Raw genomic sequence first — 53638 nt, forward strand, 5'->3', positions numbered from 1 at the left:
CATGCACGTGCTGGGCGAGGCCCTCAAACGTGATGGCAAGATCGAGATGCAGCACATCGGTTTCCGGGGCGCCGCGCCGCTGAAGCAGGAACTGCTGGCCGGCCGCATCCAGTTCGGAGGCGACCAGCTGTCCTCCTCGCTGGCGGAGATCCGTGCCGGCACAGTGCGCGCACTGGCCACCACGGCCACCAAGCGCATCGACGGCCTACCCGAGGTGCCCACGGTGCGCGAATCCGGCTTCCCCTCGCTCGAACTGGAAGGCTGGAACGGCCTGTTCGCGCCAGCCAAGACGCCGAAGGAGATCATCGAGCGCCTGCAACGGGAAGTGGCCGCCGCGGTGCGCCACCCGGAGGTCGCCAAGCGACTGGCCGATCTCGGGGCGGAACCGGTGGGCTCGTCCCCGGCCGAGCAGGACGCCATGCTGCGGCGCCAGATGGACCAGTTCAGGCCGGTGATCCGCGACATGAAGATCGATTGATCCTGAGCCGCCAGCAAAAAGGGCCTCCCGATGGAGGCCCTTTTTTTATGTTGCCTGGTCAGGCCGCAGCCGTGGCCTTTTCCTTGAAGCCCAGCTTGTCCAGCGCGCCCGCCAGTTGCGCCACGCTGCGGTCCGGGTTGTGCAGCTTGTCCAGGCCGAACAGGCCGACACGGAAGGTGCTGAAGTCGGCCGGTTCGTCGCACTGCAGCGGCACGCCACCGGCCGTCTGCAAGCCCAGGGCCAGGAATTTCTTGCCGTTCTGGATCTCGGGGTCGGTGGTGTAGCTCACCACGACGCCCGGGGCCTTGAAGCCATCGGCGGCCACGCTGACGAAGCCGCGGGCCTCCAGCAGGTCGCGCACCTTGGCACCCAGGGTGATCTGCTCCTGCTTGACCTTGTCGAAGCCGTAGGCCTTGGTCTCGCGCATCACCTCGTCCAGGCGCGTGAGGGCGTCGGTGGGCATGGTGGTGTGGTACATGTGGCCGCCGTTTTCGTAGGCCTCCATGATCTGCAGCCATTTCTTGAGGTCGGCCGCGAAGCTGGTGCTGGTGGTGCCGTCGATGGCGGCACGGGCGCGCTCGCTGAGCATGACCATGGCGCAGGCGGGCGAACCGCTCCAGCCCTTTTGCGGGGCGCTGACCAGGATGTCCACGCCGGTGGCCTGCATGTCGACCCACATGCAGCCGGAGGCGATGCAGTCCAGCACGAAGAGGCCGCCCACTTCATGCACGGCGTCGGTGACCTTGCGCAGGTAGTCGTCGGGCAGCATCATGCCGGCGGCGGTTTCCACGTGCGGGGCAAACACCACGTCGGGCTTCTGGGCCTTGATGGTGGCGACCACTTCCTCGACCGGGCAGGGGATCCAGGCGGCCTGGGAGCCGGTGCCCACGCGACGGGCCTTGAGCACCGTGGACGAGGCCGGGATGCCACCCATGTCGAAGATCTGGGTCCAGCGGTAGCTGAACCAGCCATTGCGGATGACCAGGGTCTTCTTGCCGGTGGCGAACTGACGCGCCACGGCTTCCATGCCGAAGGTGCCGCTGCCGGGCACCAGCACCGAGGATTTGGCTTTGTAGACTTCCTTGAGGATGCCGGAGATGTCCTTCATCACGCCCTGGAAGCGCTTGGACATGTGGTTGAGGGCGCGGTCGGTGTAGACCACCGAGAACTCGAGCAGTCCATCGGGATCCACGTTGGGCAGAAGACCTGGCATATATAACTCCGTTGTTTCAGGACACTGAATTGGCCATTTTCTCACCAAGCCGGATCGGGCGGGCGGGCGCCCAGTCCGGGTTGAATTGCGTAGGGCCTTGGGGCCAGAGCATCACCACGGTAGACCCGAGGAGAAAACGGCCCATTTCCGCACCTTGTTTCAGCTCAATACCCTGACCCTCATAGTGCCATCCGGTCACGGTGGGCCGGCGCGGCGGGTTGACCAGGCCATGCCAGACCGTGGCCATGCTGCCCACGATGGTGGCGCCCACCAGCACCAGGGCCAGCGGGCCGTGGGCCGTGTCGAAAATGCAGACCACCCGCTCGTTGCGGGCAAACAGGCCGGGCACACCACGCGCCGTGGTCGGGTTGACCGAGAACAGCTCGCCCGGCACGTAGATCATGCGCGTGAGCGTCCCGTCACAGGGCATGTGGATGCGGTGGTAGTCGCGCGGGCTCAGGTACAGGGTGGCGAAGTGGCCATTCTCGAACTTCGCCGCCAGCGCGGCGTCGCCGCCCACCAGGGCCTGCGTGCTGTAGCGGTGGCCCTTGGCCTGGAAGATCTGGTCGCGTTCGATGGGGCCGAACTGGCTGATGGCGCCGTCCACCGGGCAGACCCAGTGGGCGTCAGTCAGCGGGCGGGCGCCGTCTTTGAGGGCGCGCGTGAAAAATTCGTTGAACGTGGGGTAGCTGGCCGGATCGGGATTGGCGGCCTCGGCCATGTTCACGTCGTAGCGGCGGATGAAACGACGGATGATGGCCGTGGTCACGCCCCCCATGGCGGAACCAGCGACCAGGCCGGCAAAGGAAGTGATGGCCTTTTTAGGCAGCAGGTACTGGGGCAGCACCGCAAGACGGTCGGACATGGGCAGCTGCCACAGGAGCAGGAGTGGGGAAGAGGCGAATTATAGGGAAGCGGGTCTGCCCGCGGGCACGGGCTGGGCCTAGAATCGTCCTCATGAACGCCCCAGCCTCCACCCCGCAGATCGACGCCCTGCAGCGCGCCCAGCGCCAGTCGCAGGTCGTGCAGGCCCTGGCTTCCGTGCTGCCGGCCCACGCCCTGCTCTGGCAGGCCGAGGACACCACCCCCTACGAATGCGACGGCCTGACCGCCTACCGCCAGCGCCCCCTGGTGGTCGCCCTGCCCGAGACCGAGGCGCAGGTGCAGGGCGTGCTCAAGGCCTGCCACGCCCTGGGCGTGCCGGTGGTGGCGCGCGGCGCCGGCACCGGCCTGTCGGGCGGCGCCATGCCCAACGCCATGGGCGTGACCCTGAGCCTGGCCAAGTTCAACCAGATCCTGAAGATCGACCCCGTCAGCCGCACGGCCGTGGTCCAGGCCGGCGTGCGCAACCTGGCCATCAGCGAGGCCGCCGCGCCCTACAAGCTCTATTACGCGCCCGATCCGTCCAGCCAGATCGCCTGCACCATCGGCGGCAACGTGGCCGAGAACTCGGGCGGCGTGCACTGCCTCAAGTACGGCCTGACCGTGCACAACGTGCTGAAAGTCCGTGGTTACACGGTGGCAGGCGAGCCCATCGAGTTCGGCTCGGAAGCGCTGGACGTGCCGGGTTATGACCTGCTGTCCGTCTTCATCGGCAGTGAGGGCATGCTGGCGGTGACGGTAGAGGTCACCGTGCGCCTGGTGCCCAAGCCGCAGCTGGCGCGCTGCATCATGGCCAGCTTCGACGACGTGCGCAAGGCTGGCGACGCGGTGGCCGCGGTGATTGCCGCCGGCATCATCCCGGCCGGGCTGGAGATGATGGACCAGCCCATGACGGCCGCGGTGGAAGATTTCGTGCACGCAGGTTATGACCTGAACGCCGCCGCCATCCTGCTGTGCGAGAGCGACGGCACGCCCGAGGAGGTGGAAGAGGAAATCGGCCGCATGAGCGAGGTGCTGCGCAAAGCCGGTGCCACCGCCATTGCCGTCAGCCGCGACGAGGCCGAGCGTCTGAAGTACTGGAGCGGGCGCAAGAATGCCTTCCCGGCCAGCGGCCGCCTGGCGCCGGACTACATGTGCATGGACTCGACCATCCCGCGCAAGCGCCTGGCCGACATCCTGCTGGCGATCCAGGAGATGGAGCAGAAATACGCGCTGCGCTGCCTCAACGTCTTCCACGCGGGCGACGGCAACCTGCACCCGCTGATCCTTTTCGATGCGAATGACGCGGACCAGCTGCACCGCTGCGAACTCTTCGGCGCCGACATCCTGGAGACCAGCGTGGCCATGGGCGGCACGGTGACGGGCGAGCACGGCGTGGGCGTGGAAAAGCTCAACTCCATGTGCGTGCAGTTCAGCACCGAGGAAAACGCGCAGATGCTGGCCCTCAAGCGCGCCTTCGATCCGCAGGGCACGCTCAACCCCGGCAAGGTCATCCCCACGCACAACCGCTGCGCCGAGTACGGCAAGATGCTGGTGCGCGGCGGCAAGATCAGCCACCCGGACCTGCCTCGCTTCTAGGATGTGGCCCCCTAGCTCCCTGCGGTCGCGTCCCCCCGAGGGGGAACAGCCCTCCTTGGGAACGGCCCGGCGGAGGTCTGATCGTCGATGAACGCCCTGCGCGGATTCGCCTGGCTGCTGGTCCTGCAATCCGCCGGGGAGCTGCTCGCACACGCGCTGCGCCTGCCCTTTCCCGGCCCGGTCGTGGGCCTGGTACTGCTGCTCGCCGCCCTGTACTTCGAAGCCGTGCGCACACCGGTGGCGGCCTGTGCCGATTTCCTGCTGGCCCATCTCTCGCTGCTCTTCGTGCCGGTGGGCGTGGGCGTGATGACCCACCTGGGCCTGATCGGCGAATACGGCGGGCGCATGCTCGCCGTCATCGTGCTGTCCACCTGGATCGGCCTGGCCGTCACGGCGCTGGTGCTGCGCGCGCTGATGAAGCAACAAGCTCAGCAGAAGTAATCTCATGCAGAACTTCGTCCAGCTCTGGGTCTACCTCTCCAGCACGCCGCTGTTCGGCCTGACGGCCACCATCGCGGTCTACGTGCTGGCGCATGCCTTCTACACGGCACGCCAGCAGGCGCCCTGGGCCAACCCGGTGCTGTGGACGGTGCTGGTGATCGCCGGTGTCCTGCTGCTCACCGGCATCCCCTACCCCACCTACTTCTCGGGGGCACAGTTCATCCACTTCCTGCTCGGGCCTGCCGTGGTGGCGCTGGCCTGGCCGCTGTGGCAGCGCCGCGTGGAGTTGCGCGCACGCTGGGCCCCGCTGCTGCTGGCGGCCCTCATCGGTGGTGCGGCGGCGGCCGGCTCGGCCTGGGTGCTGGGCCTGGCCTTCGGCCTGCCCACCGACGTGGTGCTGTCCATGACGACCAAATCGGTCACGGCGCCGGTGGCCATGGGCGTGGCCGAGAAGATCGGTGGCATCCCCGCGCTGGCCGCGGTGTTTGCCGTGCTCACCGGCATCATCGGCGCCCTGAGCGGCAAATACCTGTTCGACTTGCTGCGCATCTCCACCACCCAGCCCGGCTGGATGGCGCGCGGCTTCGCGCTGGGCACCACCTCGCACGGCCTGGGTGCGGCGCGCGCGCTGCAGGTCAACGCCGATGCCGGTGCCTACGCCGGGCTGGCCATGGGCCTGCAGGTGGTGCTGGCCTCGCTGCTGATCCCGCTGGTGTTCCGCCTGCTGTAAGAGCCTGCTTGCGATCTGGAAGGGGCCGCGCAGATGTCTTTTCGGGATGGGATGCAAGGCGCGGTGTGCAGCCCATAGTTCACTATGGGCAAGCATTGCAACGCCGCAGACCGCCCGAAAAGACAACTGCCCTGCGGGTTGGGACGAAATCGGGCGATTTGCCCACCCATCCCCTTGCATGGGCGGCCAGCCCATGCGGCGGGACTGGGCGAGCAACTCATCCCGATTGCGTCCCAACGCGACCCCTTCCAGATCGCAAACAGGCTCTTAGCCAGGCCGGGGGCGAGCTGGTGCAGAATTTGCCCCATTCTTTTTCAACACTGGAGTGACACCATGTTCCTGAATCTCAAGCGCCGCACCCTGGGCCTGACCGCAGCGGCCCTGCTTTTCGCCGGCCAGGCCCTGGCCGAACCCGCCACCATCAAGATCATGGTGGGCTTCCCGCCCGGCGGCGGCACCGACGCCATCGCCCGCGTGCTGGCCGAGAAGCTCAAGGACCAGCTGGGCGCCAACGTCATCGTCGAGAACAAGGCCGGTGCCGGCGGCCAGCTGGCCGCCCAGGCGCTCAAGGCCGCGCCGGCCGACGGCACGGTGCTCTTCCTCTCGCACGACCACACCATCACCGTGATCCCGCTCACGATGAAGAACCCGGGTTTCGACCCGGCGCAGGACTTCGTGCCGGTGGCCGGTTTCGCCACCTTCGTCAACGGCCTGGCCCTGTCGGGCGGCACGCCGGCGAAAAGCTACAAGGAGTACCTGGCCTGGGTGCGCGAGAGCGGCAAGGGCAAGGGCACGGTGGGCGTGCCGGCCCCGGCCTCGGTGCCCGAATTCCTGGTCAAGGTGATGGGCCAGAAGAACGGCCTGGACCTGCAGGCCGCACCCTACCGCGGCAGCGCCCCCATGATGGGCGACATGCTGGGCAACCAGATCGCTGCCGGCGTGGGCTCGGTGCCGGACTTCATCGAGAACCACAAGGCCGGCAAGATCCGCATGGTGGCCGTGATCGGCACCAAACGCCAGGCCATCCTGCCCGAGGTGCCGACCTTTGCCGAACTGGGGCTGAGCGGCTTCGAGGACCTGCCCTACTACGGCATCTTCGCGCCCAAGGGCACGCCCAAGGCCACCCTGGAGCGCTACTCGGCCGCGCTGGCCAAGGTCATCGCCCTGCCCGAGGTGCATGAGCGCCTGACCGCCATGGGCCTGAGCGTGGGCCACATGACGTCCGAGCAATTGGGCCAGCGCGAGCGCGCCTACAGCGAGAGCTGGGCGCGCATCATCAAGGCCAGCGGCTTCCAGGCGCAGTGACGTGACGCCGGCCCCCGCGGGCCGGCCCGCAAGCTGTACTCAGGCGTTCAGCCTGAAGACGGCCACGGTCTGCACCAGGTCCTGCGCCTGGGCGCGCAGGCTGCCAGCCGCAGCGGCCATCTCTTCCACCAGCGCGGCGTTCTGCTGTGTGGCCTGGTCCATGTTCGTCACCGCCTCGCCGACCTGGGCCACGCCCTGGCTCTGCTCGCTGCTGGCCGCACTGATCTCGGCCATGATGTCGGTCACGCGCCGGATGGCGGCCACCACCTCGTTCATGGTGGCACCGGCCTGATCGACCTGGGCGCTGCCCTGCTCGACGCGCTGCACGCTGTCGGTGATCAGGTTCTTGATCTCCTTGGCGGCTTCGGCACTGCGCCCGGCCAGCGAGCGCACCTCAGAAGCCACCACGGCAAATCCGCGGCCCTGCTCGCCGGCCCGCGCGGCCTCTACCGCGGCATTGAGCGCCAGGATGTTGGTCTGGAAGGCGATGCCGTCGATCACGCTGATGATGTCGTGGATCTTGCGCGCGCTGTCGTTGATGCCCTTCATGGTGCCGACCACCTCGGCCACGACTTCGCCGCCCTGGACCGCCACGGTGCTGGCGCTTTGTGCCAGCTGGTTGGCCTGCCTGGCGTTATCGGCGTTCTGGCGTACCGTGGAGCCGAGCTGCTCCATGGACGCTGCCGTCTCCTCCAGCGAACTGGCCTGGCTTTCGGTACGCGCCGACAGGTCCTGGTTGCCCTGGGCAATCTCGGCGCTGGCGGTGGAGACCGATTCGCTGCCCTGGCGCACGCGTGAAACCACCTTGGCCAGCCCGGTGCCGATCAGGTTCATCTCCTCCATGAGACGGCCCACCTCATCACGCCGGACCACCTGCATCTGCACCGTCAGGTCGCCCTCGGCGAGGGCATGCGCGGCCTGCCCCACCTGCGCAAGCGGGGTGATCACCATGCGTCGAATCAAGACATACACGATGCCGGCGATCAGCAGCACCAGCACCGCACCCGCCAGTCCGAACAGGTTGCGCAGGCGGCGCACGTCGCCCGTGAATTCGTCGGCATAGGTGCCGCCCACGACGACCCACTGCCAGCCGGGAAAGTGAGAGAAGGCCGCCACCTTTTCACGCGCACGGGTCTCCCCGCGCTCCTTGTTGATCCAGGGGTAGTGGATCACGCCGTTCTTGCGCTCCAGGATTTCCTTGAGGAACTCGCGGCCATCCGAGTCTTTCGCGTCCAGCAGGTTCTTGCCCTCGGCCACCGGGTGCACCAGCAGGTTTCCGTAACTCGCTCCCGGGCGCGCATCCATGACATAAAAGTAGCCGGACTCGCCGATCTTCATGCCGCGAATGGTGTTCTTGAGCTGGGTCAGGTAGTCGCTGTAGTCGAGCCCGATGAAGGACAGGCCGATGACCTTGCCCTGCGCGTCCACGATCGGGTCGTACTGGGTGATGTAGGGCTTGCCGAACAGCACGGCGGGGCCGTTGTAGGTCTTGCCTTCCAGCGTGGCCTTGTAGCCGGGGTGGGCGCGGTCCAGCAGGGTGCCGATGGCTCGTGCGCCCTTGTCGGTCTTGAGCGAGGTCGTGACACGGATGAAGTCGTCGCCGGTCTTGGCGAACACGGTGGCCACCGCGCCGGTGGCCTGGGTGAACTGGTCGGCCACGCTGAAGTCCATGTTCAGCACCTTGCCATCGAGCTTGAGCGTCGGCGCCGGCTTGCCGTTGACCTCGGTGATTGCCGGATCGAGTTCGAAGCGCCCGGCCAGCCGCACCTGCAGGGCCTTGGCCAGCGCCGCCGCGCGCAGGCGCAGGTCCTTGTCGGAAGCGTCGATCAGGTCGACGATGAGCCGGGTCTTCACCGCCACGTCTTCGCTGGCGCGCTGCTCGACCGAGTTCATCAGGGCATAACCGATGCCCAGGACAAAAGCCAGAAAGACCACGCCCACCACCGCAAAGAGGCTGAGGGGAAGTTTGGCGGCCAGGCTCAGATCGCGCCAACCTGTCAATTTCGAAGTGCTCATGCGGTTCACCAGTTTCCGGGCAACGAAGCCCCGAGGAACATTCTGCATAAGGAAACCTGCATCGCATAGTGGAAAAGGGCCGTATTTGCGGCAAGTTGCACCACGGGGGGACAGCCCTGCCCTGCCACGGTTGACGCAGCCCCCGCCGCGCAGTAACGTTCTTCGGCAGTGCCGGAACCGTCGTTTGGGTCTCCGGCGCACCCCGCTCATGGATCGGAGCATCGATATGCAGGAGTTGCTGCGCATTCCGGCCGACGATGTGCACATCGAAGGCCTGCTCGAATTGCCCACCGGTGCGCATGGCCTGGTGCTGTTCGCGCACGGCAGCGGCAGCAGCCGTCACAGCCCGCGCAACACCCATGTGGCGCGTGTGCTGCATGCACAAGGCAGCGGCACGCTGCTGCTGGATCTGCTGACCCTGAGCGAGGACCTGGACTACCACACGCGTTTCGACATTTCACTGCTGACCCACCGCCTGCTGCTTGCCACCGGCTGGGTACGGCTGCATACACCGGCCAGCCGGCACCTGCCGCTGGGCTACTTCGGCGCCAGCACGGGTGCCGCCGCAGCTCTGCAGGCGGCAGCCGCCCTGGGTGAGGACATCCAGGCCGTGGTCTCGCGCGGCGGCCGCGCCGACCTGGCCGGCGCACACGAGCTGGCCAAGGTGCGTGCCCCCACGCTGCTGCTGGTGGGCGGCGCCGACAGCGAGGTGCTGCAGCTCAACCGCGTGGCCTACGGGAAGCTGCAGTGCGAGAAGGAGCTGTCGGTGATCCCGGACGCCACCCATCTCTTCGAGGAGCCGGGCGCGCTGGACGAGGTGGCGCGCCAGGCCGCCGACTGGTTCGGTCGGCACTGGAAATAACCCTTTAATCCTTCAACAGCGCGATCACTTCCTCGTCTTCCACCTGCTGGAAGTTCTGGTAGAACTGGCCCACGGCCTGGAACCACTCGGGCGTCTCCAGGCACACCACCTCGTCGGCCAGCGTCCGCACTTTCTCCAGCGTATCGGGCGGCGCCACTGGCACGGCGCACACCAGTTTGGCCGGCTTCTGCTGGCGCAACCCGTGCAGGGCAGCGATCATGGTGGCGCCGGTGGCCAGGCCGTCGTCGACCACGATCACGGTGCGGCCGGCCGGATTGATGTGCGCGCGCAAGGGGGTGTACTGGACGCGGCGCTGGCGTATGGTCTCCAGCTGCTGGCGCTTTTCCGCTTCGATGTACTGCGCGTCGGCCCCTGTGCTGGCAGCAAAGGGGGCCATATAGGTCCAACCGCTTTCGTCGACCGAGCCGATCGCCAGTTCGGGCTGGCCGGGTGCGCGCAGCTTGCGCACCAGCACCACGTCGAAATCGCCCTTCAGGCGCTCGGCAATGACCTTGGCCATGGGCACGGCGCCGCGCGGGATGGCCAGCACCAGCGGCCGCTGGCCCCGGTAGGCAGCGAGTTGTTCGGCCAGCCGCTCGGCGGCTTGAATTCGATCACGGAACATGCTTGTCTCCCGCAAAATGGCCACATGCCAACTGCATTGAAGCACGAGATCGAACTCATCGGAGCGCCGGCCGATGCCGGGGCCGGAGTGCCGGGTGCCCGTCTGGGGCCTGGCGCCCTGCGTGGGGCCGGGCTAGCAGCGGCCTTGCGTGCGCTGGGCTGGTCCATGCACGATGCTGGCAACCTGGACGGCCCCACACCCTCGGTACAGACGGTGGCAGACGGCTACCGCAACCTGGCGCAGGTCACGGCCTGGAACCGGACCGTGCACGATGCCGTGACCCGGGCGCTGGACCGGGGACGCCTGCCCCTGCTGCTGGGCGGCGACCACAGCCTGGCCATCGGCTCCATCAGCGCCGTGGCACGCCACTGCCGCGCCAGCGGCCAGCCTCTGCGCGTACTCTGGTTCGACGCCCATGCCGATTGCAACAGCCGCCGCACCAGCCCCAGCGCCAATCTGCACGGCATGCCGGTAGCTTGCCTGTGCGGGGTGGGCCCCATGGAGCTGTGCGGGCTGGGCGGCCGCGTCCCGGCGCTCGTGTCGTCCGAGCTGCGCCTGATCGGCGTGCGCAGCGTGGACCCGGGCGAGGCACAGCTGGTGCAGCGCCTGGGGCTGCAGGTGAGCGGCATGGACACCTTGCGCACAGAGGGCGCGGACGCCGTGATGGCGCACGCACTGAAGGATCTGCCTGCCAACGCGCATCTGCATGTCAGCCTGGACCTGGACTTCCTGGACCCCGAGGTCGCGCCCGGCACGGGGACGACGGTGGCCGGTGGCGCCAGCCTGGAGCAGGCCCGCCAGTGCCTGCAGCTGATCGCGCGGTGCGGCCGGCTGGGCTCGCTGGACGTGATGGAACTCAACCCGGCGCTGGATCGGGACCAGCGGACGACCCGCCATGCGCTCGACCTGATCGCCGCGCTGCTGGGTGCGGGCCCGGCCCGCCGCGCCTCAGGCGATCTCGGCCGGACGTGAAGGGGTCATCAGTGCTTCGAGTTCGGCGGCCGTGATCGGCAGGCTGTAGTGGTTGCCCTGGGCCTGCTCGCACTGCCAGATGCGCAGCAACTCGGCCTGCTCTTCGCTCTCCACGCCTTCGGCCACGACCGTCTTGCCCAGGGCATGCGCCAGCGCGATGATGGAGTGCACGATGCTGCCGGCGCCGTCGCTGCGACCCAGCTCCCGGATGAAAGAGCGGTCGATCTTCAGGATATCGATCGGCAGCCGCTGCAGATAGCTCAGCGAAGAGTAGCCGGTGCCGAAATCATCCAGCGCGATGCCGACGCCGGTCTGCTTGATCTGGCCGAGCTGCTCACCCACCTCCTCGATGTTGTCGATCAGCGTGCCTTCCGTGACCTCGAGCTCCAGTGCGGCCGGCACCACGCCACTCTCGTTCAGCGACTGCTGCACCTGCTGGCCCAGACGTCCCGACTTGAGCTGGCGACCCGAGACGTTGACGGAGAGGGTGATGCGGTAGCCCGCCGTCTGCCAATGTCCCAGCTGTTCGCAGACATGGCGCAGCACCCAGCCCCCGATCTCGTCGATCAGCCCGACTTCCTCGGCCAACGGGATGAACTTCTCGGGACTGACCCAGCCCAGCTCCGGATGCAACCAGCGCAGCAGCGCCTCGGCGCCCGAGAGCTTGCCATCACTCAGCCGTATGCGCGGCTGGTAACGCAGCGAGAGCTGCCCACGCGTTATGGCCTGGCGCAGCTCGCGCTCCAGCACGGATTGCTCCTGCTGGACGATGTTCATGCTCTCCTCGAAGAAGATGATGCGCCCGCGCCCCGTGGCCTTGGCCCGGTACATGGCCATGTCGGCCTTCTTGAGCAGTTCCGGCGCAATGCTGCCGTCGTCCGGGAAGATGGCCACGCCGATGCTCGCACCCACGTAGTTGCTGCTGCCCTCGATGATGAAGGGCTCGGCCAGCAAGCCCAGCATCTCGCTGGCCAGGCGCGCTGCCAGCTGCGCGTTGCCCAGGTCGGGCAAGAGCACGACGAATTCGTCGCCACCCATGCGGGCCACGGTGTCGCCCTCGCGCGTGCATGAGGTCAGGCGCTCGGCCACCTGGCACAGCAGGCGGTCGCCCCCTTCATGCCCGAGGCTGTCGTTGATCTTCTTGAAGCGGTCGAGGTCGATGAACAGCACGGCCAGCTGTTTGCCATTGCGACGCGTGTGGGCCATCTCCTGGTTCAGGCGCTCAACCAGCAGCGGCCGGTTGGGCAGGCCGGTCAGGGCGTCGTGGTAGGCGCGGAACTTGAGCTGCTCGTCGCGCGCATGGGCTGCCAGGGCCACGCCGATGCGGTTGACCAGGTCGCGCGCCTGCTGCACCAGCTCGTTGCTGAACTCGCGCGGCTCCAGCAGGCCGATGGCCAGCAGGCCACTGACTTTTTCGTTCCAGAAAATGGGCAGCACCAGGATGCGCCGCGCGCCGGCGTCGGCCACCATGGACAGGAAATCAGGCAGTTCCCCGCCACCGACGTCGAACCACATGCCGTCGTAGTCGCGCGCCAGTTGCTCCAGCAGCCAGGGCTCCAGCCGGCTGGGCATCTTGGACGTGACGTCATTCACGCCAGAGTAGAGATGCACGATGCCAAAGTCGGCAGCCTGCTGGTCGAACACCACCATGCTGGTCACGGCCTTCGGCCAGAGTTCGTGCAGGCGCTCCTGGACGCGGGAGATGATCTGCTCCATGTCCACACGCGACAGGATCTCGTGGTCGATCTCCGCCAGGGCGCGCAGCGTGCCCATCTGCCGGCCCAGGCGGGCCGCCATCTTGTTGAGGGCCTGCGCCAGTTGGCCGAACTCGTCGTCCCGCCGCACCATGACCGGCTGTGCGAATTCCTCACGCGCGATGCGCCGCGTGCCATCGATCAGCCGCTCCAGCGGCACCAGGATGCGCCGCAGCTGCACCCCGCTGAGCAGGGCCACCAGCAGCAGGGTCAGCAGGATGATGCCGAGAAAGTAATAGGCCAGCCGGCCCCAGCCGGCATCACTCGCTCCCTGCGGGCGCAGCGTGATGACGGTCCAGTCGTCGACCGCGAAGCGGGCACGCAGGAACAGGCGGCGGGTGTTGAACTGCCAGACGCCGCTGGTCCCCGTGGTCTGGTCCAGGCCCTGCGCAGCGATGTCGGCAGCGACGGCCATGAGTTGCATGTCGGAGCAGTACAGCACCTGAGCGGCGGCATCCAGCACGCAGGCCTGGGTCTGGTGCGCCAGATCATCGGCATCGCCCCAGACATGCTCCGGCTCCAGTTCGGCCAGCAGCACACCACGGGCGGCTTGCGCGGGATCGATGGCCGTCGCCAGCTCGATGCGGGCCCCCGCAGCATCGGGCAGTGTCAGCAACACGCTGTCACTGCGCGCCAGATGGGCGAGTGCCTGCGGCTGCTGCAGGCGCTCGCCCAGGGCCGCGTCCTGCGGGCTGTCTGACAGCGCCTTTTCATGCACGTTGATGCGCTTGAACACACGATGGGCCCGGTCCGGACTGGTGTCGGCCACCGTCAGCCCCTGGCGCAATCCGGCGGCCTGCACGCTGAGCATGAAATGGGCGCCCAGCAGCCGCTCGTACAAGCCGCTGGTGTAGTTGCCCGCTTCGAGGGCCAGCTGGCGGTTCACGTGCTGCTCGTCCATGGTGCGCATGTGCCAATAGGCCAGCACCGCCAGCAGCAGGGCAGGGATCAGGGCCGACAACAGGAACAGCAGGAACACGCGCCGTGCCACCTGGCTGCGCAGGAAGAGCCCTTGGATGGGGAGCTTGAGCAGCGGGAACATGGCGGTCGCGGTACCGGACTCAGCGGGTGTAGTCGGCAGCAAGGCCGACAAACGCACCGTCATTGGCCCGCACGACGTCGTCCAGACTGACCTTGTTCGTCAGCTGCGTCTTCGAGTCGCCATCCTTGCCCCGGCTATAGAGGTCGAAATCGGAGTTCAGCGGATTGAGCTTGCGGTCCTTGCGCGCCAGGCCCTTGCCATGCACGCTCATCAGTTCCTGGTAGGCATAGGGCTGGCCCCAGGGGTCGAGCAGGCCGCTGTTGCCGATCTCGGCCAGCGAGGCGGGATAGCTGCCGTTGTTGAGCTGGTAGTCCCGGATCAGGGCTTGCAGAACCGTGATGTCCTGGATGGCGTGGGTCTGCCTGATCCGCTCCTGGTAGCTCTGGTACTTGGGCAGGGCCAGTGCCGCCAGCACGCCGATCATGGCCACCACGAGCAGGAGCTCGATGACGGTCAGTCCGGTGGATCGGCGGGGCGCCGTGGTGGCAAACGTGGGGTACATGGTCAGACCTAGATTGTAATTTTATGTAACGGGCGCGCTTGCGCCAGCGGGTAAGCCCATCCCGTAACCCCAGGGGGTAGTCAATCCGTGACTTATTCCACGCTTTGCGGCCCCGTTTACCGGGTCACCGAGGCATTGTCCGCCTGCGGTGCCACCAGCCCCGGCAGCACCTCCCGCGCACCCGCCATGAAGTGGCGGATGGTAAGCCGGATCAGCGCGTCCAGGTCGGCCTCCAGCGGCACATCGAAAATCCAGCGCCGTTGCCCGAAATAGAAGATGCGCGCGTTGATGCCCCAGACCAGTTCGATCTCCAGTTCGCCCAGCGGCACGTCCTGTGGCCCCGGCAGGCCCAGCTCGGCACGCAGTTCGATGGCCACCGGTTCGAGCACGCGGCTGCGCAGGAAGTGCAGGTAGCGCTGGTTGATGGCTTCGCCCTTGAGTCCGGAAAACATGAACAGGCGCACCCAGTCCCGGGTCAGGGCGGTCTTCGCGTAGTCGCTGTACAGGCGCGTCAGCCGCTCCTCCAGCGGCACGCGCCGGTCGGCGATGATGACTTCCCAGTAGGGGTTCCAGCGCCCCACATAGACCTCCTGGTAGACCCGCTCGATCAGCGCCGCCTTGCTGGGGAAGTACTTGAAGATCAGCGACTGCGTGACGCCCACGCGCCGCGCCAGTTCACGCGTGTCGCCATCGAAGCCGACCTCGGCGAAGAACTGCACCGCGGCCTCGACGATGGCCTTTTCGCGCGCCTCGCCCGCCAGGCGCCGGCGCGGGCCGACGGCGGCCGGCTTGGCGGATGCAGCAGCTGGGCTTGTCATGGCCCTGATCTTAATGATCTAATGCTCACCCCCGCAACCTCAGCAGCGCGCCGCCATGAGCCCCGTCCTCGAACACACCCTCCACGGCCCCGCCGATGCCCCCTGGCTGACCCTGAGCCACCCCATCGGCGCCAGCCTGCGTATCTGGGATGCACTGCTGCCCGCCCTGTCCCGCAACTACCGCGTGCTGGCATTCAATACCCATGGCCACGGCGGCGAAGCCGGCGCGCGCAACACGATGGACGATCTGGCCGCCCAGGTGCAGCAGCTCTGGCAGGTGCTGGGCATCGCCCGCAGCCATTTTCTCGGCCTCTCCCTGGGTGGCTGCATCGGCGTGGCCCTGGCCTTGCGCGCGCCGAAGAGCCTGCACTCACTGGTCGTGGCCTGCTCCCGCCTGGAGATGGACGCCGCCGCGACCGGCATGTGGCAACAGCGCGCCGCCCTGGTCGAGCAGCAGGGCATGACGCCGGTGGTCGCGCCCACCCTGGAGCGCTGGTTCACCCCGGCCTTCCTGGCGCGCCAGCCGGCCGTCGTCGAGGACGTGCGCCAGCAGTTGCTGGCCTGCCCGCCACGCGGCTACGCCGCCAGCGCCCGGGCGCTGGCCGGCCTGCACCTGCAGGACCGTTTGGGCCAGTTGCAGGTGCCGACGCTCTACCTCGCAGGCCTGGACGACCAGGCTGTGGCCGCACCCCAGATCGAAGGCTACGCCCGGCTCACACCCGGGGCCCGTTATGCCGCGTTGGCCGGGCCGCACATCCTGCACCTTGAAAACCCCGACGGCTTCAGCCACCACGTGCTCGATTTCCTCGCCCAGCACTGAGCCCCGGCTCCGGGTAAACCCCGGATTGATACTGATCAATTGATCACCAAAATAGGGCCTGACAGACGGCAAGCCCCAGGCCGCCCCGTCCCGGACACCCTGGGCCTGCGCCGCGCCTTCGGGCGATTTGGCACCGGAGTGACCGTGGTCACCGCGCGCACCCCCGAAGGGCAACGCCTGGGCGCGACGGCCAATTCCAGCAGGGCGTGGGGCTGAACCCAGCGCCGGCCGATACCGTCTACCGATCCACATCGAGAGGACCCCCATGAAACTCGGCATGTTCATGATGCCCATCCACCCCCCGGGGCGCGACATCTGCGAGACCCTTCGCGAAGACCGCGAGGCCGTGTTGCTGGCCGACCGCCTGGGTTACAGCGAGGCTTATGTCGGCGAGCACGTCACGGACGCGGCCGAGAACATCACCTCGTCCATGATCTTCCTGGCCAGCCTGGCGGCCGAGACGAAACAGATCAAACTCGGCACCGGCACCCTCAACATTCCCAACAGCCATCCTGCGGCCGTGGCGGCGCAGGCCGCCATGCTGGACCACCTGCTGGGGGGTCGCTTCATCATGGGCATCAGCCCGGGTGGCCTGATGTCGGACGCCGAGGCCTTCGGCAACTTCGGCGCCAACCGCAACGAGATGTTCGTCGAGGGCATCGATACGGTGCTCAAGATCTGGGCTTCCGAGCCGCCCTACGACATCGAGGGCAAGTACTGGAAGGTCTCGGTGGGCAAGACCATGATCCCCGAGATCGGCCAGGGTTTCATCATGAAACCGCTGCAAAAGCCCCACCCGCTGATCGTGGGCACCGCCGTCGCGCCGCACTCGCAGGGCGTGACAGAGATGGCCAAGCGCGGCTGGCAGCCCATCTCGGCCAACTTCCTGATGCCCGAGTGGGTCAGGTCGCACTGGCCCAAATACGTCGAGGGCCGCGAAGCCGTGGGCGCCCAGGCCAGCCCGGCCGAATGGCGCGTGGCCAAGAGCATCTTCGTCGCCGACGATGCGGCCACGGCCAAACGCTACGGACACAACGCCGACGGCCCCTACCACTTCTATTTCAAGCAACTGATCCGCAAGCTGGTGGGCGCCGGCGGACGCGGCAACCTCTTCAAGACCGACCCGGACATGCCCAACGAAGCCATCACGCCCGAGTACGTGACGCAAAAGCTGGTGATCGCCGGCACGGTGGATTCAGTGGTGGAGCAGCTGCTGGCTTTCCGTGCGCAGGTGGGTGACTTCGGCACCCTGCTCTACGCCTGCCACGACTGGCTGGACCCGGCCCTGGGCCAGCGCTCCATGCAGCTCATGGCCGAAGAGGTGATGCCGCGCCTGAACGCGGCCATCGGTAAGACCTAAGCGCGGCTGTAGTCACGGCCGCCAAAGATGGCCGTGCCGACGCGCACCAGGGTGCTGCCGGCGTGGATGGCGGCTTCGAGGTCGGCGCTCATGCCCATGGACAGGGTGTCCAGCGCCAGCCCTTCGGCACGCAACTGCTCAAACAAAGCTTTCGCCCGCGCAAACACGGACTTCATGGCCTCGAAGTCCGGCTGCGGATCGGGGATGCACATCAAGCCGCGCAGCTGCAGGCGTGGCAAGACCGCCACCGCATGGGCCAAGGCCGGCAGATCGACGGGCGCTACGCCAGACTTGGTCGTCCCGCCATCCACATTGACCTGGAGGCAGATCTGCAGGGGAGGCAAGTGGGCGGGACGCTGTTCGCTGAGCCGCTGCGCGATCTTGAGGCGATCCACGGTCTGCGCCCAGGCAAAGTGCTCGGCCACCAGGCGCGTCTTGTTGCTCTGGATCGGGCCGATGCAGTGCCACTGCAGGGGCAGATCCCCCAGCACGGCCATCTTGTCCACGGCCTCCTGGATGTAGTTCTCGCCGAAGGCCGTCTGGCCTGCTGCATGGGCCGAGCGCACCGCCTCGGGGCCGAAGGTCTTGGAGACCGCCAGCAGACTGACAGCCACCGGGTCGCGCCCGGCCGCATGACATGCGGCAGCCATGCGGGCATGAACGGCTTGGAGCTGGGCGGCAATCACGGTCATAATTGTCCGGCAAGCTTAGCAAAGTACGCATACATCGATCGATAGAGGGACACGTGGACATTACTCAACTGCTGGCATTCAGCGTCAAGAACAAAGCTTCCGACCTGCACCTCTCCGCCGGCCTGCCGCCGATGATCCGCGTGCACGGCGATGTGCGCCGCATCAACGTCGACGCCCTGTCGCACAAGGAAGTGCACGCCATGGTGTACGACATCATGAACGACACCCAGCGCAAGAACTACGAAGAATTCCTGGAAGTCGACTTTTCCTTCGAGATCGATGGCCTGGCGCGCTTTCGGGTCAACGCCTTCAACCACAACCGCGGCTCCGGCGCCGTGTTCCGGACCATCCCGAGCAAGATCCTGACGCTGGAACAGCTCAACGCACCCAAGATCTTCGGTGACCTGGCCCTCAAGCCGCGCGGTATGGTGCTGGTGACCGGCCCCACGGGCTCGGGCAAGTCCACCACCCTGGCGGCCATGGTCAACTACCTGAACGAAACCGAATTCGGCCACATCCTGACCGTGGAAGACCCGATCGAGTTCGTGCACGAGTCCAAGAAGTGCCTGATCAACCAGCGTGAAGTCGGCCCGCACACCCTGAGCTTTGCCGCCGCCCTCAAGTCCGCGCTGCGCGAAGACCCGGACGCCATCCTGGTGGGCGAAATGCGTGACCTGGAAACCATCCGTCTGGCGATGACGGCGGCCGAAACCGGCCACCTGGTCTTCGGCACCCTGCACACCTCCAGCGCCGCCAAGACCATCGACCGGATCATCGACGTGTTTCCGGCGGAGGAAAAGGAAATGATCCGCGCCATGCTGTCCGAATCGCTGCAGGCCGTGATCTCGCAGACCCTGTGCAAGACCAAGGACGGCCAGGGCCGCGTGGCGGCGCACGAGATCATGCTGGGCACGCCGGCCATCCGCAACCTGATCCGCGAGGCCAAGGTGGCCCAGATGTACTCCAGCATCCAGACCGGCAACAGCGTGGGCATGCAGACGCTGGACCAGAACCTGACCGATCTGGTCAAGCGCAACGTGATCAGCGCCGCCGAGGCCCGCGGCAAGGCCAAGATCCCGGAGAACTTCCCCGGCTGAAGCCGCGGGAGTACGAGCAACCCACACGTCCCGCCGCTGAGGCAGGACGCACCAGGAAGGAGGTGCTCTCATGGAGCGCGACCAGGCAACCAAATTCATCAACGACCTGCTGCGACTGATGATCAGCCGCAACGGCAGCGATCTGTTCATCACGGCCGACTTTCCGCCCGCCATCAAGGTGGACGGCAAAGTCACCAAGGTCTCGCCCCAGCCTCTGAGCGGGGCCCACACCATGGCCCTGGCGCGTTCGGTCATGAACGACAAGCAGGTCGCGGAGTTCGAACGCACCAAGGAGTGCAATTTCGCGATCTCGCCGCCCAATGTCGGACGCTTCCGCGCCAACGCCTTCATTCAGCAGGGCAAGGTCGGCCTGGTGCTGCGGGTCATCCCCGCCGTGCTGCCGACCATCGACACCCTGGGCGTGCCGCAGGTGCTCAAGGAAGTGACCATGGCCAAGCGCGGCCTGTGCATCATGGTCGGGGCCACGGGCTCGGGCAAGTCCACCACCCTGGCGGCCATGGTGGACTGGCGCAACGAAAACTCGCAAGGTCACATCATCACCGTGGAGGACCCGGTGGAGTTCGTGCACCCGCACAAGAACTGCGTGGTCACGCAGCGCGAAGTGGGCCTGGACACCGACAGCTGGGAAATCGCACTGAAGAACACACTGCGCCAGGCGCCCGACGTGATCCTGATGGGCGAGATCCGCGACCGCGAAACCATGGAACACGCCGTGGCCTTCGCCGAAACCGGCCACCTGTGCCTGGCCACCCTGCACGCCAACAGCGCCAACCAGGCCCTGGACCGCATCATCAACTTCTTCCCCGAAGAGCGCCGCCCACAACTGCTGATGGACCTCTCGCTCAACCTGCGCGCCCTGGTCTCGCAGCGCCTGATCCCCAAGCAGGACAGCAAGGGGCGCATCGCGGCGGTGGAAGTCTTGCTCAACTCCCCGCTGATTTCGGACCTGATCTTCAAGGGCGAGGTCTCCGAGATCAAGGAGATCATGAAGAAGAGTCGCAACATCGGCATGCAGACTTTCGACCAGGCCCTGTTCGATCTCTACGAAAGCAATCAGATCACCTACGAAGACGCGCTGCGCAACGCCGACTCGCTCAACGACCTGCGCCTGCAGATCAAGCTCAACAGCCAGCGGGGCAAGTCGCAGGACCTGGCCGCCGGCACCGAAAACTTCGCCATTGTTTAGCGGCTACTGCGCGGGCGCATAGCCGCGTTGCGGGGGCCCCCGGGCATTCCTCACGTACCCCAAGGTACGTTCCGGATGCCCGCCACCCGCGCCTTGCTCTGCATCCCGCTCGCTACGCCGCGCTACGTTTGTTCAGGAGCACAGCATGCCCAGCCTCAATCCCAGGACGTACGAATCCACCCCCTCCCGCAAGGTCGCATTCCTCGGCCTGGGTGTCATGGGTTATCCCATGGCCGGACATCTGGCGCGCGCCGGGCACCAGGTCACGGTTTACAACCGCACCCTGTCCAAGGCGCAGGCCTGGGTCCAGGAGTTCGGCGGCACAGCCGCCGGCACGGCCGCCGCCACGCCGCGCGAAGCGGTGGCCGGAGCTGACATCGTCTATGCCTGCGTCGGCAACGACGAGGACCTGCGCAGCGTGGTGTTGGGTCTGGATGGTGCTTTGGCCGGCATGAAGACCGGCGCCGTGTTTACCGACCACACCACGGCCTCGGCCGAGGTCGCTCGCGAGCTGTATGCCGCTGCGCGTGAGCGCAAGCTGCACTTCGTCGACGCGCCGGTATCGGGTGGCCAGGCCGGCGCCCAGAACGGCATGCTCACGGTCATGTGCGGAGGTGATCTGGCTGCTTTCGACACCGCGAAGCCGCCCGCCATGGCCTACTCGCGCGCTTTCACGCGCATCGGCGACAGCGGAGCCGGCCAACTGGCCAAGATGGTCAACCAGGTCTGCTGCATCGGCGTGATCCAGGGCCTGGCCGAAGCCGTGGCCTTCGGCCAGCAGGCCGGGCTGGACATGAACCTGGTGCTGGAGGTGATCGGCAAGGGCGCCGCCCAGAGCTGGCAGATGGACAACCGCGGCAAGACCATGGTGGCCGACCAGTTCGATTTCGGCTTTGCCGTGGACTGGATGCGCAAGGACCTGGGACTGGTGCTGGACGAGGCCCGCCGCAACGGCGCGCGTTTGCCCGTGACCGCCCTGGTGGACCAGTTCTATGGTGACGTACAGGAGATGGGCGGCGGACGCTGGGACACCTCCAGCCTGGTGCGACGCCTGCGCTGATAAGGGGGTCAGCCGGGCCTGGGAGATCCAGGCCCCCGGATTTACATCGGCCGGCCGCTGGGCGGTGGCGTGGTAGTCTGTCCACCCGTCGAGGGCTGAGACTGCATCTCCAGCAGGTCTTCCTCGGTGATGATCTCGAACAGGCGCACGACCTTCTGCACGCCGTTGGTGCGGCGCGCCAGATCGGTGGCGCGATCAGCTTCGCGTGCGGTCACGCGGCCCAGCAGGAAGACCACGCCGCGCTCGGTCACCACCTTGAAAGCGCTGGCGCTGATATCCCTGGCGTCGATCAGATTGGACTTGACGCGGCCGGTGACCAGCGCGTCCGAAGAGCGCTGCGTCAACGTGGAATGCCCCAGCACCGTCAGCTCGTTGACAATGGCACGCACGTTCTCGATACGGGAGACCACCTGCTCGGCCAACTGCTTGTCCTGCTCGTTGGGCACTTCGCCGCTCAGCAACACCTGGCGGTTGTAGCTGGTGATGTTGATATGCACGCGCTCGCCCAGATGCTCGCGCAGGCGGGCAGCACCACGTGACTCGATGCGCTCGTCCTCGAGCTGTGCCCCGGTGGTACGGCGGTCAGATGCCGTCATGCCCGTCATGACGGCACCGCCCACCAGCAGGGGAGCGCAAGCGCTCAAACCCACCCCTGCCAACACGGACACCAGCAGGGTCACGCAGAGTCGTCGCACGTGCAGCTTCATCATGGATTGTTTTCCTGTTCCCCGAGCAGTTGGTGATCGACCGCATCGCAGATGCAATGCAGGGTCAAAAGATGCACTTCCTGGATGCGTGCGGTCCGCTCGTGCGGCACGCAGATGTGGACATCGGTCTCGCGCAGGGCACTGGTCATCTTGCCGCCGTTGCGCCCGCTCAGGCCCACCACCACCATCTCGCGCTCGTGCGCGGCATCGATGGCGGCCAGCACATTGGCCGAGTTGCCGCTGGTCGAAATCGCCATCAGCACGTCGCCGGGCTGGCCCAGGGCACGCACCTGGCGCGAGAAGATGACGTTGAAGTCGTAATCGTTGGCGATGGCCGTCAGGATCGAGCTGTCGGTGGTCAGCGCAATGGCGGCGAGTTCGGGGCGCTCGCGTTCGAAACGGCCGATGAATTCGGCCGCGAAATGCTGTGCGTCCGCGGCGGAGCCGCCGTTGCCGCAAATCAGCACCTTGCCGCCGTTGGTGACGCAGGCAAGGATGGCCTGCACAGCGGCGGCGATGGGTTTGCTCAGGACCTGCGCGGCCTGGTATTTCAGATCGGCGCTGTCGATGAAGTGTTGTTCAATGCGTTGCTCAAGCATGGTGCCTATGATAACCGGCAGCCGCCGTCCCTGCCCCTCTGGGGCCACGGCGGCGGCGCTGGCGGTTCAGGCGGCGTCAAAGGCGGCCTGGAGCCACTGCAGGCCTGCTGCGCCGTCGAGCGCGACCACATCGAAGCGGCAGGGTGGCGGCACCTGCCAGCGCAGCAGGTAGTAGCGCGCGGCCAGCACGATGCGCCGCTGCTTGGTGGCGCTGACGCTGGCCGCCGCCCCGCCGTGCCGGACCCCGGCGCGCTGGCGCACCTCCACGAAGACCAGGGTCCCGTCGGCCGCACGCATGATCAGGTCGATCTCGCCGCCGCCGCGCCCGGGCGTCCGATAATTGCGTTCAAGCAGCCGCAGACCGGCCGCCTGCAGATGCTGCAGGGCCTGCGCCTCGGCGGCCTCACCGGCCTGCCGGCTGCTGGGTTTGCCGGCTGCCGCCGGCCACTTGGGGAACACCATTGAACGCTACTTACGCCTCCGCCCTGTCCGCCGCGCATGACGCGGCCGCTGCCCAGCATTATCCGCAGGGAGCGCTCTATGTGGTGGCCACCCCGATCGGCAACCTGGCCGACATCACGCTGCGCGCCCTGCACGTGCTGCAGCTGGTCGACGCACTCGCCTGCGAGGACACGCGCCACACCCAGAGCCTGCTGCGCGCCTATGGCATCGAACATGGCGGAACGGCCCTCATCGCCGTGCACCAGCACAACGAGGCCGAGGCCGCGCAGCAGGTCGTCGCGCGCCTGCAGGCCGGCCAGCGCGTGGCCTATGTCAGCGATGCCGGCACGCCCGCCATCAGCGATCCCGGCGCGCGCCTGGTGACCGCGGTGCGTGCCGTCGGCCTGCCCATCGTCCCGCTGCCCGGCGCCAGCAGCATCACCGCCGCGCTCAGTGTGGCGGGGGTGGTTGACGAGGCCGGCGCCTTCGTCTTCGCCGGTTTCCTGCCGGCCAAGGCCGGCGAGCGCACAGCAGCGGTACAGGCGCTGGCCGGCGAACCGCGAGCCGTCGTGCTGCTGGAGGCACCGCATCGTATCGGGGCCCTGGCAACAGCGCTGGCCCTGCTGGGCACCCGCCCCCTGACCGTGGCGCGTGAACTGACCAAGCAGTTCGAGCAGTTGGTCACCCTGCCGGCGGCGGAGTTGAGTGCCTGGCTGGCAGCCGACGAAAAGCGTGAGCGTGGTGAATTCGTGCTGGTGCTGCACCCCTTGCAGGCGCAGGGGAACGAGGATGGCCCCGACCTGCGCGTGCTCACCCTGCTGCTGGCCGAACTGCCGCTCAAGACGGCCGTACGCCTGGCAGCCGAGATCACGGGCACGTCGCGCAACACCCTCTACGAGGCTGCGCTGCAGCTGAAAAAGGACGAGGGCGCATGAAGGAGTACGCCGTCCTCTTCGTCTGCATGGGCAATATCTGCCGCAGCCCGACCGCGCACGGCGTGTTCCGCCACCAGCTGCTCGAAGGCGGCCTGGCACCCCGGGTGCAAGTCGACTCGGCCGGCACGCACGGCTACCATGCCGGCCGCCCGCCCGACGAACGCTCGCAGGAACATGCGGCGCGCCGTGGCTACGACCTGTCGGACCTGCGCGCGCGCCAGCTGCTGCCCAGGGATTTCGAACGCTACGACCTCGTCCTGGTCATGGACCAGGACAACCACGAACACGCGCGCGAACTCTGCCCGCCCGGGCAGTTGCACAAACTCCGCCGCTTCACCGAGTTCTGCCTGCAGCGCACGGCACAGGTGGTACCGGACCCCTACTACGGCGGGGACCAGGGCTTCGAACAGGTGCTGGACCTGGTGGAAGACGCCTGCGCGGGCCTGCTGCAACACGTGCAGCAGCAACTGGACTAGGGCCGCCTGCAGCAGGCAGGCCGTGTTGCCATGTGCAGGGGATCGCGCTGCGGGCAGGCGCGCGCAAGCACTTGATTTGACAGAAAACTCATACGGATCAATGAGATACGCGAGTTTTACAGATGATTGGTGCGGCTGGCGGGGATCGAACCCACGACCCTTGGCTTCGGAGGCCAATACTCTATCCACTGAGCTACAGCCGCGTTCGGTAGAGCTCGGGATTGTAGGCGGTTTCAGCCCGGGCGACAGTTATAATCAGCGGCTGATTTAGATCAAACCATCAGAATTACCGAGGACACCATGAGCGAGCAGCAGCACGAAGACCATACCGGCCCGATCAAGACGCCCCAGCAGATGATGTGGGTTGCCATTTTCTCTTTCGTGTTACCCGTGTTCATCATCATCGGCCTGGTGTTCTTCGTGACCTCCGACAAGAAGCCGGCCGCCGGTGCGAGCAACATGGAAAAGTCGGTGTCCGAGCGCGCGCAGAAAGTCGGCACTGTCGAGATTCGCGACGCCAACCGCCAGCTCAAGGGCGGCGAAGCCGTCTACCAGGCTCAGTGCGTGGCCTGCCACGGCACCGGTGCAGCAGGTGCGCCCAAGCTTGGCGACAAAGGCGCCTGGGGCGCACGCATCAAGACCGGCCTGGATAGCCTGGTGAACTCCGCGCTCAAGGGCAAGGGCGCCATGGCAGCGCAAGGGGGTGGCGACCACTCCGACGTCGAGATCGCCCGTGCCGTGGCTTATATGGCCAATGCAGCCGGCGCCAAATTCGCCGAGCCGAAGGCACCGGAAGCTGCCAAGTAAGGCTTTCCCAAGCCAAGAAGAAGAGCCGGTCCATGACCGGCTTTTTTCATGGCGCGAACACCTCAGGCGCGGTACAGATCACGAAGCTCGCGCTTGAGCACCTTGCCTATGGCGCTGCGCGGCAGTTCGTCGATGTAGCGCAGGTCTGCCAGGCGCTGGGTCTTGCCCACCCGTTCGTTGGCCCACAGCCGCAAGGTATCGGCTGCCAGATCCTGGCCGGGCTGGCGCACGACAAAAGCCACCGGTGTCTCGCCCCATTGCTCCGAGGGCACACCCACCACGGCGGCATCGTGCACGGCCGGATGCTCACGCAGCACGGCTTCCAGGTCGCTGGGGTAGATATTGAAGCCGCCCGAGATGATCATGTCCTTGCGCCGATCGAACAACGTCAGGAACCCATCGGCATCGAAGCGGCCGATGTCGCCGGTGCGGATGAAGCGCTTGCCCTGCGGGTCGAACCACTCGGCCTCGCGCGTCTGCTCCGGGCGCTGGTGGTAACCCTTCATCATGCCAGGCGAGTGGCCCACCACTTCGCCTGCCTCGCCTGGGGGCACCTCGCGTCCGTCTTCGTCAATCAGGCGAATGTCGTGCCCCTGCGCCGGCCGGCCTACGGTATGCAGCTTGTCCGGATGCAGATGTGCCTCCAGGATGCAGGTGCCGCCCCCCTCGGTCATGCCGTAGAACTCGACCAGTCCCCCCGGCCAGCGCTTGAGCACGTCGGCCTTGAGCGCGGCCGAAAACGGCGCGCTGGTAGAGAACTTGATGCGAAAGCTGGAAAGGTCGTATTGCCCGAAATCCGGCCGTGCCATCAGGCGCTGGTACTGCACCGGCACCAGCATGGTGTGCGTGACACGCTCTTTCGCAGCCAGAGCGAGATACGCAACCGCATCGAACTTGCTCATCAGCAGCACGGTGCCACCATAGGCCAGCGTGGGGAAGAACACCACCAGTGTGGTGTTGGAATACAGCGGGGTGGACAGCAGTGTGACGGTGTCGGCCCCGTAGCCGTAAGTCGCGCCGCGCTGCACATGCGCCCAGCGCATGCCATGCGGCTGCACGATGCCCTTGGGCTGGCCCGTGGTGCCCGACGAGTAGATGATGTTGAAGGGCCACTGGGCATCGACCGGCGCATTCTGTGGCTTGATCTCGGGGGCGCCCAGCCATTGGGTCCAGGGCCGCCCCGCCGCCGACTCATCCAGCGCGATGCGCGGCACGGTGGCGGCATGGCTGCCCAGAGCCTCGGCCACGCCGTGGTCGGTGAACAGCAAGCGTGCCCCCGCATCGTGCAGCATGCTGGCCAGACTCTCAGAGGTGGCGCCCGGCGCCAGCGGTGCCACGACCACGCCGGCGCGTAGGGCGCCCAGGTAAGTCACCGCATAGGCGATGGAGGTGCCGGCGCAGATGGCGACGGCCTCGCCGGCCATGACGCCATCGCGCTGCAGCGCCGTGGCAACGCGGTCCATGTGCGCATCAAGTTCAGCATAGGTCAGGGACTGGCCCTCTTGCACCAGGGCACGGCGTAGCGGGGCCTGGTGCGCATGCAGGTGGATCAGCCCGGTGATGGTGCCGAAGGGATCCGCCAGTGCCTGTATCAGCTCGCTCTTCATTTGCGCGCCAGCTCCTGCTCCTGCAGCTCGCGCCACAGGATCTTGCCGGTCCCCGATTTGGGCAAGGTGCTCACGAACTCCACGATGCGCGGACTCTTGTAGGCAGCCATGTGCGCGTGTGCCCACTGAATGATGTCATCCTCGCTCACCTTGCCACGCGTCTCCTCCTTGAGCACCACCAGGGCCTTGACAGTCTCGCCCCGCTTGGCGTCGTGGGCACCGATCACGCAGGCCTCGTGGATGGCCGGGTGCTTGTACATGAGGGCCTCGACCTCGGCCGGCCAGACCTTGTAGCCTGAGGCATTGATCATGCGCTTGAGCCGGTCCACCATGAAGAAATAGCCATCCTGGTCCACGTAGGCCAGGTCACCCGTGCGCAGGAAACGCTTGCCGTCGATCTCGATGAAGGTCTGCACCGTCGCTTCAGGCTGGCGCCAGTAGCCCTGCATGACCTGGGGCGCATGCACCACGATCTCGCCGGTCTCGCCCGCTGCCACTTCCTGCAACGTCTGCGGATCCAGCACGCGCGCGTCGACGTCGAAGACCGGGATGCCCAGACATTGCGGCTTGGGGCGGTGCGGCGGGTTGATGTGCGTGGCGGCCAGTGTCTCGGACATGCCGTACCCCTCCACGTAGTCCAGCCCCGTCAGGTCCTTGAGCTTCTTGGCGATCGCCTCCGGCATGGCCGCGCCGCCACCGCGCACCCCCTGCAGGCTGGAGAGGTCGTATTCGCCCAGACGCGGGTTCGACAGGAAATCCACCACCATGGTCGAGATGGCCTGCCAGATACCGATGCGGTGACGCTGGATGCACTGCGCGGCCACGTCCCGGTCCCAGCGCGTGAGCAGCACGATGGTGGCGCCTGCAAAGATCGGCCCGTTCATGCTGCCCGACATACCCGTCACGTGAAAAAAAGGCAGCACGGACAGATACACCGCGTCCTGCGTCCGATTGAACCACTGCACGCCACCCACCAGCGTGCTCATGGTGCTGCGGTGGGTGTGCACGCAGCCCTTGGGCTGGCCCGTGGTGCCCGAGGTGTAGGGCATCACGCACAGGTCGTCCGGACCGGCAGTGTGCGGGCCGGGCCGATGGTCTTGTTGCAGCAGGTCGGCCCAGAGCGTGACCCCCGGCGCAGTGATCTGCTCACGCGGCGCGGCAACGAATGGCGGCAGGACCAGATCGGTGGGCTCGCGCAGGTAGTCGCTGTAGGCCGCCACCCCCAGGTGGCGCAGGCTCAGGCCGGCAGCCTCACCGTGCAGCGGGGCGATCTGGGGGTACAAATCCTGCGCCAGCAATGCCGTGCTCGCGCCACTGTCACTCACGTAATGACGCAGCTCTTCGGTGCGGTTCATGGGGTTGATGGGGACCACCACCGCGTTGGCACGCAGGATGCCGTAGTAGGCCACCACCCATTGCGGGCTGTTCTGCATGTAGAGCAGCACGCGGTCACCGGCCTTGACACCACAGGCCTGCTGGAGCCAGCCGGCGATGCGCTCACACTCGTCGCGAAACCTGGCGTAGCTCAGCGGCGTGTCGTAATAGACGATGAAAGGCTTCTCCGGGTAGCGCGTCGCCGAGACTTCGACGTTGTACCAGAGGCTGGTCTGCGGCAGCGTCAACTGCCGCGGCAGCCCTGGTGGCCAGTGCGGGACATGGCGGGTGTTGTGGCCAGAGGACATGAGGCCTGCCTTTCAGACGATGCTGCTGCCGCCGTCCACCGCCAGGTACTGGCCGGTGATGTGGCGCGAGGCCTCGCTGGCCAGGAACACCACCGAGCCCTTGAGGTCTTCCTCGCCACCGATGCGGTGCAGCGGTGCGCGCGCGATCACGGCGTCCTGCACCTGCTCCAGCAGGCCCGCTGACAATTTCGAGGGGAAGAAGCCGGGGCAGAGGGCATTGACGTTGATGTTGTAGCGCCCCCATTCGGCGGCCAGGGTGCGCGTGAAGTTGATCAGCGCGGCCTTGGAGGTGTTGTAGGCGATGGTGTGCACGCCCGGCGCCGTACCCTTGAGTCCCGCCACCGAGGCGATGTTGATGATCTTGCCCTGCTGGCGCGGGATCATGCTGCGCCGGCCCACCTCGCGCGACAGAAAAAAGGGCGCATTGACGTTGAGGTTCATCACCTTGTGCCACGCGGCATCCGGATAGTCCTCCGCCGGGGCACCCCAGGTGGCGCCCGCATTGTTGACCAGGATGTCGATCTGGCCGTAGTGGGTCATCACCTGCTCCACCATGGCCGGTATCTCCGTGCTCTGCTGCAGGTCCGCGGCGAGGGTCAATACTTCCACGCCCAGGGCCTCCAGGTGCTCTCGGGCTGCATCCAGCTCATCGGCCTTGCGCGCCGTCAGCGCCAGTCGGCAGCCCATCTCGCCCAGTGCCTCAGCCATCTGCAGGCCGAGCCCGCGCGAACCGCCGGTGATCAGCACCACGCGGCCATCAAGCCGGAACAAGTCCCTCACACCCATGCTGTCTCCTCGTCTGCGCCTGCATGCGCTCGTGCGCAAATGTCGAGGGAATTATGGGCTTTCGCCCTGTGCCGGCCTGTCGCGCTGTGGACTGCGCACATAGCCGTACCGTCCGGGCAGGCTGACCGCAGGCTCCTGCTCGGGCGACCAGTGTCCGGCTTCCACCCGCTCTGCCACGTGTGTGACGTCCTGGGTGTGGACCAGGCCCAAGCCGCGTTCGGTCTGCAGATAAACACGCCCCAGCTCGTCCAACAGGCAGCGCTTTACGGTGACTAACTCACCACTGTGCGCCCGCACCGTGCCATCGCCTTCGATACGCCAGATCCAGGGCGTGGCTTCCAGTTCCACGTAGACACGCTGCGGGCCGTTCTGGAAGAACCAGCGGCCCAAGGCGTCGGCAGCATAGTTGCGCTGGATGAAATCGATCAGTTTCTCGTGCTTGAGCAGCGAGCCCCTGGACCCCGGCTTGCCGCTGTCGAAGGCGCCCGCTGCCTGCGCCCGGTCGTCACGCATGTACCAGTTGCCACGGGCATCCAGCCCGAGCCAGCCATAGCAGTCGGGCACATGGGGCCACTTGGCCATGGCCAGTCTTACGATGTCATCCATGCCGCAGCTCCTGGATGCCCGCCGCCTGCAACAGCCACGCGCCCACCGCCTCGGGCATGGGGCGCACATGGCCTGGCCAGCGGCCACCGGCAAATCCCACATGGCCGCCATGGGACGGCTGCCACAGGGTCAGCCACTTGCCCGCGTCCGTCGAACGTGGCAGGCTGCCGGCCGGCACGAAAGGGTCGTTGAGCGCATTCAGCGCCAGCGCCGGGATGCGGATGCTGTGCAGGTGCGGCTTGGCCGATGCGCGCGCCCAGTAATCCTCGGTGTTCCTGAAGCCGTGCAGCGGCGCGGTGAAGATATTGTCAAACGCGTAGAGATCGCGCGCGCTCCGCATGGCTTCGGCATCGAAGAGCCCCGGATGCTGGGCCAGCTTGGCGTAGGCCTTGGGTTTCATGCTGCGCAGGAACATGCGGGTGTAGACCTGCCGGTTGAAGCCTTGCCCGATGGCATGTCCCCCGGCGGCCAGGTCCAGCGGTGAGGACACACTGGCCACGGCGTTGACCACTTCGGCTGCGGCCGCACCCTGCTCGCCCGCCCAACGCATCAGCGCATTGCCGCCCAGCGAAATACCGACCGCCACGATGGGGCCGGCAAACCGGCTGCGCAAAGTTCTCAGGATCCAGTCGATTTCCTGCCAGTCCCCCGAGTGGTAGGCACGCGGCGCACGATTGAGCTCGCCGCTGCAGCCACGGAAATGCGGCACGGCGTAGGCCAGGCCGTGCTGCCGCCCAAAACCAGCAAAGGCTTGCGCGTAATGGCTTTGCGATGAGCCTTCGAGCCCATGAAACAGCACCAGCAGGGCCTGCCCCGTCGCGCCCTGCAACCAGTCGACGTCGATGAAATCGCCGTCCGGCGTATCCCAGCGCTCACGCCGGAACTGCGGTCTCGGCCCATGCGCACGGCGCGCATACAGCGCAGGCCAGATGGTCTGCAGATGGCCGCCAGGCAGCCAGAGGGGTGAGGTGTAGTTCATGCCAGGAAATCCGATCGCCTGATTTTCCTCCACTGCGCACGCCGTGGCAGTCACCCGCGTATTCTTGCCGCGCCTGCTTGCCGGCACTCACCGTCGCCCGGTCTTTGCCGGGCCTCGGGTCAGCCCTTGCGGAAAGAACAAAGGCCCGGCGTTTGCACGCAGGGCCTTGGTAGCAGCGCGATCACCCGGACCGCGACTGGTTCGAACCTACTTTTTCTGCAGGAACTTGCGTGCGGCCGCCATTTCGGCCACGGCGATGGCCAGTTCGGAGGTGGCGCGAGCGATATCGATTTCGCTCTTGGCGTTCTTGATCGCTTCTTCGGCAGCCAGCTTGGCTTCGTTGGCCTTCTCTTCGTCCAAGTCCTTGCCGCGCACGGCAGTGTCGGACAGGACGGTGACGCAGTCAGGCTGCACCTCGAGGATGCCGCCGGCGACGAAGACGAACTCTTCCTTGCCGTCAGCCATTTCAATGCGCACCGAGCCCGGCCGGATGCGCGTGATCAGCGGGGTGTGACGCGGGTAGATGCCGAGTTCGCCGGCTTCGCCGGGCAGGGCGACAAAACGCGCCTCGCCCGAGAAGATGGCATCTTCGGCACTGACCACATCGACGTGGATCGTGTTCATGGTGACTCCGGTAGGCCCGCGGGATTAGATCTTCTTGGCTTTTTCGAAGGCGTCGTCGATGGTGCCGACCATGTAGAAGGCCTGCTCGGGCAGGTGGTCGCACTCGCCATTGACGATCATCTTGAAGCCGCGGATGGTCTCGGCCAGGGGCACGTACTTGCCCGGGGAACCGGTGAACACCTCGGCCACGTGGAAGGGCTGCGACAGGAAACGCTGGATCTTGCGGGCGCGGGCCACGGTCAGCTTGTCTTCCGGTGCCAGTTCGTCCATACCCAGAATCGCGATGATGTCGCGCAGTTCCTTGTAGCGCTGCAGCGTGCCCTGCACGGCGCGGGCCGTGTTGTAGTGGTCTTCACCCACAACGTCGGGCGACAGCTGGCGGCTGGTGGAGTCCAGCGGGTCCACGGCGGGGTAGATGCCCAGCGAGGCGATGTCACGGCTCAGCACCACGGTGGAGTCCAGGTGGGCAAAGGTGGTGGCGGGGGACGGGTCGGTCAGGTCGTCGGCCGGCACGTACACGGCCTGGATCGAGGTGATCGAGCCGACCTTGGTGGAGGTAATACGCTCTTGCAGGCGACCCATTTCCTCGGCCAGCGTCGGCTGGTAGCCCACGGCGGAAGGCATACGACCCAGCAGGGCGGACACTTCGGTACCGGCCAGGGTGTAGCGGTAGATGTTGTCCACGAAGAACAGCACGTCCTTGCCTTCGTCGCGGAAGGACTCGGCAATGGTCAGGCCGGTCAGCGCCACGCGCAGACGGTTGCCCGGGGGCTCGTTCATCTGGCCGTAGACCATGGCCACTTTGGACTTGGGCAGGTCTTCCAGATTCACCACGCCGGAATCGGCCATCTCGTGGTAGAAGTCATTGCCCTCACGGGTACGCTCACCCACGCCGGCGAACACGGACAGACCCGAGTGCGCCTTGGCGATGTTGTTGATGAGTTCCATCATGTTCACGGTCTTGCCCACGCCGGCGCCGCCGAACAGGCCGACCTTGCCGCCCTTGGCGAACGGGCACACGAGGTCAATCACCTTGATGCCGGTTTCCAGCAGTTCCTGCGAGGGGCTCAGCTCGTCGTAAGCGGGAGCCTTGCGGTGGATCGACATGGTCTTCTCGGCATTCACCGGACCACGCTCGTCGATCGGCGCGCCCAGCACGTCCATGATGCGGCCCAGCGTGGCCTTGCCCACCGGCACCATGATGGGCTTCTCGGTGTTCTGCACGATCATGCCGCGGCGCAGGCCGTCGGACGAACCCAGGGCAATGGTACGCACGATGCCGTCGCCAAGCTGCTGCTGCACTTCCAGCGTCAGGGACGAACCGTCCATTTTCAGGGCGTCATAGATGCCAGGCATCTTGTCGCGCGGGAACTCGACGTCCACCACGGCGCCAATACACTGAACAATTTTTCCCTGCACTTGCGAGTTTGCTTGAGCCATTTTTCGCTCCAAAAATTTGAATCTTTAACGTACCAAAGGTCAGACCGGAGTGCTGTTTTACACAGCAGCCGCACCCGCCACGATTTCCGACAGCTCTTTCGTGATCGCTGCCTGACGCGTCTTGTTGTAGACCAGCTTGAGTTCACCGATCACGCTGCCTGCGTTGTCGGTGGCAGCCTTCATGGCCACCATCCGGGCCGACTGCTCCGAAGCCATGTTCTCGGCCACGGCCTGGTAAACCAGCGCCTCGACGTAGCGCAGCAGCAGTTCGTCGATGACGGCCTGGGCGTCGGGCTCGTAGATGTAGTCCCAGCCATGCTGGGGGCCGCTGGCTTGCGCCTCGGCTTCCATCTTGGCCGCCGACAAGGGCAGCAGCTGCGTGACCACCGGCTCCTGCTTCATGGTGTTGATGAACTTGGTGTAGCACAGATACACCGAATTCAGTTCGCCACGCGCATAAGCGTCGAGCAGCACCTTGACCGGGCCGATCAGCTTTTCCAGATGCGGCGTATCGCCGAGCTGGGTCGACTGCGACACCACCTTGGCGCCGATGCGGTTGAGGAAACCCAGGCCCTTGTTGCCAATGGCCACCGCCTGCATGCTGACGCCTTCACCCTGCAACTCGCGCAACTTGTTGGTCACGCCACGCAGCACGTTGGTGTTGAGGCCACCGCACAGGCCTTTGTCCGTGGTCACGACGATCATGCCGGCCGTCTTGGCGTCATTCACCCGCATGAACGGATGGGTGTACTCCGGGTTGGCCTTGCCGAGGTTGGCGGCAATGTTGCGCACCTTCTCGCTGTAGGGACGGGCGGCACGCATACGCTGCTGCGCCTTGCGCATCTTCGACGCGGCCACCATTTCCATGGCCTTGGTGATCTTCTTGGTGTTCTCCACCGATTTGATCTTGCCGCGTATTTCCTTACCTGCTGCCATGAGTGGCTCCTTGGATCGTCAGGTCGGAATCAGGCGAAGGTCTTCTTGAACGCGGCAATCGCAGCGCTCAACTCGGCTTCGGCATCCTTGTCCATGGCCTTGGCAGCTTCCAGCTTGGCCAGCAGCGCAGCGCACTTGTCCTTCAGGTAGCCATGCAGGCCGTGCTCGAAGGACAGCACTTTCTTGACCTCGATGTCGTCCAGGAAACCCTTGTTCACGGCGAACAGCGAAGCGGCCATCAGGCTGATGGACAGCGGGCTGTATTGCGCCTGCTTGAGCAACTCGGTCACGCGGGCACCGCGGTCCAGCTGCTTGCGGGTGGCCTCGTCCAGGTCGGAAGCAAACTGCGCGAAGGCAGCCAGCTCACGGTACTGGGCCAGGTCGGTACGGATACCGCCGGACAGGTTCTTGATCAGCTTGGTCTGGGCAGCACCACCGACGCGCGACACCGAGATACCGGCGTTGATGGCGGGGCGGATACCGGCGTTGAACAGGCTGGTTTCCAGGAAGATCTGGCCGTCGGTGATCGAGATCACGTTGGTCGGCACGAAGGCGGACACGTCACCGGCTTGGGTTTCGATGATCGGCAGCGCGGTCAGCGAGCCGGTCTTGCCCTTGACGGCGCCCTTGGTGAAGGCTTCGACGTAGTCGGCGTTCACGCGAGCGGCACGCTCCAGCAGACGGCTGTGCAGATAGAACACGTCGCCGGGGTAGGCTTCGCGGCCCGGCGGGCGGCGCAGCAGCAGCGAAACCTGGCGGTAGGCCACGGCCTGCTTGGACAGGTCGTCATAAACGATCAGCGCGTCTTCACCGCGGTCGCGGAAGTATTCGCCCATGGTGCAGCCGGAGTAGGCCGACACGTACTGCATGGCAGCGGATTCAGAGGCGGTGGCGGCCACGACGATGGTGTATTCCATCGCGCCGGCCTGCTCCAGGGCACGCACCACGTTCTTGACGCTGGAGGCCTTCTGGCCGATCGCGACATAAACGCAGGTCATGTTCTGACCCTTCTGGTTGATGATCGCGTCGATGGCCACGGCGGTCTTGCCGGTCTGGCGGTCGCCGATGATCAGTTCGCGCTGGCCGCGACCGACCGGCACCATGGCGTCGATCGACTTCAGGCCGGACTGCATGGGCTGGTCCACCGACTGGCGGGCGATCACGCCCGGAGCGACCTTCTCGATCACGTCGGTCATCTTGGCGTTGATCGGACCCTTGCCGTCGATCGGCTGACCCAGGGCGTTGACCACGCGGCCGATCAGCTCGGGGCCGACCGGCACTTCCAGAATGCGGCCCGTGCACTTGACGGTATCGCCTTCGGAGATGTGCTCGTACTCGCCCAGAATCACGGAGCCGACGGAGTCGCGCTCAAGATTCAGGGCCAGGCCGTAGGTGGGCTGGCCATCCTTGCCGGCCGGGAATTCGAGCATTTCGCCCTGCATCACATCCGACAGGCCGTGGATACGGCAGATGCCGTCGGTCACGGACACCACGGTACCCTGGTTACGGATGTCGGCGCTGGCGGACAGGCCTTGAATCCGGCTCTTGATCAGTTCAGAGATTTCTGCGGGATTGAGTTGCATGACTCTTTCCTTCTTTCCTTGGGTTGGGCTGACAGCTCGGGCGGGACGCCTCAGGCAGTGAGAGCCACTTTCATTTGTTCCAGACGGGCCTTGACGGAGGTGTCGAGCACCTCGTCACCGACCACCACGCGGATGCCACCGATCAGTTCGGGCTGCAATTCGACGGACACGTTCAGCTTGCGGCCGAAGCGTTTTTCCAGCGTCGCCTTGACGTCGACCAGCGCCGCACCATCGATGGCAAAGGCGCTGTACACGACGGCATCAGAAGAGCCGCTCTGGGCGTTCTTCAGGGCACGAAACTGGGCCGCGATTTCCGGCAGCACGCTCAGACGGCCGTTGTCGATGACGGTGCGCAGAAAGTTCTTGGCGGCATCGTTCAGGGGGGCCTTGGCCACCCCGGCGATCACGTCGAACACCTGCTGTGCCGTCGCATTCGGGTTCTCGGCAAACTGCTGCAGCTGCGGATTGCCCGCAATCACAGCCAGCTCCTCGACCCAGACGGCCGCACCGGCCAGATCGGCCACGGTCGCCTTGAAAAGCGCTTCAGCGTAGGGACGGGCAATGGTGGCAAGTTCAGCCATGGGATCCTCTTACAGCTCAGTCTTCAAACGACCCAGCAGGTCCGCATGGACGCTGGCGTTGACTTCCTTGCGCAGAATCTGCTCGGCGCCCTTGACGGCCAGTGCGGCCACCTGCTCACGCAGGGCCTCACGTGCCTTGACCGTCTGCTGCTCGGCGTCGGACTTGGCAGCAGCAACAATCTTGTTGCCCTCTTCCGTCGCCCTGGCCTTGGCTTCCTCGATGATGGTCTGCGCGCGACGCTCGGCATCAGCCAGGCGGGCGGCAGTCTCATTGCGCGACTTCGCCAGCTCGTCTTCCACGCGCTTGTTGGCGGCGGACAGTTCGGACTTGGCCTTGTCGGCAGCAGCGAGGCCGTCGGCGATCTTCAGCGCGCGCTCATCCAGCGCCTTGGCAATCGGAGGCCACACAAACTTCATCGTGAACCCGACCAGGATCAGGAACACGATCATCTGAATGATGAGGGTACCGGTAATGCTCATGTTTCATCCTTCACCCTGACGTGCCCACGCACGCCGGGGAATGTTTTGTGTCCGGCGGAGCTTACTTCGGCAGGTTGGCGATTTGCGCCAGGAAGGGGTTGGCAGTGGCGAACCACAGCGCAATACCGGTACCGATAATGAAAGCGGCGTCGATCAGACCGGCCAGCAGGAACATCTTGGTCTGCAGTTCGCCCATCAGTTCGGGCTGGCGTGCAGCGGACTCAAGATACTTGCTGCCCATGATGCCGATGCCGATACAAGCGCCGACAGCACCCAGACCGATGATCAGGCCAGCGGCCAGAGCGACAAAGCTGATAACTTCCATGATGACTCCTAAAGGACTTGGTTAAAAAGAGAAAGGAAAAAGGGAATAGCGGGACTCAATGCGCGTCATGCGCCTGACCGAGGTAGACCAGGGTCAGCATCATGAACACAAAGGCCTGCAAGGTGATGATCAGGATGTGGAAGATCGCCCACGCCGTGCCGGCGATGACGTGGCCGATGGCCAGGCCGATGCCGGTGGCCGACATCGACCACGCACCGCCCATCAGGGCGATCAGCATGAAGATCAGTTCGCCGGCATACATATTGCCGAACAGTCGCATGCCGTGCGAAACGGTCTTGGCGATGAACTCGATGATCTGCATCATGAAGTTGAAGGGCCACAGCAGCGGATGGGCACCGAAGGGGGCGGTGAACAGCTCATGGATCCAGCCGCCTGCGCCCTTGATCTTGATGTTGTAGTAAATGCAGATCAGCAGCACGGCCAGGGACAGGCCCATGGTGACCGACAGGTCGGCAGTGGGCACCACACGCATGTAATCCTTCATGCCCACCGCCGGGCCGGCGCTGTGCCACAGGGCCGGGATCAGGTCGACCGGCAGCAGATCCATGGCGTTCATCATGAAGATCCAGACGAACACGGTCAGCGCCAGAGGAGCCACGAACTTGCGGCTTTCGGCGTTGTGCACGATGCCCTTGGCCTGCGCATCCACCATCTCGACCAGGATCTCCACCGCAGCCTGGAAACGACCCGGCACACCCGAAGTGGCCTTGCGCGCGGCCAGCCAGAGCAGCCAGCAGCCCAGCACCCCGAGGGCGATCGAGAAGAACAGGGAATCGAAGTTGAAAACCGAGAAGTCGGCAACCGCCTTGGGCGCCTGGTTTTGCAGATGATGCAGGTGGTGAACGATGTACTCGCCTGCGGTCAGTCCGGTTTCAGCACTCATCTGTTTACTCGTCTCAAAGTTTCATGTTCCGTGGCGCGAATCTCAACGCCACCCAATACACCTTCAACGCCAGCACCAAGCCCACCAGCAGGGCCGGCCAACTCAGCGCCACCACCAGCCTGGGCGCGGCAAACAACATTGCCATCGTCAAGGCCAACTTAACCATCTGCCACACCAGGAAGCCAAGGGCCGCCGTCATCGGATTCACCGACGCCAGGCGACCACTCAACCCCCGCGCAAACAAGGCGGCCGGCAGGGCCACCGCTAACGCACCATATGCAAGAGACCAGGCCGCCGAAGGCAAACCGGTCAGGAGCCAGGCCAGCAAAGCCGCCACTGCCCCGACCACCACCTGAGCCATCACCACCCACCAGGGAGAAACCGATGGGTTTCGCTCCCGCAGCGCCTGCGCCTCCTGGGCGCTCAGCGGCGTGAAATCTGACTCCGCAGCCTCGTCTTGTGCGCCACCCCGCGGTCCTGATGCCAATTTAGACATGTCAAATCACACCCGGATCCAGCTTTGGCAACGCCACAAAGCCTTAGATTATACGTAGAAACCCGAGCCGTTTGACCAGTACCTGACTAGAACATTAAAAAAGCGCCCCCATATGGTTTCACCACCAGCCAGCGCAAGCGCCGCGCGCTCATCGCCACCACCCTTGCTGCCATAATTTGGCCATGCCATCCACCGCTCTGCCCGCCCTGCCCTGCTATCTCAACGGTGAGTACACACTGCTACCGGATGCAAAAGTCAGCGTCATGGACCGCGGCTTCATCTTTGGCGACGGGATTTATGAAGTGGTCCCGGTCTATGGCCGCTGCCTGTTCCGCTTCGAGCAGCACATGGCCCGGCTGGAGCGCAGCCTGGCCGAACTGCGCATCCCCAACCCGCACACACGCAGCCAGTGGCGCGCCATCGCCGAGCAACTGGTCGCCGACTTCGCCCGCGGCACGGACGAGGACCCGGAAAAGATCGAACAGATGGTCTACATCCAGGTCACGCGCGGCGTCGCCATGCGCGACCATGCCATGCTGCCCGGGCTCACGCCCACGGTGTTTGTCATGACCAACACCATGAAACTCCCCGCCGAGCGCCTGCGCCAGGACGGCGTGAATTGCGTGACAGCCGAAGACTTCCGCTGGGAGAAGGCGCATATCAAGAGCACCAGCCTGTTGGGCGCGGTGCTGGCACGCCAGATCAGCGTAGACGCCGGCGCCACCGAGACCCTCATGTTCCGCGCGGGCCAGCTCAGCGAGGGCGCGTCCAGCAATGTCTGGATCGTCAAGGACGGCGTGCTGCTGGGCCCGCCCCGCGACAATCTGGTGCTCGAAGGCATACGCTACGGCCTGCTGGAGGAAATCTGCAAGACCCACGGCATCCCCTTCGAGCTGCGCAGCATCTCCCGCCAGGAAGTTCTGGCGGCCGACGAAGTACTGCTGAGCTCGGCCACCAAGGAAGTGCTGCCCGTGACCCGCATCGATGGCCAGCCCGTGGGGGACGGCCACCCCGGCCCCATCTACGCCCAACTCTACGCCGGCTACCAGGCCGCCAAACTGCAGGCCCGCCTGCGCCGCCCAGCATGAGCACCCAGCCCCCCAGCCCCTCGCGCACCGACAGCCTGATCGAGTACCCCTGCCGTTTCCCCATCAAGGTGATGGGTGCCAAGGCCGAGGGCTTCGTGCATGCCGTGACCACGGTGGCCCGCCAGTTCGACCCCACGTTTGATGCCGCCTCCATCGAACTGCGCGAAAGCAAGGGCGGCAACTACCTGGGCGTGACCATCACCATCAACGCCACCAGCCGCGAGCAGCTCGACGAGCTCTACCGCACGCTGTCCACACACCCCATGGTGAAAGTGGTCCTCTGATGGATGTGCGCCTGCTGGGTCGGGTGGACTATGCGCCGACCTATGCGGCCATGCAGGATTTCACCTCCACCCGCACGGCCGCCACGCCCGACGTGCTGTGGGTCTGCGAACACCCACCTGTCTTCACGCAGGGCCTGGCCGGTCAGGCCGGCCATGTGCTGGTGCCGGGCGACATCCCGGTGGTCGCCACCAACCGCGGCGGCCAGGTGACCTACCATGGCCCCGGCCAGGTTGTGGCCTATCCGCTCATCGACCTCAAGCGGGCTGGGTATTTTGTCAAGGAATACGTCTACCGGCTCGAAGAGGCCGTGATCCGCACCCTGGCACATTACGGTGTGACAGGCCATCGCGTGGCCGGGGCGCCTGGTATCTACGTGCGGCTGGACAACCCGGGCTCGCACACCCTGCTGGAGCAACGCCCCCAGAAGGGCGCCGCCACAGGCGCGCCCGACTTCACGGGGCTGGGCAAGATCGCCGCGCTGGGCATCAAGGTCAGCCGCAACTGCACCTACCACGGCCTGGCGCTGAATGTGGCCATGGACCTCGAACCCTACTCGCGTATCAATCCCTGCGGCTATGCCGGGCTGCAAAGCATCGACCTTTCTACAATCGGGATATCCGCCGACTGGGCGGACGTTGCCAGCGTACTGAGCCACAAGCTCCTGACCCACCTGAAGCCCTGAAGGCACCCTGCATGAGCACTCGCGAATCCAACACTGTGCGTGAAGCACAAAGCGTCGAAACCTACGACCCCGCCGCCAAGCAGAAGGCTGCCGCCAAGCTCTCGCGCATCCCGGTCAAGGTCGAAGCCGGCGAGGTGCTCAAGAAACCCGACTGGATCCGCGTCAAGGCCGGCTCGCCCAGCACACGGTTCTACGAGATCAAGGACATCCTGCGCGCCAACAAGCTGGTGACGGTCTGCGAGGAAGCCAGCTGCCCCAATATCGGCGAATGCTTCGGCAAGGGCACAGCGACTTTCATGATCATGGGCGACAAGTGCACGCGCCGCTGCCCCTTCTGCGACGTGGGCCACGGCCGCCCCGATCCGCTGGACGTGAATGAACCCGAGAACCTGGCCAAGACCATCGCCGCGCTCAAGCTGAAATACGTCGTCATCACCAGCGTGGACCGTGACGACCTGCGCGACGGCGGCGCCGGTCACTTCGTCGACTGCATCCGCAAAACGCGTGAGCTGTCGCCTGACACGCAGATCGAGGTGCTGGTGCCCGACTTCCGCGGCCGCGATGATCGCGCGCTGGACATCCTCAAGGCCGCGCCGCCGGATGTGATGAACCACAACATGGAGACCGTGCCGCGCCTGTACAAGCAGGCCCGCCCGGGCAGCGACTACCAGTTCTCACTCAACCTGCTCAAGAAGTTCAAGGCCTTGTTCCCTGAAGTGCCGACCAAGAGCGGCCTGATGGTGGGCCTGGGCGAGACCGACGAGGAAATCCTGGACGTGATGCGCGACATGCGCGCCCACAACATCGAGATGCTGACCATCGGCCAGTACCTGGCCCCGTCCACCTCGCATCTGCCGGTCAAGCGCTACGTGCACCCCGACACCTTCAGGATGTTCGAGGAAGAAGCCTACAAGATGGGTTTCACGCACGCCGCCGTGGGCGCCATGGTGCGCTCCAGCTACCACGCCGACCAGCAGGCCCACGCCGCCAGCCTGGCGCGTTGAACCAGCCCAGCCCTTCGATCAGGTGCCCATGGCAGCCGACGGCTCGTCGGCGTTCAGCACCGTCTGCGCCCAGGGCTGCAGGCGCGTCGTATCGGCGCGCAGCACCTCCTGCTTGACCGCCAGGATCTGGGCCGGGTGCATGGAGAAGCTGCGCAGGCCCAGGCCCAGCAGCAACCGTGTCATGGCGATATCGCCGGCCATCTCGCCGCAGACGCTGACCTCCTTGCCCTGCGCGCGGCATTCGGAAATCGTGTCAGCCACCAGGCGCAACACGGCCGGGTGCAGCGGGTCATAGAGATGAGCCACCGACTCGTCAGCCCGGTCGATCGCCAGGGTGTACTGGATCAGGTCATTGGTACCTAGCGACAGATAGTCAAAGTACTTGAGAAAGGTCTTGAGCATCAGCGCTGCCGCCGGAATCTCGATCATGGCGCCCAGCGACACCTGCCCGAATATCCGCCCTTCGCGCTGCAGCTCGGCACGCGCCTGTTCGACCAACGCCACGGTCTGACGGATCTCGCTCAGATGCGCCAGCATGGGGATCAGCATCTTGACCGGTCCGTGTGCAGCGGCACGCAGGATGGCACGCAACTGGGTCAGGAACATGGACGGATCGGCCAGGCTCCAGCGTATGGCACGCAGGCCCAGGGCCGGGTTGAGGTGACTGCCTTCGACGATGTTGCTGTCCATGGGCTTGTCAGCGCCAATGTCCACGGTACGGATGGTGACCGGCAGCCCCGCCATGCCCTCGACCGCGCGGCGGTAGGCCTGGTACTGCTCCTCCTCGTCCGGCAGATGGCCGAGCCGTCCCATGAAGAGGAATTCGCTGCGGAACAGGCCGACGCCCACGGCGCCAGCCTTCAGGGCCACAGGCGCATCCTCCGGCATCTCGATATTGGCCAGCAGCTCGACCTTCTCGCCGTCCAGCGTGACGGCCGGCGTATTCAGCAGGCGTCCCAGGCGACCGCGCTCCAGGTCGCGCTGGCGTTGTTTGTACTGGTACTCGGCCAGGATGATGGGCGAAGGGTCGACGATCACCACGCCGGCATCGCCGTCGATGATGACCCAGTCATCCTGGCGCACCAGCTGGCTGGCGGTGCGTGCGCCCACCACGGCCGGGATGTCCATGCTGCGCGCCACGATGGCGGTGTGCGAGGTCTTGCCCCCGACGTCGGTGACAAAACCGGCAAACAGGCCTTGCTTGAACTGCAGCATGTCCGATGGCGAGATCTCGTGCGCGATCAGCACCAGCGGTGTGTCCGTGTCCTCCAGCTGCAATTCAGCCGATGGCGCCTTGCGCGCGGCGGCGATGCCGGCAGGCAGACCGGAGGTGGTCTGGCCCTGCATGGCACGCAAGACCTTTTCGGTGATCTGCTCCAGGTCGGCCTTGCGCTCGCGCAGGTATTCATCCTCCATCTCGTCGAACTGGCGCGCCACCATCTCCAGCTGGGTGGTCAGCGCCCACTCGGCGTTGTAGAGCCGGTCGCGTATCCAGTGCTTGACGCCGCCCACCATCTCCTCGTCCTGCAGCAGCATGAGGTGCACGTCGAGCAGGGCTCGCAGCTCGTGCGGCGCATCCTTGGGCCCGAGTTGGGAGATGGTCTGCTGCAGGCGGTGGAGCTCGTCGACCACCGCATCGCGCCCGCGCTTCACACGCTCGATCTCGCGCTCCACCTGGGCGGGCTCAATGAAGTAGTGCGCCACGTCCACCCGGCTGCTGGCCACCAGCACGGCACGCCCGATGGCAATGCCGCGCGCGACGGCCAAGCCGTGGATGGAGAAGGTCATGCCTCGTCTCCTGGAGCATCGGCCAGACGGCTGTGCATGATCATTCGCCCTCGCCGAACTTGTCGTTGATCAGCACCAGCAGCGCATCCACGGCCTCCTGGGCACGCTCGCCCTGGGCCTCGATCTCGACCACGCTGCCCAGGCCGGCGGCCAGCATCATCACACCCATGATGCTCTTGGCGTTCACGCGCCGCTCACCGCGGGACAGCCAGACTTCGCAAGGGAAGCTGCCCGCCATCTTGGTGAGCTTGGCCGAGGCTCGGGCATGCAGTCCGAGCTTGTTGCTGATGGTGACACTGGCCTTGATCATTCCTTGGTCCCTATCTTTCGTCCGTTCAAATCGTCACACCGTCGTCACCTGCAGCACGCCCTGGGTGCCGCCTTGCAGGGCACGGGCCAGCAGTTCGTCCAGCGGCTCGTGCTGGTAGGTCACGGCACGCAGCAGCATGGACAGGTTCACCCCCGCCAGCAGGCGCGCCCGACGTCCTTCCAGCAGCTGACGTGCCACATTGCAGGGCGTGGCACCCAGCACGTCGGTCAGCAGCAGCAGCGGGGCCTGCCCCAGCGGGCCGACGGCCTGCCGTGCCTGCGCCACGCTCTGGGCGACCGGCGCATCCGGCAACACGTCCACGGCCACCACCCCGCCCAAGCGGTCAGGAAAGACGTGGGCCACGCACTGGCGCAGCGCACTGGCCAGCGGCGCATGGGCAATGATGACGATGCCGTTGTTCATGCTGACCTGATTATGTCTTTTTCGCCACCAGGAAATAGAGATAGGACAGCAGGTTCAGCAGCAGAAACACGGCCAGCGCCCCCTGGAAGGCCTGCACCTGGGCCCAGCCCTGCGCGGCAAAGGCATCGATCAGCAGGCCGATGCCCCACTGCACCACGAACACCCCGGCAAAAATGACCAGGTTGTAAGCCGAAAGAGCCCGCCCTGCGAGTTCTGCGGGGAAGGCCATGCCCACGGCCGGCTGCGCCAGCGATAGAAAGGTGGAACTGACGCAGAACAGCGCCCACAGCAAGCCTGCATGGCGGGCCCCGGATTCGCCGGCCATCACGATGATCGCCAGCAGCAACAGGCTCAGCGGGGTGCCCCAGGCGATCAACTGGTTGGTGTGCACACCACGCCGTGTCAGTCGCGGAATCAACAGGCCCCAGGACCAGAAGGTGGCCAGCATGGCCACATTGATCCAGAACAGGCTGGTGGCCGCCTGCACCGGCGTGTAGCCAGCGACACGGGTCATCCAGGGCACGGCCCACAAGGTCTGGATGGCCACCATGCCACCGTAGTTGAAGAAGCCCAGCGGTGTCAGGCGACGGAAATAGGCATGCCGCCAGACCTCTGTATAACTGCCCGCCGCTTTTCCTGCAACGGGGGCGCTCACCGTCTTTTGCCAGCGCGGCACTTGCCAGGCGATCACCACCATGGACAACAACAACATGGCCGCCAGACCCCAGAACAGGGGACGCCAGCCGTAGTCCGGCAGCAACCATTGCACCGGCAGCGTGGAGGCCACCATGCCCATGGAGCCTGTCATCAGCATCCAGGAATTCGCACGCAGCTGGCTGGCCGGATCCAGCCAGCGCCGGAAACCGGTCAGTGGCGCCATCAGGCAGGCCGCCAGGCCGATGCCGCAAAGCACACGCGCCACCAAGAGGCCCGAGAAACTCGTGGCCTGCGAGAAGGCCAGGCAGCCGATGGCGGCCACGGCCAGAAAACCGAGGATGACGGTCTTCGGCCCCTGCCGGTCCAGCCAGCGTCCCAGGGGCAGTTGCATGGCAGCAAAACCGAGAAAGTATCCCCCGGCGAGCAGCCCCAGATCGCGCGCATGCAGACTGAACTCCTGGGTCAGCTGTGGCGAGAGCGTGGCGGTGATCGCGCGGATCAACGCCGAGAAAAAATAGGCAAAGGCAAAGGCCAGGAAAACCAGTACCGCCCCACGGCGGCTCAGGACATTCATGGCAGCTCCAGGCCACTGAAGAAGGGCTCGTTCATCTCGGTAGCGATGCGCTCGGCATAGATGACGGCGTGGTACAAGCGCGTGCCATGGGCAAACCACACAGCCTCAGCGGCCACCGGCTGGCCATCGGGTCGCAGGCCCTGGGCCTTCAGGCGTACGGGCTCCAGCATGGCATTCGCGCCCTTGAGGGCCCAGGCACTGCTGGTCGAAGTGGTGGCCTGCATATTCCCCAACAGATTGGCCTGCCATTGCACCTGCACGGCCAGCGCCTGCTTGGCATTCCCGAGTTCGACCACTGACACGGCGTACAGGGCCCCGGCGGCCTCGCAGCCCAACATCTGCACCTCGATCTCCCGGCCCGCCAGATTCTGCCGGCGGCTGCCCTGGTCCGGCTTGCAGGGCAGCAATGCCTTGAGCTCGCCGCCGGGCCGGACCTCGCGCCAGTTGAGGGTAGGGCTGCAGGCAGCCAGCAGAAGGGCTGTGCCCAGAAGCAGGAAATGACGGTACATCCGCAAATTATCCCCGCCGAAGCAGCGTGAACATCGCGGGCGCACTACTTCAATGCACCAAATACCTTGCTGAGTAGCGCGCTGCCCGTCGCCACCGGATCTCTGCGAATCTTGCGCTCTTCCTCACCGATCACGTAGTAAAGACCGTCCAGGGCCTTGCCGGTCACATATTGTTCGATGCTCGCGTCCTCGCGGCGCAGCAGGCCGAAATCGGCCGCCTTGCTGGCGATGTGGTTGTACTGTCCCGCGAGGCCGACTTTTTCGGTGCTGCGCGTCACCACTGGCAGGAATTTCTGTCCCAGCGGCAGCCGTGTCTTGTCGGCAAAAAAGGTGGTCACCGAGGTCTCGCCCCCGCCCAGGATCTTCTTGCCGTCGGCGACCGTCATGCCGCGCACGGCACCCAACATCAGTTCCTGCGCCATGGGCACCGCCGCCTCTGCCGCGCGGTTCATCGTCGTCACCAGCTCGTCCAGCCGTCCACCTTGACCAAAGGTGCGCAGCATCTGCTCGGCATCCTGCAGCTGTCGGGGCAGGGGAATCCTGACTTTTTCGTTACCTAGGAAGCCATTGAGTTGCCCCAGCTGGCCGATGGCACTGCGTGCGCCACGCTCCAGAGCTGCCTTGAGAGCACGCACCGCCTCACTCTGGCTCAGCTCTTCCAATGTGAGCGCCTGGGCCGGACCCAGAGTCAGCAGGGGAACTCCCGGCAGCGCAAGCCATCCAATCGAATTAAACTTCCGACGGTCCATGTCATTTCCCCAATTGATGAAACGTGCCCTCTATCTTGCCGCAGTTGCCGTCGTTGCCATCGCCGGCTGGCTGCTGTTGCGCGCGCCAGGCTTCGGCCCGGCCCCGGAATCCACTTTCGTGCTGCTGGACGGCTCTAAACAGACCACCGCCGATTTTCGCGGCCGTGTCGTCCTGGTGAACTTCTGGGCGACCAGCTGCACCACCTGTGTGGCCGAGATGCCCAAACTCATGGCGACCTACGACAAGTACCGCGAGCGCGGCTTCGACACCGTAGCAGTGGCCATGAGCTATGACCCGCCCAGCTACGTCGTCAATTTCAGCCAGACCCGCAAGCTGCCTTTCAAGGTGGCCATCGACAACACGGGTGCCGTGGCCACGGCCTGGGGTGAGGTGCGCCTGACCCCGACCACCTACCTGGTCGACAAGCGCGGCCAGATCGTCAAGCGTTACATCGGCGAACCCGATTTCGCCGAGTTGCACCGCCTGATCGAGGAGCTGCTGGCGCAGGCCTGAACGATCCCTCTAATGGAAATGGAAAGGGGCAGCTCTGGCTGCCCCTTTTCCATTTCATGGGTCGCCCTCCATCTGCGAAGGGCCCAGGCTCATTTGCCCCGGAAATCGTCGTGGCAGGCCTTGCAGCTGCCCGAAGTTGCCTGGAAAGCCGTCTTGATACTGTCCAGATTGCCGGTCTTGGCAGCGGCTGCCAGCTTGCTCATTTCAGATTCCATCTTCTCGGCGGCGGCCTTGAACTTGGCCTGCTCTTTCCAGACCTCCGGCAAAGCCTTGGTATCGCCCTTGTCGGTACCTTCACCAAACGCTGCCCAGGGCAGCCGCGACATGGTTTCTGCAATCGCGGCATTGTCAGCCGCCACCTTGGCATCGAAAGGTGCCCGGCCGCTGGCCATGGCGCCAACGCGCGCATAGTGCTGCTGCATCACAAACAGCGCATTCTTGCGATATTTGATGGCATCGTCCGGCTTGGCGAACTGGGCCGATGCCACACCACTGAAGCCGATGGCCGCGGCTGCGACGACAAGAATACTGACCTTTTTCATGTTCTTCCTTTGCTGGTAAACGGGAAGGTTCCCGCTCATGGGAGCCGCTGCTCGTATCAAAGTTCGCACGATTTCCCTTATCTCAGGGAAAATACCGAGCAGCGCCTTCCCCTTACGCATCCTATCCTAGGGCCCGCCATGCCGCATCTCGTCAGAATCTGGGATCTCCCCACCCGCCTCTTCCACTGGCTGCTGGCGCTCTGCGTCATCGGACTGGTCACCTCCGCCCAGCTTGGTTATATGGAATGGCATTTCCGCCTGGGTTATGCCGTGCTGACCTTGTTGGTTTTTCGCCTGCTCTGGGGCCTGTTCGGCGGACGCTGGTCACGCTTTGTGGCCTTCATCTACTCACCTTTGAGCCTGTGGCGCTACCTGCGTGGCCGGGGTGATCCATTGCACGCGGTCGGGCATACGCCGACAGGCGCACTTTCGGTATTTGCACTGCTGTTTTTTCTACTGGCCCAGGTGGGCACCGGACTTTTCAGCGATGACGAAATCTCCGCCAGCGGGCCGCTGACGCGGCTGGCGTCCAGTGACCTCGTGAGTTTGGCGAGCTGGTACCACAGCGAGGTCGGCAAGCGCGTACTGATCGTGCTCGTGATACTGCACATCGTGGCCATCCTCTATTACCTCTGGCGCAAGCGGCAAAACCTGGTGCGCCCCATGCTCACCGGTGACAAGGAGTTGGCTCAGCCGGCCCCTGCATCACGCGATGACGCGCGCACCCGCCTGCTGGCAGCCGTGCTGCTGCTGCTGAGCGCCGCCGCCGTGACGCTGCTGTTGTGGCTCGCAGGAGCCTGAGCCTCTCTCAGCGTTTCCTGCTTTGCTCGTACAGGGGCATCACGACGGCGCTGATGCGCGCGAGGTCCTGCTGACGCGAGTCCGGTGACGGGTGCGTGCTGAGAAACTCGGGTGGGCGCCCACCGCCCAGCTGGTTCATCTTCTGCCACAGGCTGATGGCCGCACGCGGGTCGTAGCCGGCCCGCGCCGCCAATTCGACACCGATCTGATCCGCCTCGCTCTCGGCCTCGCGGCTGCGCGGCAGGGTCAGACTCACGTCGGTCACCATATTGCCCAGATCGGCCAGAACCTGGCTGCCCGTCACGATGGCCAGCACCAAGCCTGGCACACGGGCGGCCTGCTGCATCGAGACCTGTTCGCGTACATGCTCGCGCAGGGCGTGTGCGATTTCATGGCCCATCACGGCAGCCAATTCGTCGTCGGTGATCTTCAGCTTCTCGATCAGGCCGCTGTAGATACCGATCTTGCCGCCGGCCATGCAGAACGCATTCACCTGGTCGCTGTGGAAGACATTTGTTTCCCAACGCCAGCCCTGCGCATCGGGGCGGAAATGCGCGGTCTGGGCGACCAGCCTCTTGGCAATGCCCTGCACCCGCGCCAGCATGGCCGCATCAACGTTGAGCTCCTTCTTGCGCTCAGACTCCTGCAGCATCTTGCGATAGGACTGCGCCGATGCGGCATTCACCTCTGCGGAGCTGACCCCCATGTACTGGTTGCGCGTGACACCGACCTGCCCCGCCCCGGTGGTCTGTACCGTCTGGCAACCAGCAAGCAGCCCGCCGGCAAGAACCACACCCAGCCACAGGCCTGCGCGCGCCCATGAATTTTGTCTTTCCCGCACGCTAAACTCGATTCTCATTTTTTGACGCATCCTTGCCGTGAACCAACCTATCGTTGAAATCCTGACGCCACGGTCGCCTGCCGAATTTGACACCGTACGCGAGATTTTCCGCGAGTATGCCGCCAGTCTCAACATTGATCTGCGCTTCCAGGGGTTTGAGCAGGAACTCGCCAACCTGCCCGGCGACTATGCCACTCCACGCGGTGGCCTGCTGCTGGCCCGCATTGACGGCCAGACCGCCGGCTGCTGTGCCCTTCGCCCCATCGACAGCACTGACTATCCCAACGCCTGCGAGATGAAACGCCTGTATGTGCGTCCTGCATTTCGCGGGCTGGGCCTGGGCCGCCGGCTTGCCCAGGCCATCCTGGATACAGCCCATCTCTACGCCTACGACCACGTCCTGCTCGACACCCTGAACGAGATGGAGGCCGCACGCGCGCTCTACAAGGACTTGGGCTTTGTGGAAGTGCCCCCTTACTACCATAACCCTATCGCCGGCGCCCACTACCTTATGGCCACCCTTTCGGACACCCGCCTGTAGTTCGTCCAAAAAAAAACCACCGTCGCGACGGTGGCTTTTGTGTAGCGTCGAAGCGACTCAGGCCTTGGCTTGGCCCAGCAGGGTGCCGGCGTCACTCACTTCGAACTTGCCCGGTGCCTCGATGTTCAGGCTCTTGACCTTGCCGTCCTTGACCAGCATGGAATAACGGTTGCTGCGCAGGCCCATGCCGCGAGCCGTCAGATCCAGCGTGAGCCCGGTGGCCTTCGCGAAGTCGGCACTGCCGTCCGCCAGCATGCGCACCTTGTTGCCCGTCTTCTGGTCACGCGCCCAGGCGCCCATGACGAAGGCATCGTTCACGCTCACGCACCAGATCTCGTCGACACCGGCCGCCTTGAGCTCGTTGAACTTCTCGACATAACCCGGCACGTGCTTGGCCGAGCAGGTCGGGGTGTAGGCGCCGGGCAGGCCAAAGATGGCGATCGTCTTGCCCGCCACAGCCTTGCTCACGTCCACCGGGTTGGGGCCGATGCTGCAGCCATTGCCTTCCACTTCGGAATATTCCATCAGCGTGGCGCCAGGCAGGGTATCACCGACTTTGATCATGTTGTGCTCCTCGAATTAGCAGTTGGGGTGGGCCAAAAAAAACGGCTCACGCATTGTGAGCCGTTTTTGTCTGTCCTGCAGCGTGTGCTGCAATGAACTTAGACTGCAGCAGCCTTTTCGACCAGACGGGTGGCAACCCAGTTCTTGGTCTTGGAAATCGGCTTGCTCTCGGTGATTTCGATTACGTCGCCCAGCTTGTACTCGCCCTTTTCGTCATGGGCGTGGTACTTGCTCGACTTGGCCACGATCTTGCCGTAGAGCTCGTGCATCACACGACGCTCGACCAGCACGGTCACCGTCTTGGTTCGCTTGTCGCTGACGACCTTGCCAACCAAGGTGCGCTTGAGGGATTTTTTAGCTTCCGTCATTTAGTGCTCCTTATTTGGCGGCTTGCTTTTGAGCAAGGATGGTCTTGGCACGGGCGATGTCACGACGGGTATTGCCCAGCGTGGCCGTGTTGTTCAGCTGTTGCGTGGCTTTTTGCATGCGCAGACCAAAGTGGGCTTTTTGCAGCTCTTTGACCTCGGCTTGCAGGCCGGCAACGTCTTTTTGGCGCAGTTCAGCAGCTTTCATTTCTTCATTCTCCTGATTACTGGCCGATCATGCGGCTGACGAAGGTGGTGCGCAGCGGCAGCTTGGCGGCCGCCAGCTTGAACGCTTCACGGGCCAGCTCTTCGGGCACACCGACGATCTCGAACACGATCTTGCCGGGCTGGATTTCAGCCACGTAGTACTCGGGGTTGCCCTTGCCGTTACCCATACGCACTTCAGCAGGCTTCTGGGAAATAGGCTTGTCGGGGAACACGCGGATCCAGATGCGGCCGCCACGCTTGACGTGACGGGAGATGGCACGACGTGCCGCCTCGATCTGGCGAGCCGTCAGACGGCCGCGGTCGGTACATTTCAGGCCGAAGTCGCCAAAGGCCACGGAACTGCCACGGGTGGCAATACCGGTGTTACGGCCTTTTTGCTCCTTGCGGTATTTTCTACGTGCAGGTTGCAGCATGTTTATTCTCCTTTGGCACCGTCAGCTGCTGCAGCTGGCGCGGCGACTTTGCGTACGCGCTTAACGGCGGTTTTCGGGGCATCGGCACCAGGGGTGGCCTCTGCGGGTTTGTCGCTGCCATCGGCAGGCGCGGCGGCAGAGCCGACCGGGCGGCGGGCACCGCGGGGAGCCGCGGGACGATCACCGGCAGGACGGCCATCACGACGCGGGCCACGCGGGCGACGCTCTTCTTCGCTACGCGGCTCAACGGCTGCGGGCAGATCGTTGCGACCCAGGGTATCACCCTTGTAGACCCAGACCTTGACGCCGATGACGCCGTAGGTGGTCTTGGCTTCCGAGGTGCCGTAGTCGATGTCGGCGCGCAGGGTGTGCAGCGGCACACGGCCTTCGCGGTACCACTCGGTACGGGCGATTTCGATACCGTTCAGGCGGCCAGCCGACATGATCTTGATGCCCAGGGCACCCAGACGCATGGCGTTTTGCATAGCGCGCTTCATGGCGCGGCGGAACATGATCCGCTTTTCGAGCTGCTGGGTGATGCTGTCGGCGATCAGCTTGGCATCGATTTCGGGCTTGCGCACTTCTTCGATGTTGACGGCCACCGGCACGCCCAGCTGTTTGCCGAGGTCGCGCTTGAGGTTTTCGATGTCCTCGCCCTTCTTGCCGATCACGACGCCCGGACGAGCCGAGAAAATCGTGATGCGGGCGTTCTTGGCGGGGCGCTCGATCAGCACGCGCGAAACGGAGGCGTTCTTCAGCTTGGCCTTCAGGTACTCGCGCACCTTGATGTCTTCGGCCAGCATGCCGGCGAAGTCACGGTTGCTCGCGTACCAGCGCGAAGCCCAGTTACGGCTGATGGCGAGGCGGAAGCCGGTCGGGTTGATTTTTTGTCCCATATCCTTCTGACCTCTTTAGTTGCCGACCGTCACGTACACATGGCACGTGGGCTTGCTGATACGGTTGCCACGGCCCTTGGCACGGGCAGTAAAACGCTTGAGCGTGGTGCCTTGTTCGACGTAGATGGTCTTGACCTTCAGTTCGTCGATATCGGCGCCGTCGTTGTGCTCGGCGTTGGCAATGGCGGACTCCAGAACCTTCTTGATGATCACAGCAGCTTTTTTCTGCGTGAACTGCAGGATGTTCAGGGCTTGGTCGACCTTCTTGCCACGGATCAGATCCGCGACCAGACGGCCCTTGTCCACCGACAGGCGGACACCACGAAGGGTTGCACGTGTTTCCATGTTCAATTCCCTTATTTCTTCTGGACTTTTTTGTCCGCAGGGTGGCCCTTGAAGGTGCGGGTCAGTGCGAACTCACCCAGCTTGTGGCCCACCATTTGGTCAGTGATGTAGACAGGTACGTGCTGCTTGCCGTTGTGCACGGCGATCGTCAGACCGATGAACTCGGGCAGGATCATGGAGCGACGCGACCAGGTCTTGATCGGCTTCTTGTCCTTGGTGGCAACGGCCTTGTCGACCTTGGCCACCAGGTGATGATCCACGAAGGGACCTTTTTTCAGAGAGCGTGTCATTGTGCGTTCCCCTTACTTCTTGCGACGCGACACGATCATGACCTGCGTGCGCTTGTTGTTACGGGTACGGTAACCCTTGGTCAGATTGCCCCACGGATCGACCGGATGACGGCCTTCGCCAGTCTTGCCTTCACCACCACCATGCGGGTGGTCGACCGGATTCATGACCACACCTCGAACGGTCGGGCGAATACCCATCCAGCGCTTCACACCGGCCTTGCCGAGCTGGCGCAGGCTGTGTTCTTCGTTGGCGACCTGGCCAATGGTGGCGCGGCACTCGATGTGAATCTTGCGCACTTCGCCCGAACGCATACGGACCTGGGCGTAGGTGCCTTCACGGGCCAACAGCGTGGCGGAAGCACCAGCGGAACGCACCACCTGGGCACCCTTGCCGACTTGCAACTCGATGCAGTGGATGATGGAACCCACCGGGATGTTGCGGATCGGCAGGGTGTTGCCCACACGGATCGGCGCTTCAGAGCCGTTCAGGATGGTGGCGCCCACTTCCAGGCCGCGCGGCGCGATGATGTAGCGACGCTCACCGTCGGCATAGCACACCAGAGCGATGTGAGCCGAGCGGTTCGGATCGTACTCAATGCGCTCGACCTTGGCGGGGATGCCGTCCTTGTTGCGCTTGAAGTCGACCACACGGTAGTGGTGCTTGTGACCGCCGCCCTTGTGACGGGTGGTGATGTGGCCGTTATTGTTGCGGCCGGCCTGCTGGAACTGGGGTTCGAGCAGGGGCGCGTAGGCCTCACCCTTGTACAGGTGGTCACGCGAG

The 53638-nt window shown here is 65.2% G+C and carries 63 protein-coding genes and 1 tRNA gene (1 of these 64 running past the window's edge); 22 read left to right on the top strand and 42 right to left on the bottom strand.

Annotated features, from left to right (window positions below; genetic code table 11):
- Nucleotides 1-478 (top strand): Bug family tripartite tricarboxylate transporter substrate binding protein (locus AO057_RS18185; RefSeq protein WP_256380077.1); only part of this gene is annotated, 478 nt, incomplete at its 5' end.
- Nucleotides 479-536: 58 nt separating this feature from the next.
- Here the strand turns inward: AO057_RS18185 and AO057_RS02180 are convergent.
- Nucleotides 537-1691: an aminotransferase class V-fold PLP-dependent enzyme gene (locus AO057_RS02180; RefSeq protein WP_057674083.1), complete on the bottom strand. Its 1155-nt coding sequence runs from the start codon at nucleotides 1689-1691 to the stop codon at nucleotides 537-539.
- A 16-nt stretch (nucleotides 1692-1707) separates the two neighbouring features.
- Nucleotides 1708-2556, bottom strand: coding sequence for an archaetidylserine decarboxylase (gene asd / locus AO057_RS02185; RefSeq protein WP_057674084.1), 849 nt, complete (start codon nucleotides 2554-2556; stop codon nucleotides 1708-1710).
- 92 nt (nucleotides 2557-2648) lie between these two features.
- On the opposite strand from asd, the gene AO057_RS02190 reads away from it, so the two are divergent.
- The 4 genes from AO057_RS02190 to AO057_RS02205 all read left to right on the top strand — a co-directional run bounded on the left by AO057_RS02190 (nucleotide 2649) and on the right by AO057_RS02205 (nucleotide 6627).
- On the top strand, nucleotides 2649-4151 hold the full coding sequence (locus tag AO057_RS02190) for an FAD-linked oxidase C-terminal domain-containing protein (RefSeq protein WP_057674085.1): 1503 nt from the start codon (nucleotides 2649-2651) through the stop codon (nucleotides 4149-4151).
- 87 nt (nucleotides 4152-4238) lie between these two features.
- Nucleotides 4239-4592 carry a CidA/LrgA family protein gene (locus tag AO057_RS02195; protein WP_057674086.1) on the top strand — a complete coding sequence of 118 codons (354 nt, stop codon included), beginning with the start codon at nucleotides 4239-4241 and terminating at the stop codon, nucleotides 4590-4592.
- 4 nt (nucleotides 4593-4596) lie between these two features.
- Nucleotides 4597-5322 (top strand): LrgB family protein, encoded by a 726-nt coding sequence (locus AO057_RS02200; RefSeq protein ID WP_057674087.1) that lies wholly within the window; start codon nucleotides 4597-4599, stop codon nucleotides 5320-5322.
- A 333-nt stretch (nucleotides 5323-5655) separates the two neighbouring features.
- The gene (locus AO057_RS02205; RefSeq protein ID WP_156404454.1) at nucleotides 5656-6627 is read left to right on the top strand and encodes a Bug family tripartite tricarboxylate transporter substrate binding protein; all 972 of its coding nucleotides are present in this window, start codon (nucleotides 5656-5658) and stop codon (nucleotides 6625-6627) included.
- Nucleotides 6628-6666: 39 nt separating this feature from the next.
- Here AO057_RS02205 and AO057_RS02210 read toward each other — a convergent pair whose 3' ends face one another.
- Nucleotides 6667-8643 carry a methyl-accepting chemotaxis protein gene (locus tag AO057_RS02210; RefSeq protein WP_057674088.1) on the bottom strand — a complete coding sequence of 659 codons (1977 nt, stop codon included), beginning with the start codon at nucleotides 8641-8643 and terminating at the stop codon, nucleotides 6667-6669.
- Between the two features lie 208 nt (nucleotides 8644-8851).
- Between AO057_RS02210 and AO057_RS02215 the strand changes: the two genes are divergently transcribed.
- On the top strand, nucleotides 8852-9505 hold the full coding sequence (locus AO057_RS02215; protein ID WP_240480719.1) for a dienelactone hydrolase family protein: 654 nt from the start codon (nucleotides 8852-8854) through the stop codon (nucleotides 9503-9505).
- A gap of 4 nt (nucleotides 9506-9509) precedes the next feature.
- Here AO057_RS02215 and AO057_RS02220 read toward each other — a convergent pair whose 3' ends face one another.
- A complete protein-coding gene (locus AO057_RS02220; protein ID WP_057674090.1) occupies nucleotides 9510-10130 on the bottom strand; it encodes a phosphoribosyltransferase in 621 nt (206 codons plus the stop codon).
- Between the two features lie 24 nt (nucleotides 10131-10154).
- Here AO057_RS02220 and rocF point away from each other — a divergent pair, with 24 nt between their 5' ends.
- A complete protein-coding gene (gene rocF, locus AO057_RS02225) occupies nucleotides 10155-11102 on the top strand; it encodes an arginase (RefSeq protein WP_057674091.1) in 948 nt (315 codons plus the stop codon).
- Here the strand turns inward: rocF and AO057_RS02230 are convergent.
- The 3 genes from AO057_RS02230 to AO057_RS02240 all read right to left on the bottom strand — a co-directional run bounded on the left by AO057_RS02230 (nucleotide 11079) and on the right by AO057_RS02240 (nucleotide 15218).
- Nucleotides 11079-13898 (bottom strand): EAL domain-containing protein, encoded by a 2820-nt coding sequence (locus AO057_RS02230; RefSeq protein WP_057674092.1) that lies wholly within the window; start codon nucleotides 13896-13898, stop codon nucleotides 11079-11081. The two genes, rocF and AO057_RS02230, sit on opposite strands and share 24 nt — an antisense overlap.
- Nucleotides 13899-13917: 19 nt before the next feature.
- A complete protein-coding gene (locus AO057_RS02235) occupies nucleotides 13918-14400 on the bottom strand; it encodes a methylation (RefSeq protein WP_057674093.1) in 483 nt (160 codons plus the stop codon).
- Nucleotides 14401-14516: 116 nt separating this feature from the next.
- Nucleotides 14517-15218: a TetR/AcrR family transcriptional regulator gene (locus AO057_RS02240; RefSeq protein ID WP_057674094.1), complete on the bottom strand. Its 702-nt coding sequence runs from the start codon at nucleotides 15216-15218 to the stop codon at nucleotides 14517-14519.
- A 55-nt stretch (nucleotides 15219-15273) separates the two neighbouring features.
- Between AO057_RS02240 and AO057_RS02245 the strand changes: the two genes are divergently transcribed.
- Together AO057_RS02245 and AO057_RS02250 are read left to right on the top strand one after the other, a co-directional pair.
- Nucleotides 15274-16038 carry an alpha/beta fold hydrolase gene (locus AO057_RS02245; protein ID WP_057674095.1) on the top strand — a complete coding sequence of 255 codons (765 nt, stop codon included), beginning with the start codon at nucleotides 15274-15276 and terminating at the stop codon, nucleotides 16036-16038.
- A gap of 265 nt (nucleotides 16039-16303) precedes the next feature.
- The gene (locus tag AO057_RS02250; protein ID WP_057674096.1) at nucleotides 16304-17398 is read left to right on the top strand and encodes an LLM class flavin-dependent oxidoreductase; all 1095 of its coding nucleotides are present in this window, start codon (nucleotides 16304-16306) and stop codon (nucleotides 17396-17398) included.
- Here the strand turns inward: AO057_RS02250 and AO057_RS02255 are convergent.
- A complete protein-coding gene (locus tag AO057_RS02255; RefSeq protein ID WP_057674097.1) occupies nucleotides 17395-18090 on the bottom strand; it encodes a YggS family pyridoxal phosphate-dependent enzyme in 696 nt (231 codons plus the stop codon). The two genes, AO057_RS02250 and AO057_RS02255, sit on opposite strands and share 4 nt — an antisense overlap.
- 53 nt (nucleotides 18091-18143) lie before the next feature.
- Here AO057_RS02255 and AO057_RS02260 point away from each other — a divergent pair, with 53 nt between their 5' ends.
- The 3 genes from AO057_RS02260 to AO057_RS02270 all read left to right on the top strand — a co-directional run bounded on the left by AO057_RS02260 (nucleotide 18144) and on the right by AO057_RS02270 (nucleotide 21454).
- On the top strand, nucleotides 18144-19187 hold the full coding sequence (locus AO057_RS02260) for a type IV pilus twitching motility protein PilT (RefSeq protein WP_057674098.1): 1044 nt from the start codon (nucleotides 18144-18146) through the stop codon (nucleotides 19185-19187).
- Nucleotides 19188-19257: 70 nt separating this feature from the next.
- Nucleotides 19258-20394: a PilT/PilU family type 4a pilus ATPase gene (locus AO057_RS02265; RefSeq protein ID WP_057674099.1), complete on the top strand. Its 1137-nt coding sequence runs from the start codon at nucleotides 19258-19260 to the stop codon at nucleotides 20392-20394.
- A 145-nt stretch (nucleotides 20395-20539) separates the two neighbouring features.
- On the top strand, nucleotides 20540-21454 hold the full coding sequence (locus AO057_RS02270) for an NAD(P)-dependent oxidoreductase (RefSeq protein WP_057674100.1): 915 nt from the start codon (nucleotides 20540-20542) through the stop codon (nucleotides 21452-21454).
- A gap of 41 nt (nucleotides 21455-21495) precedes the next feature.
- On the opposite strand, the gene AO057_RS02275 is transcribed toward AO057_RS02270, so the two are convergent.
- From AO057_RS02275 to AO057_RS02285, 3 genes are all read right to left on the bottom strand, one after another.
- Nucleotides 21496-22164, bottom strand: a complete 669-nt coding sequence (locus tag AO057_RS02275) for a BON domain-containing protein (protein WP_057674101.1) — start codon at nucleotides 22162-22164, stop codon at nucleotides 21496-21498.
- The gene (locus AO057_RS02280; RefSeq protein ID WP_057674102.1) at nucleotides 22161-22760 is read right to left on the bottom strand and encodes a phosphoheptose isomerase; all 600 of its coding nucleotides are present in this window, start codon (nucleotides 22758-22760) and stop codon (nucleotides 22161-22163) included. Before AO057_RS02280 ends, AO057_RS02275 begins: the two co-directional genes overlap by 4 nt.
- 66 nt (nucleotides 22761-22826) lie before the next feature.
- The gene (locus AO057_RS02285) at nucleotides 22827-23222 is read right to left on the bottom strand and encodes a YraN family protein (protein ID WP_057674103.1); all 396 of its coding nucleotides are present in this window, start codon (nucleotides 23220-23222) and stop codon (nucleotides 22827-22829) included.
- Here AO057_RS02285 and rsmI point away from each other — a divergent pair.
- Both rsmI and AO057_RS02295 read left to right on the top strand, forming a co-directional pair.
- Nucleotides 23222-24136, top strand: a complete 915-nt coding sequence (gene rsmI, locus AO057_RS02290) for a 16S rRNA (cytidine(1402)-2'-O)-methyltransferase (RefSeq protein WP_057674104.1) — start codon at nucleotides 23222-23224, stop codon at nucleotides 24134-24136. The two genes, AO057_RS02285 and rsmI, sit on opposite strands and share 1 nt — an antisense overlap.
- Nucleotides 24133-24612 carry a low molecular weight protein-tyrosine-phosphatase gene (locus AO057_RS02295; protein ID WP_057674105.1) on the top strand — a complete coding sequence of 160 codons (480 nt, stop codon included), beginning with the start codon at nucleotides 24133-24135 and terminating at the stop codon, nucleotides 24610-24612. Before rsmI ends, AO057_RS02295 begins: the two co-directional genes overlap by 4 nt.
- 127 nt (nucleotides 24613-24739) lie before the next feature.
- Here AO057_RS02295 and AO057_RS02300 read toward each other — a convergent pair.
- Nucleotides 24740-24815, bottom strand: a tRNA-Arg gene (locus AO057_RS02300).
- Between the two features lie 97 nt (nucleotides 24816-24912).
- Here AO057_RS02300 and AO057_RS02305 point away from each other — a divergent pair.
- Nucleotides 24913-25419: a c-type cytochrome gene (locus AO057_RS02305; RefSeq protein WP_057674106.1), complete on the top strand. Its 507-nt coding sequence runs from the start codon at nucleotides 24913-24915 to the stop codon at nucleotides 25417-25419.
- A 62-nt stretch (nucleotides 25420-25481) separates the two neighbouring features.
- Here AO057_RS02305 and AO057_RS02310 read toward each other — a convergent pair whose 3' ends face one another.
- From AO057_RS02310 to AO057_RS02375, 14 genes are all read right to left on the bottom strand, one after another.
- Nucleotides 25482-27026, bottom strand: coding sequence for a class I adenylate-forming enzyme family protein (locus AO057_RS02310; RefSeq protein ID WP_057674107.1), 1545 nt, complete (start codon nucleotides 27024-27026; stop codon nucleotides 25482-25484).
- The gene (locus AO057_RS02315) at nucleotides 27023-28708 is read right to left on the bottom strand and encodes a long-chain fatty acid--CoA ligase (protein WP_057674108.1); all 1686 of its coding nucleotides are present in this window, start codon (nucleotides 28706-28708) and stop codon (nucleotides 27023-27025) included. The genes AO057_RS02310 and AO057_RS02315 overlap by 4 nt, the downstream gene beginning before the upstream one ends.
- 12 nt (nucleotides 28709-28720) lie before the next feature.
- A complete protein-coding gene (locus tag AO057_RS02320) occupies nucleotides 28721-29494 on the bottom strand; it encodes an SDR family oxidoreductase (RefSeq protein ID WP_057674109.1) in 774 nt (257 codons plus the stop codon).
- A 51-nt stretch (nucleotides 29495-29545) separates the two neighbouring features.
- Nucleotides 29546-30100, bottom strand: coding sequence for a DUF2946 family protein (locus tag AO057_RS02325; RefSeq protein ID WP_057674110.1), 555 nt, complete (start codon nucleotides 30098-30100; stop codon nucleotides 29546-29548).
- Nucleotides 30093-31079 (bottom strand): YheT family hydrolase, encoded by a 987-nt coding sequence (locus AO057_RS02330; RefSeq protein WP_057674111.1) that lies wholly within the window; start codon nucleotides 31077-31079, stop codon nucleotides 30093-30095. Before AO057_RS02330 ends, AO057_RS02325 begins: the two co-directional genes overlap by 8 nt.
- A 207-nt stretch (nucleotides 31080-31286) precedes the next feature.
- The gene (locus tag AO057_RS02335; protein WP_057674112.1) at nucleotides 31287-31703 is read right to left on the bottom strand and encodes a F0F1 ATP synthase subunit epsilon; all 417 of its coding nucleotides are present in this window, start codon (nucleotides 31701-31703) and stop codon (nucleotides 31287-31289) included.
- Nucleotides 31704-31727: 24 nt separating this feature from the next.
- Entirely contained in the window at nucleotides 31728-33143 is a 1416-nt protein-coding gene (gene atpD / locus AO057_RS02340; protein WP_057674113.1) for a F0F1 ATP synthase subunit beta, read from the bottom strand.
- 57 nt (nucleotides 33144-33200) lie between these two features.
- Complete coding sequence (gene atpG / locus AO057_RS02345) at nucleotides 33201-34079, bottom strand: F0F1 ATP synthase subunit gamma (RefSeq protein WP_057674114.1); 879 nt, start codon at nucleotides 34077-34079, stop codon at nucleotides 33201-33203.
- 29 nt (nucleotides 34080-34108) lie between these two features.
- Nucleotides 34109-35662 carry a F0F1 ATP synthase subunit alpha gene (atpA, locus tag AO057_RS02350; protein ID WP_057674115.1) on the bottom strand — a complete coding sequence of 518 codons (1554 nt, stop codon included), beginning with the start codon at nucleotides 35660-35662 and terminating at the stop codon, nucleotides 34109-34111.
- Nucleotides 35663-35712: 50 nt separating this feature from the next.
- Entirely contained in the window at nucleotides 35713-36243 is a 531-nt protein-coding gene (locus AO057_RS02355) for a F0F1 ATP synthase subunit delta (RefSeq protein ID WP_057674116.1), read from the bottom strand.
- A 9-nt stretch (nucleotides 36244-36252) separates the two neighbouring features.
- Nucleotides 36253-36723, bottom strand: a complete 471-nt coding sequence (locus tag AO057_RS02360; RefSeq protein WP_057674117.1) for a F0F1 ATP synthase subunit B — start codon at nucleotides 36721-36723, stop codon at nucleotides 36253-36255.
- A gap of 61 nt (nucleotides 36724-36784) precedes the next feature.
- Nucleotides 36785-37048: a F0F1 ATP synthase subunit C gene (gene atpE / locus AO057_RS02365; protein WP_007830191.1), complete on the bottom strand. Its 264-nt coding sequence runs from the start codon at nucleotides 37046-37048 to the stop codon at nucleotides 36785-36787.
- A 55-nt stretch (nucleotides 37049-37103) separates the two neighbouring features.
- On the bottom strand, nucleotides 37104-37952 hold the full coding sequence (gene atpB / locus AO057_RS02370; protein WP_057674118.1) for a F0F1 ATP synthase subunit A: 849 nt from the start codon (nucleotides 37950-37952) through the stop codon (nucleotides 37104-37106).
- Between the two features lie 13 nt (nucleotides 37953-37965).
- A complete protein-coding gene (locus AO057_RS02375) occupies nucleotides 37966-38448 on the bottom strand; it encodes an ATP synthase subunit I (protein ID WP_057674119.1) in 483 nt (160 codons plus the stop codon).
- Between the two features lie 182 nt (nucleotides 38449-38630).
- Between AO057_RS02375 and AO057_RS02380 the strand changes: the two genes are divergently transcribed.
- From AO057_RS02380 to lipA, 4 genes are read left to right on the top strand one after another with little or no spacing between them, the layout of a single operon-like run.
- Nucleotides 38631-39536, top strand: coding sequence for a D-amino acid aminotransferase (locus tag AO057_RS02380; RefSeq protein ID WP_057674120.1), 906 nt, complete (start codon nucleotides 38631-38633; stop codon nucleotides 39534-39536).
- Nucleotides 39533-39820: an HP0495 family protein gene (locus AO057_RS02385; protein ID WP_057674121.1), complete on the top strand. Its 288-nt coding sequence runs from the start codon at nucleotides 39533-39535 to the stop codon at nucleotides 39818-39820. Before AO057_RS02380 ends, AO057_RS02385 begins: the two co-directional genes overlap by 4 nt.
- On the top strand, nucleotides 39820-40503 hold the full coding sequence (lipB, locus tag AO057_RS02390) for a lipoyl(octanoyl) transferase LipB (RefSeq protein ID WP_057674122.1): 684 nt from the start codon (nucleotides 39820-39822) through the stop codon (nucleotides 40501-40503). Before AO057_RS02385 ends, lipB begins: the two co-directional genes overlap by 1 nt.
- An 11-nt stretch (nucleotides 40504-40514) precedes the next feature.
- Nucleotides 40515-41507, top strand: coding sequence for a lipoyl synthase (gene lipA, locus AO057_RS02395; RefSeq protein ID WP_057674123.1), 993 nt, complete (start codon nucleotides 40515-40517; stop codon nucleotides 41505-41507).
- An 18-nt stretch (nucleotides 41508-41525) separates the two neighbouring features.
- On the opposite strand, the gene ptsP is transcribed toward lipA, so the two are convergent.
- Genes ptsP through AO057_RS02425 form a run of 6 tightly spaced genes read right to left on the bottom strand, consistent with a single transcriptional unit; the run spans nucleotide 41526 to nucleotide 46517 of the window.
- Nucleotides 41526-43295, bottom strand: a complete 1770-nt coding sequence (gene ptsP, locus AO057_RS02400) for a phosphoenolpyruvate--protein phosphotransferase (RefSeq protein ID WP_057674124.1) — start codon at nucleotides 43293-43295, stop codon at nucleotides 41526-41528.
- 40 nt (nucleotides 43296-43335) lie between these two features.
- On the bottom strand, nucleotides 43336-43605 hold the full coding sequence (locus AO057_RS02405; RefSeq protein WP_057674125.1) for an HPr family phosphocarrier protein: 270 nt from the start codon (nucleotides 43603-43605) through the stop codon (nucleotides 43336-43338).
- 33 nt (nucleotides 43606-43638) lie between these two features.
- A complete protein-coding gene (locus tag AO057_RS02410) occupies nucleotides 43639-44028 on the bottom strand; it encodes a PTS sugar transporter subunit IIA (RefSeq protein ID WP_057674126.1) in 390 nt (129 codons plus the stop codon).
- A gap of 10 nt (nucleotides 44029-44038) precedes the next feature.
- A complete protein-coding gene (locus AO057_RS02415) occupies nucleotides 44039-45259 on the bottom strand; it encodes an MFS transporter (RefSeq protein WP_057674127.1) in 1221 nt (406 codons plus the stop codon).
- Nucleotides 45256-45768 carry a hypothetical protein gene (locus AO057_RS02420; protein ID WP_057674128.1) on the bottom strand — a complete coding sequence of 171 codons (513 nt, stop codon included), beginning with the start codon at nucleotides 45766-45768 and terminating at the stop codon, nucleotides 45256-45258. The genes AO057_RS02415 and AO057_RS02420 overlap by 4 nt, the downstream gene beginning before the upstream one ends.
- A 44-nt stretch (nucleotides 45769-45812) precedes the next feature.
- Entirely contained in the window at nucleotides 45813-46517 is a 705-nt protein-coding gene (locus tag AO057_RS02425) for a DUF4197 domain-containing protein (RefSeq protein WP_057674129.1), read from the bottom strand.
- Between the two features lie 16 nt (nucleotides 46518-46533).
- Here AO057_RS02425 and AO057_RS02430 point away from each other — a divergent pair, with 16 nt between their 5' ends.
- Nucleotides 46534-47031 carry a TlpA family protein disulfide reductase gene (locus tag AO057_RS02430; protein ID WP_057674130.1) on the top strand — a complete coding sequence of 166 codons (498 nt, stop codon included), beginning with the start codon at nucleotides 46534-46536 and terminating at the stop codon, nucleotides 47029-47031.
- An 89-nt stretch (nucleotides 47032-47120) separates the two neighbouring features.
- On the opposite strand, the gene AO057_RS02435 is transcribed toward AO057_RS02430, so the two are convergent.
- Nucleotides 47121-47573, bottom strand: coding sequence for a c-type cytochrome (locus AO057_RS02435; protein ID WP_057674131.1), 453 nt, complete (start codon nucleotides 47571-47573; stop codon nucleotides 47121-47123).
- A gap of 138 nt (nucleotides 47574-47711) precedes the next feature.
- Between AO057_RS02435 and AO057_RS02440 the strand changes: the two genes are divergently transcribed.
- Complete coding sequence (locus AO057_RS02440; protein WP_057674132.1) at nucleotides 47712-48374, top strand: cytochrome b/b6 domain-containing protein; 663 nt, start codon at nucleotides 47712-47714, stop codon at nucleotides 48372-48374.
- 7 nt (nucleotides 48375-48381) lie between these two features.
- Here AO057_RS02440 and AO057_RS02445 read toward each other — a convergent pair whose 3' ends face one another.
- Nucleotides 48382-49215 (bottom strand): M48 family metallopeptidase, encoded by an 834-nt coding sequence (locus AO057_RS02445; RefSeq protein ID WP_240480720.1) that lies wholly within the window; start codon nucleotides 49213-49215, stop codon nucleotides 48382-48384.
- Between the two features lie 37 nt (nucleotides 49216-49252).
- On the opposite strand from AO057_RS02445, the gene AO057_RS02450 reads away from it, so the two are divergent.
- Complete coding sequence (locus tag AO057_RS02450) at nucleotides 49253-49756, top strand: GNAT family N-acetyltransferase (protein WP_057674133.1); 504 nt, start codon at nucleotides 49253-49255, stop codon at nucleotides 49754-49756.
- Nucleotides 49757-49813: 57 nt separating this feature from the next.
- Here the strand turns inward: AO057_RS02450 and AO057_RS02455 are convergent, their stop codons facing one another.
- From AO057_RS02455 to rplB, 8 genes are all read right to left on the bottom strand, one after another.
- Nucleotides 49814-50320, bottom strand: coding sequence for a peroxiredoxin (locus AO057_RS02455; RefSeq protein ID WP_057674134.1), 507 nt, complete (start codon nucleotides 50318-50320; stop codon nucleotides 49814-49816).
- Nucleotides 50321-50418: 98 nt separating this feature from the next.
- Nucleotides 50419-50688 (bottom strand): 30S ribosomal protein S17, encoded by a 270-nt coding sequence (gene rpsQ, locus AO057_RS02460; protein WP_057674135.1) that lies wholly within the window; start codon nucleotides 50686-50688, stop codon nucleotides 50419-50421.
- A gap of 10 nt (nucleotides 50689-50698) precedes the next feature.
- Nucleotides 50699-50893 (bottom strand): 50S ribosomal protein L29, encoded by a 195-nt coding sequence (gene rpmC / locus AO057_RS02465; RefSeq protein ID WP_057674136.1) that lies wholly within the window; start codon nucleotides 50891-50893, stop codon nucleotides 50699-50701.
- 16 nt (nucleotides 50894-50909) lie between these two features.
- Nucleotides 50910-51326 (bottom strand): 50S ribosomal protein L16, encoded by a 417-nt coding sequence (gene rplP / locus AO057_RS02470; protein WP_057674137.1) that lies wholly within the window; start codon nucleotides 51324-51326, stop codon nucleotides 50910-50912.
- 2 nt (nucleotides 51327-51328) lie between these two features.
- The gene (gene rpsC, locus AO057_RS02475; RefSeq protein WP_057674138.1) at nucleotides 51329-52222 is read right to left on the bottom strand and encodes a 30S ribosomal protein S3; all 894 of its coding nucleotides are present in this window, start codon (nucleotides 52220-52222) and stop codon (nucleotides 51329-51331) included.
- A gap of 15 nt (nucleotides 52223-52237) precedes the next feature.
- On the bottom strand, nucleotides 52238-52567 hold the full coding sequence (rplV, locus tag AO057_RS02480; protein WP_057674139.1) for a 50S ribosomal protein L22: 330 nt from the start codon (nucleotides 52565-52567) through the stop codon (nucleotides 52238-52240).
- Nucleotides 52568-52578: 11 nt separating this feature from the next.
- A complete protein-coding gene (gene rpsS, locus AO057_RS02485) occupies nucleotides 52579-52857 on the bottom strand; it encodes a 30S ribosomal protein S19 (protein ID WP_057674140.1) in 279 nt (92 codons plus the stop codon).
- A 12-nt stretch (nucleotides 52858-52869) separates the two neighbouring features.
- Nucleotides 52870-53638 carry the 3' portion of a 50S ribosomal protein L2 gene (gene rplB / locus AO057_RS02490; RefSeq protein WP_057674141.1) on the bottom strand. 56 nt of this gene lie beyond the right edge of the window, so 769 of the gene's 825 nt are visible here — the last part of the coding sequence; its start codon lies off the right edge, out of view; its stop codon occupies nucleotides 52870-52872.

The sequence above is a fragment of the Curvibacter sp. PAE-UM genome (assembly GCF_001432305.1).
GTDB lineage: Bacteria > Pseudomonadota > Gammaproteobacteria > Burkholderiales > Burkholderiaceae_C > Hylemonella.

Coding starts and splice junctions, on each gene's coding strand:
- ptsP (WP_057674124.1), bottom strand. CDS start 43,295: ATGACCTTCTCCATCCACGGCTTGGCCGTCGCGCGCGGCATTGCCATC.
- atpD (WP_057674113.1), bottom strand. CDS start 33,143: ATGGCTCAAGCAAACTCGCAAGTGCAGGGAAAAATTGTTCAGTGTATT.
- AO057_RS02210 (WP_057674088.1), bottom strand. CDS start 8,643: ATGAGCACTTCGAAATTGACAGGTTGGCGCGATCTGAGCCTGGCCGCC.
- rplP (WP_057674137.1), bottom strand. CDS start 51,326: ATGCTGCAACCTGCACGTAGAAAATACCGCAAGGAGCAAAAAGGCCGT.
- AO057_RS02190 (WP_057674085.1), top strand. CDS start 2,649: ATGAACGCCCCAGCCTCCACCCCGCAGATCGACGCCCTGCAGCGCGCC.
- asd (WP_057674084.1), bottom strand. CDS start 2,556: ATGTCCGACCGTCTTGCGGTGCTGCCCCAGTACCTGCTGCCTAAAAAG.
- lipA (WP_057674123.1), top strand. CDS start 40,515: ATGAGCACTCGCGAATCCAACACTGTGCGTGAAGCACAAAGCGTCGAA.
- AO057_RS02285 (WP_057674103.1), bottom strand. CDS start 23,222: ATGGTGTTCCCCAAGTGGCCGGCGGCAGCCGGCAAACCCAGCAGCCGG.
- atpB (WP_057674118.1), bottom strand. CDS start 37,952: ATGAGTGCTGAAACCGGACTGACCGCAGGCGAGTACATCGTTCACCAC.
- AO057_RS02405 (WP_057674125.1), bottom strand. CDS start 43,605: ATGATCAAGGCCAGTGTCACCATCAGCAACAAGCTCGGACTGCATGCC.
- AO057_RS02245 (WP_057674095.1), top strand. CDS start 15,274: ATGAGCCCCGTCCTCGAACACACCCTCCACGGCCCCGCCGATGCCCCC.
- AO057_RS02235 (WP_057674093.1), bottom strand. CDS start 14,400: ATGTACCCCACGTTTGCCACCACGGCGCCCCGCCGATCCACCGGACTG.
- rpmC (WP_057674136.1), bottom strand. CDS start 50,893: ATGAAAGCTGCTGAACTGCGCCAAAAAGACGTTGCCGGCCTGCAAGCC.
- AO057_RS02375 (WP_057674119.1), bottom strand. CDS start 38,448: ATGTCTAAATTGGCATCAGGACCGCGGGGTGGCGCACAAGACGAGGCT.
- AO057_RS02385 (WP_057674121.1), top strand. CDS start 39,533: ATGAGCACCCAGCCCCCCAGCCCCTCGCGCACCGACAGCCTGATCGAG.
- rpsS (WP_057674140.1), bottom strand. CDS start 52,857: ATGACACGCTCTCTGAAAAAAGGTCCCTTCGTGGATCATCACCTGGTG.
- AO057_RS02335 (WP_057674112.1), bottom strand. CDS start 31,703: ATGAACACGATCCACGTCGATGTGGTCAGTGCCGAAGATGCCATCTTC.
- AO057_RS02330 (WP_057674111.1), bottom strand. CDS start 31,079: ATGAACTACACCTCACCCCTCTGGCTGCCTGGCGGCCATCTGCAGACC.
- AO057_RS02320 (WP_057674109.1), bottom strand. CDS start 29,494: ATGGGTGTGAGGGACTTGTTCCGGCTTGATGGCCGCGTGGTGCTGATC.
- AO057_RS02425 (WP_057674129.1), bottom strand. CDS start 46,517: ATGGACCGTCGGAAGTTTAATTCGATTGGATGGCTTGCGCTGCCGGGA.
- AO057_RS02270 (WP_057674100.1), top strand. CDS start 20,540: ATGCCCAGCCTCAATCCCAGGACGTACGAATCCACCCCCTCCCGCAAG.
- AO057_RS02205 (WP_156404454.1), top strand. CDS start 5,656: ATGTTCCTGAATCTCAAGCGCCGCACCCTGGGCCTGACCGCAGCGGCC.
- AO057_RS02295 (WP_057674105.1), top strand. CDS start 24,133: ATGAAGGAGTACGCCGTCCTCTTCGTCTGCATGGGCAATATCTGCCGC.
- AO057_RS02220 (WP_057674090.1), bottom strand. CDS start 10,130: ATGTTCCGTGATCGAATTCAAGCCGCCGAGCGGCTGGCCGAACAACTC.
- AO057_RS02215 (WP_240480719.1), top strand. CDS start 8,852: ATGGATCGGAGCATCGATATGCAGGAGTTGCTGCGCATTCCGGCCGAC.
- AO057_RS02455 (WP_057674134.1), bottom strand. CDS start 50,320: ATGATCAAAGTCGGTGATACCCTGCCTGGCGCCACGCTGATGGAATAT.
- lipB (WP_057674122.1), top strand. CDS start 39,820: ATGGATGTGCGCCTGCTGGGTCGGGTGGACTATGCGCCGACCTATGCG.
- rpsC (WP_057674138.1), bottom strand. CDS start 52,222: ATGGGACAAAAAATCAACCCGACCGGCTTCCGCCTCGCCATCAGCCGT.
- AO057_RS02355 (WP_057674116.1), bottom strand. CDS start 36,243: ATGGCTGAACTTGCCACCATTGCCCGTCCCTACGCTGAAGCGCTTTTC.
- AO057_RS02280 (WP_057674102.1), bottom strand. CDS start 22,760: ATGCTTGAGCAACGCATTGAACAACACTTCATCGACAGCGCCGATCTG.
- AO057_RS02255 (WP_057674097.1), bottom strand. CDS start 18,090: ATGACCGTGATTGCCGCCCAGCTCCAAGCCGTTCATGCCCGCATGGCT.
- AO057_RS02430 (WP_057674130.1), top strand. CDS start 46,534: ATGAAACGTGCCCTCTATCTTGCCGCAGTTGCCGTCGTTGCCATCGCC.
- AO057_RS02250 (WP_057674096.1), top strand. CDS start 16,304: ATGAAACTCGGCATGTTCATGATGCCCATCCACCCCCCGGGGCGCGAC.
- AO057_RS02180 (WP_057674083.1), bottom strand. CDS start 1,691: ATGCCAGGTCTTCTGCCCAACGTGGATCCCGATGGACTGCTCGAGTTC.
- AO057_RS02420 (WP_057674128.1), bottom strand. CDS start 45,768: ATGTACCGTCATTTCCTGCTTCTGGGCACAGCCCTTCTGCTGGCTGCC.
- AO057_RS02195 (WP_057674086.1), top strand. CDS start 4,239: ATGAACGCCCTGCGCGGATTCGCCTGGCTGCTGGTCCTGCAATCCGCC.
- AO057_RS02315 (WP_057674108.1), bottom strand. CDS start 28,708: ATGTCCTCTGGCCACAACACCCGCCATGTCCCGCACTGGCCACCAGGG.
- AO057_RS02310 (WP_057674107.1), bottom strand. CDS start 27,026: ATGAAGAGCGAGCTGATACAGGCACTGGCGGATCCCTTCGGCACCATC.
- atpE (WP_007830191.1), bottom strand. CDS start 37,048: ATGGAAGTTATCAGCTTTGTCGCTCTGGCCGCTGGCCTGATCATCGGT.
- AO057_RS02240 (WP_057674094.1), bottom strand. CDS start 15,218: ATGACAAGCCCAGCTGCTGCATCCGCCAAGCCGGCCGCCGTCGGCCCG.
- rocF (WP_057674091.1), top strand. CDS start 10,155: ATGCCAACTGCATTGAAGCACGAGATCGAACTCATCGGAGCGCCGGCC.
- AO057_RS02265 (WP_057674099.1), top strand. CDS start 19,258: ATGGAGCGCGACCAGGCAACCAAATTCATCAACGACCTGCTGCGACTG.
- AO057_RS02275 (WP_057674101.1), bottom strand. CDS start 22,164: ATGATGAAGCTGCACGTGCGACGACTCTGCGTGACCCTGCTGGTGTCC.
- AO057_RS02305 (WP_057674106.1), top strand. CDS start 24,913: ATGAGCGAGCAGCAGCACGAAGACCATACCGGCCCGATCAAGACGCCC.
- AO057_RS02230 (WP_057674092.1), bottom strand. CDS start 13,898: ATGTTCCCGCTGCTCAAGCTCCCCATCCAAGGGCTCTTCCTGCGCAGC.
- AO057_RS02360 (WP_057674117.1), bottom strand. CDS start 36,723: ATGAGCATTACCGGTACCCTCATCATTCAGATGATCGTGTTCCTGATC.
- AO057_RS02435 (WP_057674131.1), bottom strand. CDS start 47,573: ATGAAAAAGGTCAGTATTCTTGTCGTCGCAGCCGCGGCCATCGGCTTC.
- AO057_RS02440 (WP_057674132.1), top strand. CDS start 47,712: ATGCCGCATCTCGTCAGAATCTGGGATCTCCCCACCCGCCTCTTCCAC.
- AO057_RS02325 (WP_057674110.1), bottom strand. CDS start 30,100: ATGGATGACATCGTAAGACTGGCCATGGCCAAGTGGCCCCATGTGCCC.
- AO057_RS02410 (WP_057674126.1), bottom strand. CDS start 44,028: ATGAACAACGGCATCGTCATCATTGCCCATGCGCCGCTGGCCAGTGCG.
- rplV (WP_057674139.1), bottom strand. CDS start 52,567: ATGGAAACACGTGCAACCCTTCGTGGTGTCCGCCTGTCGGTGGACAAG.
- atpA (WP_057674115.1), bottom strand. CDS start 35,662: ATGCAACTCAATCCCGCAGAAATCTCTGAACTGATCAAGAGCCGGATT.
- AO057_RS02200 (WP_057674087.1), top strand. CDS start 4,597: ATGCAGAACTTCGTCCAGCTCTGGGTCTACCTCTCCAGCACGCCGCTG.
- AO057_RS02415 (WP_057674127.1), bottom strand. CDS start 45,259: ATGAATGTCCTGAGCCGCCGTGGGGCGGTACTGGTTTTCCTGGCCTTT.
- AO057_RS02380 (WP_057674120.1), top strand. CDS start 38,631: ATGCCATCCACCGCTCTGCCCGCCCTGCCCTGCTATCTCAACGGTGAG.
- rpsQ (WP_057674135.1), bottom strand. CDS start 50,688: ATGACGGAAGCTAAAAAATCCCTCAAGCGCACCTTGGTTGGCAAGGTC.
- atpG (WP_057674114.1), bottom strand. CDS start 34,079: ATGGCAGCAGGTAAGGAAATACGCGGCAAGATCAAATCGGTGGAGAAC.